48 protein-coding genes and 1 pseudogene (1 of these 49 cut by a window edge) are annotated in these 47,547 nt (G+C 60.9%); 28 read left to right on the top strand and 21 right to left on the bottom strand.

Going from position 1 to position 47,547, the window contains the following annotated elements; translation table 11 throughout:
- Nucleotides 1-187 (top strand): annotated as a pseudogene (locus D8U61_RS13435) (AEC family transporter); the annotation flags it as partial.
- Nucleotides 188-287: 100 nt separating this feature from the next.
- On the opposite strand, the gene D8U61_RS13430 reads toward D8U61_RS13435, so the two are convergent.
- The 6 genes from D8U61_RS13430 to gatC all read right to left on the bottom strand — a co-directional run bounded on the left by D8U61_RS13430 (nt 288) and on the right by gatC (nt 5,574).
- Nucleotides 288-668 carry a carboxymuconolactone decarboxylase family protein gene (locus D8U61_RS13430; RefSeq protein WP_024011602.1) on the bottom strand — a complete coding sequence of 127 codons (381 nt, stop codon included), beginning with the start codon at nt 666-668 and terminating at the stop codon, nt 288-290.
- Nucleotides 665-1,741 (bottom strand): calcium/sodium antiporter, encoded by a 1,077-nt coding sequence (locus D8U61_RS13425; RefSeq protein WP_130887421.1) that lies wholly within the window; start codon nt 1,739-1,741, stop codon nt 665-667. Before D8U61_RS13425 ends, D8U61_RS13430 begins: the two co-directional genes overlap by 4 nt.
- A 31-nt stretch (nt 1,742-1,772) precedes the next feature.
- Nucleotides 1,773-2,144: a septal ring lytic transglycosylase RlpA family protein gene (locus D8U61_RS13420; RefSeq protein WP_024011604.1), complete on the bottom strand. Its 372-nt coding sequence runs from the start codon at nt 2,142-2,144 to the stop codon at nt 1,773-1,775.
- 218 nt (nt 2,145-2,362) lie between these two features.
- The gene (gene gatB, locus D8U61_RS13415) at nt 2,363-3,808 is read right to left on the bottom strand and encodes an Asp-tRNA(Asn)/Glu-tRNA(Gln) amidotransferase subunit GatB (protein ID WP_016771702.1); all 1,446 of its coding nucleotides are present in this window, start codon (nt 3,806-3,808) and stop codon (nt 2,363-2,365) included.
- Between the two features lie 10 nt (nt 3,809-3,818).
- Nucleotides 3,819-5,270: an Asp-tRNA(Asn)/Glu-tRNA(Gln) amidotransferase subunit GatA gene (gatA, locus tag D8U61_RS13410; RefSeq protein WP_024011605.1), complete on the bottom strand. Its 1,452-nt coding sequence runs from the start codon at nt 5,268-5,270 to the stop codon at nt 3,819-3,821.
- Nucleotides 5,271-5,286: 16 nt separating this feature from the next.
- On the bottom strand, nt 5,287-5,574 hold the full coding sequence (gatC, locus tag D8U61_RS13405; RefSeq protein WP_024011606.1) for an Asp-tRNA(Asn)/Glu-tRNA(Gln) amidotransferase subunit GatC: 288 nt from the start codon (nt 5,572-5,574) through the stop codon (nt 5,287-5,289).
- A 211-nt stretch (nt 5,575-5,785) separates the two neighbouring features.
- Between gatC and mreB the strand changes: the two genes are divergently transcribed.
- The 8 genes from mreB (at nt 5,786) to tldD (ending at nt 16,953) form a co-directional block, all read left to right on the top strand.
- Nucleotides 5,786-6,823, top strand: a complete 1,038-nt coding sequence (mreB, locus tag D8U61_RS13400; protein ID WP_002555108.1) for a rod shape-determining protein MreB — start codon at nt 5,786-5,788, stop codon at nt 6,821-6,823.
- 140 nt (nt 6,824-6,963) lie between these two features.
- Complete coding sequence (gene mreC / locus D8U61_RS13395; protein ID WP_130927094.1) at nt 6,964-8,067, top strand: rod shape-determining protein MreC; 1,104 nt, start codon at nt 6,964-6,966, stop codon at nt 8,065-8,067.
- On the top strand, nt 8,067-8,558 hold the full coding sequence (gene mreD / locus D8U61_RS13390) for a rod shape-determining protein MreD (RefSeq protein ID WP_024011608.1): 492 nt from the start codon (nt 8,067-8,069) through the stop codon (nt 8,556-8,558). Before mreC ends, mreD begins: the two co-directional genes overlap by 1 nt.
- 37 nt (nt 8,559-8,595) lie before the next feature.
- A complete protein-coding gene (locus tag D8U61_RS13385; RefSeq protein WP_130927093.1) occupies nt 8,596-9,192 on the top strand; it encodes a Maf family protein in 597 nt (198 codons plus the stop codon).
- Between the two features lie 58 nt (nt 9,193-9,250).
- A complete protein-coding gene (gene rng / locus D8U61_RS13380; protein WP_016771696.1) occupies nt 9,251-10,708 on the top strand; it encodes a ribonuclease G in 1,458 nt (485 codons plus the stop codon).
- A gap of 75 nt (nt 10,709-10,783) precedes the next feature.
- Nucleotides 10,784-14,587, top strand: coding sequence for a YhdP family protein (locus D8U61_RS13375; protein ID WP_130927092.1), 3,804 nt, complete (start codon nt 10,784-10,786; stop codon nt 14,585-14,587).
- A gap of 58 nt (nt 14,588-14,645) precedes the next feature.
- Nucleotides 14,646-15,506 (top strand): carbon-nitrogen hydrolase family protein, encoded by an 861-nt coding sequence (locus D8U61_RS13370; RefSeq protein ID WP_130927091.1) that lies wholly within the window; start codon nt 14,646-14,648, stop codon nt 15,504-15,506.
- A gap of 4 nt (nt 15,507-15,510) precedes the next feature.
- Nucleotides 15,511-16,953 carry a metalloprotease TldD gene (gene tldD / locus D8U61_RS13365; protein WP_016771693.1) on the top strand — a complete coding sequence of 481 codons (1,443 nt, stop codon included), beginning with the start codon at nt 15,511-15,513 and terminating at the stop codon, nt 16,951-16,953.
- A gap of 51 nt (nt 16,954-17,004) precedes the next feature.
- Here tldD and yjgA read toward each other — a convergent pair whose 3' ends face one another.
- Nucleotides 17,005-17,529 carry a ribosome biogenesis factor YjgA gene (gene yjgA / locus D8U61_RS13360; RefSeq protein ID WP_016771692.1) on the bottom strand — a complete coding sequence of 175 codons (525 nt, stop codon included), beginning with the start codon at nt 17,527-17,529 and terminating at the stop codon, nt 17,005-17,007.
- 102 nt (nt 17,530-17,631) lie between these two features.
- Between yjgA and pmbA the strand changes: the two genes are divergently transcribed.
- The 6 genes from pmbA to D8U61_RS13330 all read left to right on the top strand — a co-directional run bounded on the left by pmbA (nt 17,632) and on the right by D8U61_RS13330 (nt 23,004).
- Nucleotides 17,632-18,984 carry a metalloprotease PmbA gene (gene pmbA, locus D8U61_RS13355; RefSeq protein ID WP_172834015.1) on the top strand — a complete coding sequence of 451 codons (1,353 nt, stop codon included), beginning with the start codon at nt 17,632-17,634 and terminating at the stop codon, nt 18,982-18,984.
- A 251-nt stretch (nt 18,985-19,235) separates the two neighbouring features.
- Entirely contained in the window at nt 19,236-19,643 is a 408-nt protein-coding gene (locus D8U61_RS13350) for a hypothetical protein (RefSeq protein WP_016771690.1), read from the top strand.
- Nucleotides 19,624-21,000 (top strand): class II fumarate hydratase, encoded by a 1,377-nt coding sequence (locus tag D8U61_RS13345; protein ID WP_130888601.1) that lies wholly within the window; start codon nt 19,624-19,626, stop codon nt 20,998-21,000. The genes D8U61_RS13350 and D8U61_RS13345 overlap by 20 nt, the downstream gene beginning before the upstream one ends.
- A gap of 27 nt (nt 21,001-21,027) precedes the next feature.
- Nucleotides 21,028-21,468, top strand: a complete 441-nt coding sequence (locus D8U61_RS13340; RefSeq protein WP_016771688.1) for a hypothetical protein — start codon at nt 21,028-21,030, stop codon at nt 21,466-21,468.
- 1 nt (nt 21,469) lies between these two features.
- A complete protein-coding gene (locus tag D8U61_RS13335; protein ID WP_130888600.1) occupies nt 21,470-22,081 on the top strand; it encodes a superoxide dismutase in 612 nt (203 codons plus the stop codon).
- Nucleotides 22,082-22,110: 29 nt separating this feature from the next.
- Complete coding sequence (locus D8U61_RS13330; RefSeq protein WP_130888599.1) at nt 22,111-23,004, top strand: ZIP family metal transporter; 894 nt, start codon at nt 22,111-22,113, stop codon at nt 23,002-23,004.
- 34 nt (nt 23,005-23,038) lie between these two features.
- On the opposite strand, the gene D8U61_RS13325 is transcribed toward D8U61_RS13330, so the two are convergent.
- The 10 genes from D8U61_RS13325 to D8U61_RS13280 all read right to left on the bottom strand — a co-directional run bounded on the left by D8U61_RS13325 (nt 23,039) and on the right by D8U61_RS13280 (nt 30,042).
- Entirely contained in the window at nt 23,039-23,314 is a 276-nt protein-coding gene (locus D8U61_RS13325) for an HPr family phosphocarrier protein (RefSeq protein ID WP_016771685.1), read from the bottom strand.
- Between the two features lie 15 nt (nt 23,315-23,329).
- Nucleotides 23,330-24,187, bottom strand: coding sequence for an RNase adapter RapZ (rapZ, locus tag D8U61_RS13320; protein WP_076565860.1), 858 nt, complete (start codon nt 24,185-24,187; stop codon nt 23,330-23,332).
- 2 nt (nt 24,188-24,189) lie between these two features.
- Entirely contained in the window at nt 24,190-24,654 is a 465-nt protein-coding gene (gene ptsN, locus D8U61_RS13315) for a PTS IIA-like nitrogen regulatory protein PtsN (protein WP_016771683.1), read from the bottom strand.
- Nucleotides 24,655-24,666: 12 nt separating this feature from the next.
- Complete coding sequence (gene raiA / locus D8U61_RS13310) at nt 24,667-24,975, bottom strand: ribosome-associated translation inhibitor RaiA (protein WP_130927090.1); 309 nt, start codon at nt 24,973-24,975, stop codon at nt 24,667-24,669.
- A gap of 73 nt (nt 24,976-25,048) precedes the next feature.
- Nucleotides 25,049-26,539 (bottom strand): RNA polymerase factor sigma-54, encoded by a 1,491-nt coding sequence (locus tag D8U61_RS13305; protein ID WP_016771682.1) that lies wholly within the window; start codon nt 26,537-26,539, stop codon nt 25,049-25,051.
- Nucleotides 26,540-26,705: 166 nt separating this feature from the next.
- Nucleotides 26,706-27,431: an LPS export ABC transporter ATP-binding protein gene (gene lptB / locus D8U61_RS13300; RefSeq protein ID WP_024011621.1), complete on the bottom strand. Its 726-nt coding sequence runs from the start codon at nt 27,429-27,431 to the stop codon at nt 26,706-26,708.
- A complete protein-coding gene (gene lptA, locus D8U61_RS13295; RefSeq protein ID WP_130927089.1) occupies nt 27,431-27,976 on the bottom strand; it encodes a lipopolysaccharide transport periplasmic protein LptA in 546 nt (181 codons plus the stop codon). Before lptA ends, lptB begins: the two co-directional genes overlap by 1 nt.
- Nucleotides 27,963-28,535, bottom strand: coding sequence for an LPS export ABC transporter periplasmic protein LptC (lptC, locus tag D8U61_RS13290; RefSeq protein WP_024011622.1), 573 nt, complete (start codon nt 28,533-28,535; stop codon nt 27,963-27,965). Before lptC ends, lptA begins: the two co-directional genes overlap by 14 nt.
- A gap of 8 nt (nt 28,536-28,543) precedes the next feature.
- On the bottom strand, nt 28,544-29,068 hold the full coding sequence (locus tag D8U61_RS13285) for an HAD family hydrolase (RefSeq protein ID WP_016771677.1): 525 nt from the start codon (nt 29,066-29,068) through the stop codon (nt 28,544-28,546).
- Nucleotides 29,068-30,042 (bottom strand): KpsF/GutQ family sugar-phosphate isomerase, encoded by a 975-nt coding sequence (locus tag D8U61_RS13280; protein ID WP_039759372.1) that lies wholly within the window; start codon nt 30,040-30,042, stop codon nt 29,068-29,070. The genes D8U61_RS13285 and D8U61_RS13280 overlap by 1 nt, the downstream gene beginning before the upstream one ends.
- Before the next feature lie 272 nt (nt 30,043-30,314).
- On the opposite strand from D8U61_RS13280, the gene D8U61_RS13275 reads away from it, so the two are divergent.
- The 10 genes from D8U61_RS13275 (at nt 30,315) to hisC (ending at nt 38,281) form a co-directional block, all read left to right on the top strand.
- Nucleotides 30,315-31,124, top strand: a complete 810-nt coding sequence (locus D8U61_RS13275; protein ID WP_076565862.1) for an ATP-binding cassette domain-containing protein — start codon at nt 30,315-30,317, stop codon at nt 31,122-31,124.
- Complete coding sequence (mlaE, locus tag D8U61_RS13270; protein ID WP_016771674.1) at nt 31,124-31,921, top strand: lipid asymmetry maintenance ABC transporter permease subunit MlaE; 798 nt, start codon at nt 31,124-31,126, stop codon at nt 31,919-31,921. Before D8U61_RS13275 ends, mlaE begins: the two co-directional genes overlap by 1 nt.
- Complete coding sequence (mlaD, locus tag D8U61_RS13265) at nt 31,921-32,388, top strand: outer membrane lipid asymmetry maintenance protein MlaD (protein ID WP_016771673.1); 468 nt, start codon at nt 31,921-31,923, stop codon at nt 32,386-32,388. Before mlaE ends, mlaD begins: the two co-directional genes overlap by 1 nt.
- A gap of 11 nt (nt 32,389-32,399) precedes the next feature.
- Nucleotides 32,400-33,053, top strand: a complete 654-nt coding sequence (locus tag D8U61_RS13260; protein ID WP_130927088.1) for an ABC transporter substrate-binding protein — start codon at nt 32,400-32,402, stop codon at nt 33,051-33,053.
- The gene (locus D8U61_RS13255; protein WP_073473772.1) at nt 33,050-33,355 is read left to right on the top strand and encodes an STAS domain-containing protein; all 306 of its coding nucleotides are present in this window, start codon (nt 33,050-33,052) and stop codon (nt 33,353-33,355) included. The genes D8U61_RS13260 and D8U61_RS13255 overlap by 4 nt, the downstream gene beginning before the upstream one ends.
- Before the next feature lie 115 nt (nt 33,356-33,470).
- The gene (locus D8U61_RS13250) at nt 33,471-33,710 is read left to right on the top strand and encodes a BolA family protein (protein WP_016771670.1); all 240 of its coding nucleotides are present in this window, start codon (nt 33,471-33,473) and stop codon (nt 33,708-33,710) included.
- Nucleotides 33,711-33,732: 22 nt separating this feature from the next.
- On the top strand, nt 33,733-34,998 hold the full coding sequence (gene murA / locus D8U61_RS13245; RefSeq protein WP_016771669.1) for a UDP-N-acetylglucosamine 1-carboxyvinyltransferase: 1,266 nt from the start codon (nt 33,733-33,735) through the stop codon (nt 34,996-34,998).
- Nucleotides 34,999-35,126: 128 nt separating this feature from the next.
- A complete protein-coding gene (gene hisG / locus D8U61_RS13240) occupies nt 35,127-35,762 on the top strand; it encodes an ATP phosphoribosyltransferase (RefSeq protein WP_016771668.1) in 636 nt (211 codons plus the stop codon).
- Between the two features lie 125 nt (nt 35,763-35,887).
- Nucleotides 35,888-37,225 carry a histidinol dehydrogenase gene (gene hisD, locus D8U61_RS13235; RefSeq protein ID WP_016771667.1) on the top strand — a complete coding sequence of 446 codons (1,338 nt, stop codon included), beginning with the start codon at nt 35,888-35,890 and terminating at the stop codon, nt 37,223-37,225.
- Between the two features lie 3 nt (nt 37,226-37,228).
- Nucleotides 37,229-38,281 (top strand): histidinol-phosphate transaminase, encoded by a 1,053-nt coding sequence (gene hisC / locus D8U61_RS13230; protein ID WP_016771666.1) that lies wholly within the window; start codon nt 37,229-37,231, stop codon nt 38,279-38,281.
- 193 nt (nt 38,282-38,474) lie between these two features.
- Here the strand turns inward: hisC and D8U61_RS13225 are convergent, their stop codons facing one another.
- The 3 genes from D8U61_RS13225 to algW all read right to left on the bottom strand — a co-directional run bounded on the left by D8U61_RS13225 (nt 38,475) and on the right by algW (nt 42,558).
- Nucleotides 38,475-39,194, bottom strand: coding sequence for a DUF4198 domain-containing protein (locus D8U61_RS13225; protein WP_130927087.1), 720 nt, complete (start codon nt 39,192-39,194; stop codon nt 38,475-38,477).
- A 12-nt stretch (nt 39,195-39,206) separates the two neighbouring features.
- The gene (locus D8U61_RS13220; RefSeq protein WP_130927086.1) at nt 39,207-41,312 is read right to left on the bottom strand and encodes a TonB-dependent siderophore receptor; all 2,106 of its coding nucleotides are present in this window, start codon (nt 41,310-41,312) and stop codon (nt 39,207-39,209) included.
- An 88-nt stretch (nt 41,313-41,400) separates the two neighbouring features.
- The gene (gene algW / locus D8U61_RS13215; protein ID WP_130927085.1) at nt 41,401-42,558 is read right to left on the bottom strand and encodes a Do family serine endopeptidase AlgW; all 1,158 of its coding nucleotides are present in this window, start codon (nt 42,556-42,558) and stop codon (nt 41,401-41,403) included.
- Between the two features lie 104 nt (nt 42,559-42,662).
- On the opposite strand from algW, the gene D8U61_RS13210 reads away from it, so the two are divergent.
- The 3 genes from D8U61_RS13210 to cysN all read left to right on the top strand — a co-directional run bounded on the left by D8U61_RS13210 (nt 42,663) and on the right by cysN (nt 46,496).
- A complete protein-coding gene (locus D8U61_RS13210) occupies nt 42,663-43,421 on the top strand; it encodes a Nif3-like dinuclear metal center hexameric protein (RefSeq protein ID WP_130927084.1) in 759 nt (252 codons plus the stop codon).
- Between the two features lie 249 nt (nt 43,422-43,670).
- Nucleotides 43,671-44,588 (top strand): sulfate adenylyltransferase subunit CysD, encoded by a 918-nt coding sequence (gene cysD, locus D8U61_RS13200; protein ID WP_016771664.1) that lies wholly within the window; start codon nt 43,671-43,673, stop codon nt 44,586-44,588.
- A 9-nt stretch (nt 44,589-44,597) separates the two neighbouring features.
- On the top strand, nt 44,598-46,496 hold the full coding sequence (cysN, locus tag D8U61_RS13195) for a sulfate adenylyltransferase subunit CysN (protein ID WP_073473760.1): 1,899 nt from the start codon (nt 44,598-44,600) through the stop codon (nt 46,494-46,496).
- Nucleotides 46,497-46,692: 196 nt separating this feature from the next.
- Here cysN and D8U61_RS13190 read toward each other — a convergent pair whose 3' ends face one another.
- Nucleotides 46,693-47,547 carry the 3' portion of an acyltransferase gene (locus D8U61_RS13190; RefSeq protein WP_125927120.1) on the bottom strand. It continues 51 nt past the right edge of the window, so only the last 855 of its 906 coding nucleotides appear in the window; its start codon lies off the right edge, out of view; the stop codon is at nt 46,693-46,695.

Here is a 47,547-nt window from a genome sequence, read left to right as displayed (position 1 = left end):
CGGGGCGGAACTGGGGATTCTGTTTCTCTGCTTTGGCAGCCCGACGGCGGCGGCAAGTTTCGTCATGGCCCGGGCGGCGCAGGGCAATCATGAGCTGGCAGCGGCGATTATCGTGATGACCACGTTGATGGCGGCGATTACCACCAATGTCGGGATCTTTGTGTTGCAGTGGGGTGGGTGGATCTGACCAAGGATTTGCGGTGTCTGCCAGGGCCTCTTCGCGAGCAGGCTCGCTCCCACAGGGAAGCGCATTGCAAATGTGGGAGCGAGCCTGCTCGCGAAGGCGGTCACTGCGGTTTCTGATAACTGTCGATCACTTCCTGCGCCGCGCGAAACGCATCGATCGCCGCCGGCACGCCGGCATACACCGCGCAATGCAGCAGCGCTTCGCGGATCTCTTCCACCGTGCAGCCGTTGTTCAGCGCACCGCGCACATGGCCTTTCAACTCCTGCGGACACTTCAGCGCGGTCAGCGCGGCGAGGGTGATCAGGCTGCGGGTCTTCAGCGGCAGCCCCTCACGATTCCACACCCCGCCCCAAGCGTGTTCATTGACGAAATCCTGCAACGGCTGGGTGAACTCGGTGGCGTTGCCCAGGGCGCGATCAACGAACGCATCGCCCATGACCTGACGACGGATTTCAACCCCGGACTGCTTCGACTCGCTCATGGCACATCTCTCTTGTGGTGTTGGCGACGCCAGGCGCGGATCGACGTGAACAGCAGAAACGTCAGCAGCGCCGGCAGGACATAAAACAGCATCAAGCGCTCGAGTTTGCCGGCCAGCGGCATGCCGGTGGTGAACGACACCACATGCAGTCCGTAGACCAGATACAAACCGAGCAGCAGCAAGCCTTCGGCCCGGGTAACGCGGTAGCCGGAATAGAACACCGGCAAGCACAGCGCCGCGACGCCGAGCATCACTGGCAAGTCGAAATCCAGCGCGTTGGGGGAGACGGAAAGCGGCGTCGGTGCGAGTAGGGCGGTCAGCCCGAGCACCCCGAGCAGGTTGAACAGGTTGGCGCCGATCACGTTGCCCACGGCAATGTCGCGCTGCCCGCGCAACGCAGCGATCAGCGAAGTCGCCAGCTCCGGCAGCGAAGTGCCGACCGCGACCACGGTCAGGCCGATGACCCGTTCGGACAGGCCCAGGTCGGTGGCCACGACCACGGCGGCGCCGAGCAGCAAACGCCCGGCGAATACCAGCATGGCCAGGCCAGCGAGAATCATCAGCACACTGATCAGCCAGGATTGCTGCGTTTCGGTGGGTCGTTCTGTATGAGGTCGCGTCGAGTGTCGCGACTGGCGGAACAACAAGCCAAGGTACAGCGCCAAGGCCCCGAGCAGCAGGACACCGTCGAAACGTCCGAGGTCTTTATTCCAGGCGAGGATGAATACCAGCAGGCTGGCGCCGATCATCAGCGGGATATCGAGGCGCACCAATTGCCGCGACACGCGCAGCGGGATGATCAACGCCGACAGGCCAAGGGTTACGAGGATGTTGAAGATGCCGCTGCCGACCACGCTGCCGACGGCGATGTCCGGGTTGTCGGTCAGCGCCGCTTGCAGGCTCACGGTCATCTGCGGCGCGCTGCTGCCGAGGGCGACGATGGTCAGGCCGATGATCAACGGACGCACGCGCAGGCGCTCGGCCAGACGCACGGCGGCGCGCACCATCAGCTCGGCGCCGATGAGCAAAAGAACCAGGCCGCTGAGCAATTCGATGACGTTGATCAGCGGCAGATCGGCTAGTCCGAAAATGGTCAGCGCTCCATCAGTCGAGGGCCTGCACGCGAACCCGTGCGGTGCCGCTGCGCAGCATGCCGATCTCATCGGCGGCCTCGCGTGACAGATCGATCAGCCGGCCACGGGTGTGCGGGCCACGGTCATTGATGCGGACCACGACTGATTCATCGTTTTTCAGGTTGGTGACCTTCACCCGCGTGCCGAACGGTAACTGGCGGTGGGCGGCGGTCAGGGAATGCTGGTTGAACGCTTCGCCGCTGGCGGTGCGTTTACCGTGATGTTTGGCTCCATAGTAGGAGGCGACGCCGGTCTGGTCGTAACCGTGCGGGTCGATGGTGTCGGTACTGGCGCAACCGGCCAGCAGGGAGAGCAGGGCGCTGCTCAGCAACAGACGCTTCATTCAAAGGTATCCCGGATCAAATGTAGGAGTGACCTGTGGCGAGGGGATTTATCCCCGTTGGACTGCGCAGCAGTCCCAAAACTGAGAACTCGGTTTATCTGGTGCAAATCAAGCTCAGCAATTGGGGCCGCTTCGCGGCCCAACGGGGATAAATCCCCTCGCCACAGGTCCCTTCCACAGGGGATGGAGCCAGGCTTTGGATCTGGCTCCATTGGTGGTCAGCCTTCGAGCTTGCTTTTCAGCAATTCGTTCACCTGCTGCGGGTTGGCCTTGCCTTTCGAGGCTTTCATGGCCTGGCCGACGAAGAAGCCGAACATCTTGCCGCGTTTGGCTTCGTCTGCCGCGCGGTACTGTTCGACCTGTTCGGCGTTGGCCGCGAGCATTTCGTCGAGCACGGCGGAGATCGCGCCGGTGTCGGTGACTTGCTTGAGCCCGCGCTTCTCGATGATCTCGTCAGCACTGCCTTCGCCGTTGGCCATCGCTTCGAACACTACCTTGGCGATCTTGCCGGAGATGGTGTTGTCCTTGATGCGCTGCAGCATGCCGCCCAGTTGCTCGGCGGAAACTGGCGAATCCTCAATGTCCAGGCCCTGCTTGTTGAGCAGGCTGCCCAACTCGACCATCACCCAGTTCGCCGCCAGTTTCGCGTCGCCACCGATGGCCGCGACTTTCTCGAAGTAGTCCGCCTGTTCACGGCTGGTGGCCAGCACGTTGGCGTCGTAAGCCGACAGACCGAACTGACTCTGGAAGCGCTCGCGCTTTTGCGGTGGCAGTTCCGGCAGGGTCGCCCGCACTTCACCGAGGAACGACTCTTCGATGACCACCGGCAGCAGGTCCGGATCGGGGAAGTAACGGTAGTCGTTGGCTTCCTCTTTCGAACGCATCGGACGGGTCTCGTCCTTGTTCGGATCGTACAGGCGGGTCTGCTGGATCACTTTGCCGCCGTCTTCGATCAGCTCGATCTGACGCTGGATTTCCGAGTTGATCGCCTTCTCGATGAAACGGAACGAGTTGACGTTCTTGATCTCGCAGCGAGTGCCGAACTCGACCTGGCCTTTCGGGCGTACCGAGACGTTGCAGTCGCAACGCAGCGAGCCTTCGGCCATGTTGCCGTCGCAGATGCCCAGGTAGCGCACCAGCGCGTGGATCGCCTTGACGTAAGCCACGGCTTCCTTGGCGCTGCGCATGTCCGGCTCGGAAACGATTTCCAGCAGCGGCGTGCCGGCACGGTTCAAGTCGATGCCGGTGGCGCCGTTGAATTCTTCGTGCAGGCTCTTGCCGGCGTCTTCTTCAAGGTGCGCGCGGGTGATGCCGACGCGTTTGACCGTGCCGTCTTCCAGGGCGATGTCCAGGTGGCCTTTGCCAACGATCGGCAATTCCATCTGGCTAATCTGGTAGCCCTTCGGCAGATCCGGGTAGAAGTAGTTCTTGCGGGCGAACACGTTGTGCTGGCCGATCTCGGCGTCAATCGCCAGACCGAACATCACCGCCATGCGCACCGCTTCCTGGTTGAGCACCGGCAGCACGCCGGGCATGCCCAGATCGATCAGGCTGGCCTGGGTGTTCGGCTCGGAACCGAACGTGGTGGAACTACCGGAAAAGATTTTCGACCGGGTGGTGAGCTGAGTGTGAATCTCCAGCCCGATCACGACTTCCCATTGCATGTGTGTCTCCTCAGAAGCCGGTTGGGGTGCGGGTGTGCCAGTCAGTGTTCAACTGATACTGGTGCGCAACGTTGAGCAAACGGCCTTCCTGGAAATACGGCGCGAGCAACTGCACGCCCACCGGCAGACCGTCGACAAAACCGGCCGGCATCGACAGGCCCGGCAGGCCGGCGAGGTTGGCGGTGATGGTGTAGACGTCTTCCAGATAGGCTGCGACCGGGTCGCTGTTCTTCGCGCCGAGTTTCCAGGCCGGGTTCGGCGTGGTCGGGCCGAGGATGATGTCGACTTCATTGAACGCAGCCATGAAATCGTTCTTCACCAGACGACGAATCTTCTGCGCTTTCAGGTAGTAGGCGTCGTAGTAACCGGCGGACAGCGCGTAGGCACCGACCATGATCCGGCGCTGCACTTCCGCGCCGAAGCCTTCGCCACGGGAGCGCTTGTACAGGTCGATGAGGTTTTCCGGGTTCTCGCAGCGATGGCCGAAACGCACGCCGTCGAAACGCGACAGGTTGGAAGACGCTTCTGCCGGGGCGATCACGTAGTACGCAGGAATGGCGTGCTGCATGTTCGGCAGGCTGATTTCCTTGATCACCGCACCGAGCTTCTGCAACTGCTGGATGCTGTTCTGGATCAGCTCGGCAATGCGCGGGTCGAGACCGGCGCTGAAGTATTCCTTCGGCACGCCGATGCGCAGGCCTTGCAGCGACTCGCCGAGGCTGGCGGAGTAATCTGGAACCGGCTCATCGATGCTGGTGGAATCGTTCGGGTCGAAGCCGGCCATGCCTTGCAGCAGGATCGCGCAGTCTTCGGCCGTGCGCGCCAACGGGCCGCCCTGATCGAGGCTGGAAGCGTAGGCAATCATGCCCCAGCGCGAAACGCGACCGTAGGTCGGCTTCAGGCCGGTGAGGTTAGTGAACGCCGCCGGCTGACGGATCGAACCGCCGGTGTCAGTGGCCGTGGCCGCTGGCAACAAACGAGCGGCAACTGCCGCCGCCGAACCACCGGACGAACCGCCCGGTACGTGTTCCAGATTCCACGGATTTTTCACTGCGCCGTACCAGCTCGACTCGTTGGCCGAACCCATGGCGAATTCGTCCATGTTGGTCTTGCCCAGGGTCACGGCGCCGGCAGCGGCCAGTTTCGCGACTACGGTGGCGTCGTATGGAGCCTTGAAGTTGTCGAGCATCTTCGAGCCGCAGCTGGTGCGGATGCCCTGGGTGCAGAACAGATCCTTGTGGGCGATCGGCGCGCCGAGCAGGGCGCCGCTCTCACCGTTGGCCCGGCGTGCATCGGCGGCTTTCGCCTGCTCGATGGCCAGATCCTCGGTGAGGCTGATGAAACTGTTGAGCTGCGGATCGAGCTGGGTAATACGCGCCAGCAGGACTTTGGTCAGCTCTTCGGAGGAAAACTTTTTATCGGCGAGACCGCGGGCGATCTCGGCCAGAGTCATTTGATGCATTGCAGGCTCTTTCCCTTTAGTCGATGACTTTCGGAACCAGATACAGGCCGTTTTCGACCGCTGGTGCGATGGACTGGTAGGCCTCGCGATTATTCGTCTCGGTCACCACGTCGGCGCGCAGGCGCTGACTGGCTTCCAGGGGGTGGGCCAGCGGCTCGATACCGTCGGTATCAACGGCCTGCATTTCGTCGACCAGCCCGAGAATGCTGTTGAGGGCGGAAGTAATGTGCGGAAGATCGGCATCGTTGAGGCCAAGGCAGGCCAGATGCGCGATTTTTTCCACGTCGGAGCGTTCTAGCGCCATCGGGATTCTCCAGTGGAAAACAGAACGGACGGCGTCCGTGTGTTAGATTGTCGGAACACTACCGCACTTCTACGGTCATAAGGCCGCGATTGTGGGGCTTGGTGCACAGAAAAGCGGCCAATTTAACATATTGGCGCCTTGCCCAAAATCCCTGTCGTTGTTAGAGTTTGCCGCACTTTTTTACCCACGCGTTGCCTAGGGTCCCTTTCCCATGTTCAAGAAACTGCGTGGCATGTTTTCCAGCGATCTTTCCATTGACCTGGGCACTGCCAACACCCTTATTTACGTGCGCGAGCGCGGTATCGTCCTGAATGAGCCATCGGTTGTGGCCATTCGGACACACGGTAACCAGAAAAGTGTCGTCGCTGTCGGCACCGAGGCCAAGCGCATGCTCGGCCGTACGCCGGGCAACATTGCCGCCATTCGTCCGATGAAGGACGGCGTGATCGCCGACTTCAGCGTCTGCGAAAAGATGCTGCAGTACTTTATCAACAAGGTTCACGAAAACAGTTTCCTGCAGCCCAGCCCTCGTGTGCTGATCTGCGTTCCATGCAAGTCCACCCAGGTCGAGCGTCGCGCCATCCGTGAATCGGCCCTTGGCGCCGGTGCCCGTGAAGTGTTCCTGATCGAAGAGCCGATGGCTGCTGCGATCGGTGCCGGCCTGCCAGTTGAAGAAGCGCGCGGTTCGATGGTCGTGGACATCGGTGGTGGTACCACCGAGATCGCCCTGATCTCCCTGAACGGTGTGGTCTACGCCGAATCCGTACGTGTCGGCGGCGACCGTTTCGACGAAGCGATCATCACCTACGTGCGCCGCAACTACGGCAGCCTGATCGGTGAATCCACCGCTGAACGCATCAAGCAGGAAATCGGTACGGCCTACCCGGGCGGCGAAGTGCGCGAAGTCGATGTTCGCGGTCGCAACCTGGCCGAAGGCGTTCCACGCGCATTCACCCTGAACTCCAACGAAGTGCTCGAGGCTCTGCAAGAGTCGCTGGCCACCATCGTTCAGGCGGTGAAAAGCGCGCTGGAGCAATCGCCGCCGGAACTGGCTTCCGACATCGCCGAGCGTGGCCTGGTGCTGACCGGTGGTGGCGCGCTGCTGCGTGACCTCGACAAGTTGCTGGCTCAGGAAACCGGTCTGCCGGTGATCGTTGCCGAAGATCCGCTGACTTGCGTTGCTCGCGGCGGTGGCCGTGCGCTGGAAATGATGGATAAGCACACCATGGATCTGCTTTCGAGCGAATAAGCTTCGAATGCAATACGTGGGTGAACGCACAGGCAGCACTTTGCAGTGCTGCCTGTTGGCGTTTATCTTCTGTCAGTCTTCATCCAGGCCGGTTTGATGCCGTATGAATAAACAGAACATTTGCCTGGGAGGAGCGGCTTATTAAACCGCTTTTCACCAAAGGCCCTTCGTTGGGCGTGCGCCTGTTGGTGCTGGCCGTGCTCGCGGTCGCGCTGATGGTGGTCGATGCACGTTTCGACCTGCTCAAGCCCGCGCGCAAGCAAGCGTCGCTGGTGCTCATGGATGCCTACTGGATCACTGACCTGCCCGGCCGCTTGTGGGAAGGGGTCGCCAGTCAGTTCGGCAGCCGCACCGAGCTCGTCGCCGAAAACGAAAAACTCAAGACCGAAAACCTGCTGTTGCAGGGACGCATGCAAAAGCTCGCGGCCCTGACCGAGCAGAACGTTCGGCTGCGCGAGTTGCTCAACTCCTCCGCGCTGGTCAATGAAAAGGTCGAAGTGGCCGAGCTGATCGGCATGGATCCCAACCCCTTCACCCATCGCATCATCATCAACAAAGGTGAGCGCGACGGCGTGGTGCTCGGCCAACCGGTGCTCGATGCACGCGGGCTGATGGGCCAGGTGGTTGAATTGATGCCGTACACCTCGCGTGTCCTGCTGCTGACCGACACCACCCACAGCATTCCGGTGCAGGTGAACCGTAACGGTCTGCGCGCGATTGCCAGCGGCACCGGCAACCCGGAGCGCCTGGAATTGCGTCATGTCGCCGACACGGCGGACATCAAGGAAGGCGATCTGCTGGTCAGCTCCGGCCTCGGCCAGCGATTCCCGGCCGGTTATCCGGTGGCCACGGTAAAAGAGGTCATCCACGACTCCGGCCAACCGTTCGCCATTGTCCGTGCGGTACCGACCGCCGCCCTGAACCGCAGCCGCTATCTGCTGCTGGTGTTCAGCGACAGCCGCACCGCCGAGGAACGCGCCAATGACGCCGCCCAGGCCCAGGAACAGCTTGATGCCCACGGCGGCGGCCCGATGTTGCCGGCCAGCGTGCCGAAACCGTTGATCATGCCTGCCACGCCGCCGACCGCTACCGCAGCGCCGGCCACTGAAGCCGCAGCGCCTGCCGCCACGCCGGCCAAGCCCGCCGCGAGCAAACCGCCCGCTGCCGCTCCGGCCGCTGCCAAACCGCCTGCCGCGAGCAAACCACCGGCGAAACCGCCAGCGACTACCGGGGGACGAGAATAATGGTCGGCGCGAAAAAATCCGGAAACGGCTGGATGATCTGGCTGACATTCTTCGTTGGCATCCTGCTCAGCGTTTCACCGTTGCCTATCTTCATGGAAATCCTTCGCCCGCTGTGGCTGGCCTTGCTCGTGACCTTCTGGGCGCTGTACATGCCGCACACGGTCGGCATGGTCACGGCGTTCTGTCTGGGGCTGGCCGAAGATGTCCTGCAGGGCGACTTGCTCGGACAGAACGCGCTGATCCTGACCCTGATTACTTTCCTCGTGTTGTCATTGCAGCAGCGCCTGCGCATGTTCCCGATGTGGCAGCAGTGTCTGGTGATCCTGGTGATCTTCGGCCTCGCACAATTGGCGCAACTGTGGCTCAGCGCTCTGACCGGCAACCGTCAGCCAACCCTGGCGCTGGTCTTGCCGGCGCTGGTCAGTGCCTTGCTCTGGCCGTGGGTCAGCTTCGCCCTTCGCGGGATGTGCCGACGCTACAGAATCTATTGAGCCGGTGAAGCAGGGCACTGAACAGGGAGATGTTTTGATGAAACTGCTTTACCTCGCCTCCGGCTCACCGCGCCGCCGTGAATTGCTCACGCAGATCGGCGTGCAGTTCTCCGCCATCAGCGCGGACATCGACGAAACCCCGCTTCCTGAAGAATCCCCATCGGCCTATGTCGAGCGCCTCGCGCGTGGCAAGGCTGAGGCCGGGCGCCGCTCGGTCGTCTCTGACCAGCCGTTCTGCGTGCTTGGCGCCGACACCGCTGTGGTACTCGACGGCAAAATACTTGGCAAACCGGTGGACGAAGCCGACGCATGCGCCATGCTGATGATGTTGTCCGGCAGCGAACACGAAGTGCTGACCGCCATCGCCGTGCTTGAAGGTGAGCGCTGCGAGTCGCGGGTGGTGCGCAGTCGCGTGCGTTTTCGCAGCATCAGCCGCGAAGAGGCCGGCGCCTACTGGGCCAGTGGCGAACCGCGCGACAAGGCCGGCGGCTATGGCATTCAGGGCCTGGGTGCGGTGTTTGTCGCCGGGCTCGAGGGTAGCTATTCGGCGGTGGTCGGCCTGCCGCTGTGCGAAACCTGCGAGGTGTTGGGCCATTTCGGCATACCCTGTTGGCAAAACCTGAACACGCCCTGAGCGTCGTACGAATCCAGATGCGGCCACTATCGTGAACATGCCTGAACGAGATCCTGCCATGAGTGAAGAGATTCTGATCAACATCACGCCGATGGAATCGCGCGTGGCGGTGGTCGAAAACGGTGTGCTGCAAGAAGTCCACGTCGAGCGCACGCAGAAACGCGGGATCGTCGGCAACATCTATAAAGGCAAGATCGTTCGCGTACTGCCGGGCATGCAGGCGGCATTTGTCGACATCGGCCTCGATCGTGCAGCTTTCATTCACGCCGCCGAAATCTCCCTGCGCGAAGGCCCGGCGGTGGAAAGCATCAGTTCGCTGGTGCACGAAGGTCAGAGCCTGGTGGTGCAAGTCACCAAGGACCCGATCGGCTCCAAAGGCGCACGCCTGACCACGCAACTGTCGATCCCTTCGCGTTATCTGGTGTACATGCCGCGCACTGCCCACGTTGGCATTTCCCTGAAGATCGAAGACGAAGCCGAGCGCGAGCGTCTCAAGCAGGTGGTCAGTGATTGCGTGGCCAAAGAAGGCATCAAGGAGGCCGGCGGCTTCATTCTGCGCACAGCCGCTGAAGGCGCGGGCGCTGATGAAATCCTCATGGACATCCGTTACCTGCGGCGCCTCTGGGACCAGATCAACGAGCAGATCAAGACCATCGCCGCGCCCAGCGTCATCTACGAAGACCTCGGCCTGGCCCTGCGCACCCTGCGTGATCTGGTCAATCCGAAGATCGAGAAGATCCGCATCGACTCGCGGGAAACCTTCCAGAAAACCACGCAATTCGTCGCCGAACTGATGCCGGAAATCGCCGATCGTCTGGAACACTATCCGGGCGAGCGGCCGATCTTCGATCTGTACGGAGTCGAAGACGAAATCCAACGCGCGCTGGAGCGCAAGGTACCGCTGAAATCCGGCGGCTATCTGGTGATCGATCCGGCGGAAGCCATGACCACCATCGACGTCAACACCGGGGCGTTCGTCGGTCATCGCAATCTCGAAGAAACCATTTTCAAGACCAATCTCGAAGCGGCCACGGCGATTGCCCGGCAGATGCGCCTGCGCAACCTCGGCGGGATCATCATCATCGACTTCATCGACATGGAAGATGAAGAGCACCAGCGTCAGGTCCTGCGCACTTTGGAGAAACAGCTGGAGCGCGATCACGCCAAGACCAACATCATCGGCATCACCGAGCTGGGCCTGGTGCAGATGACCCGCAAGCGCACCCGCGAAAGCCTTGAGCAGGTGTTGTGCGAACCGTGCAGCAGTTGTCAGGGACGCGGCAAACTGAAGACCGCCGAAACCATCTGTTACGAGATCTTCCGTGAGATTCTGCGCGAGGCCCGGGCCTATCAGGCCGAGGGTTATCGGGTGCTGGCCAACCAGAAAGTAGTCGATCGTCTGCTCGATGAAGAGTCCGGTAACGTCGCCGAGCTTGAAGGCTTTATCGGCCGCACCATACGCTTCCAGGTGGAAACCATGTATTCCCAGGAACAATATGACGTGGTGCTGCTCTGAAGCCCTGCATCACCACTCATTCAACGCGGCTGGCCTCAGCTTTTCGCAGTATTTTTGCCATGGGAGCCAACTGACATGGAGCGTCTGACACGCATTCTGGCCGCACTCACCCGCTGGGGGCTGGGCCTGTGCGCGTTGGTTCTGGTGTTGATGGCGTTATACGTCAGCCTCGGCCGCGAGCTGACGCCACTGGTGGCGGAATACCGCGCCGACATCGAAGACAAGGCCAGCGCCGCCCTCGGCATGCCTTTGCAAATCGGTGAGCTGGAAGGCAACTGGAGCGGTTTCGCGCCGATCCTGCTGGCCCACGACGTGATGGTCGGCGACGGTGCCAACGCTCTGCGCCTCGACCGCGTGCGGGTGGTGCCGGATATGTGGGGCAGCGTGCTCGCCCGCGAAGTGCGCCTCGCGCATATCGAACTCAACGGTTTGAAGATCAGCCTCAAGGAAGCCGAAGACGGTACCTGGGCGCTGGAAGGTCTGCCGGTGCAGAAGGATCAGCCGTTCGATGCAGCGCAACTGTTCCAGCGCTCGCAGATGATCAAGCAACTGTCGGTGCTCGACAGCCAGGTGACCCTGCAACCGCTCGACCACGCGCCCATGACGCTCACCTATGTCGGTCTGAATCTGCGCACCGGCGCCAGCCGCCAGCGTCTCGACGCGCGTCTGACCTTGCCCGACGGCCAACCTGTCGCGCTGAGCCTGCGCAGCCAGTTGCGTCCTGATCAGTGGCAGAACAGCGTCATCGAGGGTTATGCCAGCCTGCCGCAAAGCGACTGGTCGAAATGGCTGCCCGAGCGCCTGACCCAGCAATGGAATTTTTCCGAGATCAAGGCCGGCGGTGAACTCTGGGTCGATTGGGCCGAAGGCGCGTTGCAAAGCGCCGCGTTGCGCCTGAATGCGCCGCAAGTGACCGGTGCCTACGCCGAGCGCAAGCCGATCCAGATCAACAATCTGGCGCTCAACGCCTATTACCGCAACACCGCCGAGGGCGCGAAGGTCACTCTTGATTCACTGGCGATGAGCTTCGGCGACACCCGTTGGGAATCCCATGTGCAGGTGCAGCAGACTCGCGCCAGCGCCAAGGCTGAAGAGCTCTGGCATCTGCAGGCCGATCGCCTCGATCTGACCCCGATCACGCCGCTGCTCAATGCGCTGGGGCCGTTGCCGCAAAGCTTCGCCACAGTGGTCGAGCGTTTGAAGGTAACCGGCGGCCTGCGCAACGTCCTGTTGGATTTCCGTCCGGCCGCCACCGACGGCAACAAATTCGGCTTTGCCGCCAACCTCGATAATGTCGGTTTCGATGCCTACCACGGCGCTCCGGCGGCGCGAAATGTCAGCGGCAGCCTCAGCGGCAATCTGGACGGCGGTGAGTTGCGCCTCGACAGCAAGGACTTCGTCCTGCACCTCGATCCGATTTTCGCCAAGCCATGGCAATACCTGCAGGCCAATGCGCGGCTGACCTGGAAGCTCGACAAGGACGGCTTCACCCTGATTGCGCCGTACCTGAAGGTGCTGGGCGAGGAGGGCAAGATTGCCGGCGACTTCCTTATCCGCCTGCACTTCGACCATAGCCAGGAAGACTACATGGACCTGCGCGTCGGCCTGGTCGATGGCGACGGTCGCTATACCGCGAAATACCTGCCGGCGGTGTTGAGCCCGGCGCTTGATGAGTGGCTGCGCACGGCGATCCTCAAAGGCGCAGTGGATCAGGGTTTCTTCCAGTATCAGGGCTCGCTGAGCAAGAATGCCGGCGAGGCTGATCGCAGCATCAGCCTGTTCTTCAAAGTGCATGACGCCGAACTGGCCTTTCAGCCGGGCTGGCCGCACGTGAGCAAGGTCAGCGGTGACGTGTTCATCGAGGACAGCGGCGTGCGCATCTGGGCCAGCAAGGGCCAGTTGCTCGATACGCAAGTCAGCGATGTCTTCGTCAATATTCCTCACGTACCGGCCGGGCAGAACTCGCATTTGTTTCTTGATGGCGCATTTGCCGGTGGCCTCGGCGATGGCTTGAAGATTCTTCAGGATGCGCCGATCGGCACTGGCGAGACCTTTGCCGGTTGGGAGGGCGCGGGTGATCTCAACGGCAAGCTTAAGCTGGATATTCCGCTGGCCAAGGGCGAACAGCCGAAAAGCCTCGTCGATTTCAAAACCGCCAACGCGCGGCTGAAACTGGCCGAACCGAAACTGGAACTGAGCCAGCTCAAGGGCGATTTCCGCTTCGACAGCAATAAAGGCCTCAGCGGCCAGAACATTTCCGCGCGGGCGTTCGACAAACCGGTCACTGCGCAGATTTTCGCGGATGGCAGCCCCAACCAGATCAAGACCCGGGTTGCGGCGTCGGGGCAGGTCGAAGTGAAAAAGCTCACCGACTGGCTGGGCGTGACCCAGCCGTTGCCGGTGTCCGGGACGATTCCTTATCAGTTGCAGCTGAATCTTTCCGGGGCCGACAGCCAGTTGCTGGTCAGCTCCAGCCTCAAAGGCGTGGCGGTGGATCTGCCGGCGCCGTTCGGCATGACCGCCGATGTCGGGCGCGACACGGTGTTCCGCATGACCTTGCAAGGCCAGGAGCGGCGGTACTGGGTCAATTACGATCAACTGGCCAATTTCACCTTTGCCGCGCCGCCGAGCAATTTCGCCGATGGCCGTGGCGAACTGTTCCTCGGCGCTGGCGAAGCGGTGTTGCCGGGCGCCAAGGGTCTGCGCATTCGTGGGGTGCTGTCAGAGCTGGACGTTGCGCCGTGGCAGGATCTGGCCAACAAATACGCCGGCGGGGATCCGGGCGGCAGCGCCAAGCAACTGCTCAGCAGCGCTGACATCAAAGTCGGCAAATTGACCGCGCTCGGCACCACGCTGGATCAGGCCTCGGTGCAGATCAATCGCAAGCCCGGCGCATGGAATCTCGCTCTCGATAGTCAGCAGGCCAAGGGCACGGCCAGCCTGCCGGACGCCAACGGCGTGCCGATTGCGGTGAATCTGCAATACGTGAAACTTCCGGCGCCGGACCCGGCGGTGCAGGCTGACGAGAACGCGCCGGATCCACTGGCGTCGGTCGATCCGACGAAAATTCCGGCGCTGGATATCACCCTCAATCAATTGTTCCTCGGCCCCGATCTGGTCGGTGGCTGGTCGCTGAAAGTGCGGCCGACCGCCAAGGGCATCGCCCTGAACAACCTCGACATGGGCCTCAAGGGCATCCTGCTGCAAGGCAACGGCGGCTGGGAAGGCGCGCCGGGGGCGACCAGCAGTTGGTACAAGGGCCGCATTGGCGGCAAGAATCTGGCCGACGTGCTCAAAGGCTGGGGCTTCGCGCCTAGCGTGACCAGCGAAGAATTCCATATGGACGTCGATGGACGTTGGCCGGGCTCGCCGGCGTGGTTGGCGACCAAGCGCTTCTCCGGCACCCTCGACGCCTCGCTGAACAAGGGCCAGTTCGTTGAAGTGGAAGGTGGTGCTCAGGCGCTGCGGGTGTTCGGCCTGCTCAACTTCAACTCGATCGGCCGGCGTCTGCGTCTGGACTTCTCCGACCTGTTCGGCAAAGGCCTGAGCTACGACCGGGTCAAAGGTTTGCTGGTGGCGACCAACGGTGTCTACGTTACCCGCGAGCCGATTCGCCTGACCGGGCCTTCGAGCAATCTTGAGCTGGACGGCACGCTGGATCTGGTCGGTGACAAGGTCGATGCGAAATTGCTGGTGACCTTGCCGGTGACCAACAACCTGCCGATCGCCGCGCTGCTTGTTGGCGCACCGGCGGTCGGCGGCGCGCTGTTCCTCATCGACAAGCTGATCGGCGACCGCGTGGCGCGCTTCGCCAGCGTCAAGTACACCGTCAAAGGCCCATGGAAAGAGCCGAAAATCACCTTCGACAAGCCTTTTTGAGCGGCCCGGCCTTGAAGCGATGGAGTAGCATGGCCAAATACCTCTATGGGAGTTCGCCATGTCTTTAGCGGTGATTCAAATGGTCAGCCAGAGCGACGTGCTGGCCAATCTGGCCCAGGCCCGACGCCTGCTTGAACAGGCAGCCGCCAGCGGGGCGAAACTCGCGGTGCTGCCGGAAAACTTCGCCGCCATGGGCCGTCGTGACGTCGCTGATATCGGCCGCGCCGAGGCCTTGGGCGAAGGGCCGATCCTGCCCTGGTTGAAACAGACCGCCCGCGACCTCACCTTATGGATAGTCGCCGGCACATTGCCGTTGCCACCGTTGAGTCAACCCACGGCCAAAGCCAATGCCTGCTCGCTGTTGATCAATGAATACGGCGAGGTCGTCGCGCGCTATGACAAGCTGCATCTGTTCGATGTCGATGTCGCTGACAATCGCGGCCAATACCGTGAATCCGATGACTATGCTTATGGCGGTAATGTAGTGGTGGCGGATACGCCGGTGGGGCGCGTCGGTCTGAGCGTGTGTTACGACTTGCGTTTCCCGGAGCTGTACAGTGAATTGCGTGCCGCCGGTGCCGAGTTGATTACCGCACCGTCGGCCTTTACGGCCGTAACCGGCGCTGCGCATTGGGATGTACTGATCCGCGCGCGGGCCATCGAAACACAGTGTTATATCCTCGCGGCCGCACAGGGCGGCAGTCATCCGGGGCCACGCGAGACCTTCGGGCATGCGGCGATTGTCGATCCGTGGGGGCGTGTGCTGGCCCAGCAGGATCAAGGCGAGGCGGTGTTACTGGCCGCCCGCGACAGCGATGAACAAGCGTCCATCCGGGCGCGCATGCCGGTGACGCGTCATCGGCGGTTTTTCTCGCAGGGCGCCCAGCGGCCTGCTTCAGAACACGAATTTAAGGCGTAAACCTATGAGCGAGTTGTTGTCCTCAGTCAGTGATCACCTGTTGGCACCCGGCGGTGTCACGATCGAGAGCCTGCAAGGCGTGCTCGGCGATCTGGCCGGGCCGGGCATCGATGCCGCCGACCTGTATTTCCAGGGCCAGATTTCCGAGTCGTGGGCGCTGGAAGACGGCATCGTCAAGGAAGGCAGCTTCAATCTCGATCAGGGTGTCGGCGTGCGCGCGCAGTCCGGTGAGAAAACCGGTTTTGCCTACAGCAACGCGATCACCCTCGAGGCCCTCGGTGCAGCGGCGCGTGCGGCGCGTTCGATCTCCCGCGCCGGGCAGAACGGCACCGTGCAGGCGTTCACCAGCCAGGACGTCGCGCAACTGTACGCGCCCGATAACCCGCTGGAAGTGCTCAGCCGCGCGGAAAAAGTCGAGTTGCTCAAACGCATCGACGTCGCCACCCGCGCACTCGACCCACGGATTCAGCAAGTCAGCGTGAGCATGGCCGGGGTCTGGGAGCGGATTCTGGTGGCCTCCACCGACGGTGGCCTGGCCGCTGATGTGCGCCCATTGGTGCGTTTCAACGTAAGCGTCATCGTCGAACAGAATGGCCGTCGCGAACGCGGCGGGCACGGCGGCGGCGGGCGTACCGATTACCGCTATTTCCTCGCCGAAGACCGCGCCATGGGTTATGCCCGTGAAGCGTTGCGTCAGGCGCTGGTCAACCTCGAAGCGATTCCGGCGCCGGCCGGTACCTTGCCGGTTGTGCTCGGTTCCGGCTGGTCCGGCGTGCTGCTGCACGAAGCGGTCGGTCACGGTCTGGAAGGCGACTTCAACCGCAAGGGCAGCTCGGCCTACAGCGGGCGCATGGGTGAAATGGTTGCCTCCAAGTTATGCACCATCGTCGATGACGGCACCTTGAGCGGCCGTCGCGGTTCGCTCAGCGTCGATGACGAAGGCACTCCGACCGAGTGCACTACGCTGATCGAAAACGGCGTACTCAAGGGCTACATGCAAGACAAGCTCAACGCGCGGCTGATGGGCGTGGCGCGCACCGGTAACGGTCGTCGCGAATCCTACGCGCACCTGCCGATGCCACGGATGACCAACACCTACATGCTCGGTGGCGAAAGTGATCCGGCGGAAATCATCGCTTCGGTGAAGAAGGGCATCTACTGCGCCAACCTCGGCGGCGGTCAGGTCGATATCACCAGCGGCAAGTTCGTATTCTCCACCAGCGAGGCTTATCTGATCGAGGACGGCAAGATCACCGCACCGGTCAAAGGCGCGACATTGATCGGCAACGGTCCCGAGGCGATGAGCCGGGTGTCGATGGTCGGTAACGATCTGGCGCTGGACAGCGGTGTGGGTACGTGCGGCAAGGATGGGCAGTCGGTGCCGGTGGGTGTCGGCCAGCCAACGCTGAAAATCGATGCGATTACCGTGGGTGGCACGGGCGCATAAGAGAGGCGGGGCTTTCGGGTGGCGCGCAGGACGGCCACCCGGTGGCGATTATCAACGCAGGCCGCGTTGAGTCTCGTCCAGCTCCCGAATGTATTTGAAGATCTTGCGGCTCGAAGCAGGTGGTTTGTTTTGCGCAACCTCATGCTGGGCCTGACGGATCAGGGAACGCAATTGCTGGCGATCGGCGTCCGGGTATTCGATGACGAATTTCTCCAGCACGGCGTCATCGCCCGCGATAAGGCGGTCACGCCAGCGTTCCAGATTATGGAAACGCTCGTTGTACTGGCGAGTGGAGGCATCGAGTTGATCGAGCAGAGTCAGAATCGCGTCAGTGTCCTGGTCGCGCATCAGTTTGCCGATGAACTGCAAATGCCGTTTACGCGCGATGTTCGCGGTGTGCTTGGGCGCATCGGCCAATGCCCGGCGCAAAGCGTCGGTCAACGGCAGTTTGGCGACCAGATCAGGCTTGAGTGTGGTCAGGCGCTCGCCGAGGTCAACCAGCGCATGCAACTCGCGTTTGACCTGAGATTTGCTTTTTTCTCCCGTATCGAGGGAGTCGTCGTAAGAATCAACCATGGTGGCAGTCCGCAAAGAAACGCCGCCATGATAACCAGTCGGGGGCCGCTTGTCCGGCCCGGTCGCTCGATGACCCCAGCCGAAAGCAGAATTTGAGTGGAGATGAGCATGAGTGCAGTTCAAAGCGTCGGCCCGCAGGCATTGCCGGCACTGCAAGAACAGGTCGAGCAGATCATCGCCGAAGCCAAGCGCCAGGGCGCCAGCGCCTGTGAAGTCGCGGTGTCGCTGGAGCAAGGCCTGTCGACTTCGGTGCGTCAGCGCGAGGTCGAAACCGTTGAATTCAATCGTGATCAGGGTTTTGGCATCACCCTGTACGTCGGCCAGCGCAAAGGCTCGGCCAGCACCTCGGCCACCGGGCCGGAGGCGATTCGTGAAACCGTCGCTGCAGCACTCGCGATCGCCAAACACACCTCCGAGGACGAAGCCTCGGGTCTGGCCGATGCGGCGCTGATGGCCAGAGATGTGCAGGATTTCGACCTGTTCCACGAATGGGACATCACCCCGGAGCAGGCCATCGAGAAGGCTTTGCTCTGCGAGGCCGCGGCGTTCGATGCCGATGCGCGGATCAAGAACGCCGACGGCACCACTCTTAGCACCCATCAGGGCTGCCGGGTTTACGGCAACAGCCACGGTTTCATCGGCGGCTACGCGTCGACCCGGCACAGCCTGAGTTGCGTGATGATCGCCGAAGCCGACGGCCAGATGCAGCGCGATTACTGGTATGACGTCAATCGCCAGGGCAGTCTGCTCGCCGATCCGGTGAGCATCGGCCAGCGTGCCGCGCAACGGGCGGCGAGCCGTCTGGGCGCGCGGCCGGTGCCGACATGCGAGGTGCCGGTGCTGTTTTCCGCCGAACTGGCGGGTGGTCTGTTCGGCAGTTTCCTCTCGGCCGTGTCGGGCGGCAGCCTGTATCGCAAATCGTCGTTTCTGGAAGGCACACTCGGGCAAAAGCTGTTCCCGGAATGGCTGACCATTGATGAGCGCCCGCATCTGATGCGCGCCATGGGCAGTGCTTCCTACGACGGTGATGGCCTAGCGACTTACGCGAAACCGTTCGTCGAGAAGGGCGAGTTGGTCTCGTACATCCTCGGCACCTATTCCGGGCGCAAACTGGGCATGCCGAGCACCGCCAACGCGGGCGGCGTGCACAACCTGTTCGTCACCCATGGCGATGAAGATCAGGCAGCGCTGTTGAAGCGCATGGGCCGGGGATTGCTGGTCACCGAGTTGATGGGCCATGGCCTGAACATGGTCACCGGCGACTATTCGCGCGGTGCGGCAGGCTTCTGGGTGGAAAACGGCGAGATCCAGTTCGCCGTACAGGAAGTGACCATCGCCGGCAACATGCGCGACATGTTCAAGCAGATTGTCGCAGTGGGTAATGATCTGGAGCTGCGCAGCAACATCCGCACCGGCTCGGTGTTGATCGAGCGGATGACTGTCGCCGGCAGCTAAGCCGCGAATCCGCCAACAAAAAAAGGCGCGCCATCCGTTCTGGATGGCGCGCCTTTTTATTCGCTTCGCACAAATCCCCTGTGGGAGCGAGCCTGCTCGCGAAAACGATGGATCAGTTGTAAATGTGCTGACTGACACAGCGCATTCGCGAGCAGGCTAACTCCCACAAGTGAGCAGCGCAAACTCGAGTGCTTGTGTTGGTTATCATTATCATTTAATAATAAATCTCATCTCCGAACGAGTCCCGGATCATGAGTTCTGCCTTGCACGAGCAGCCCTACCTCGAAAGCTGGCGCTGGATGAGCCGCCAGATCCGTTGCGCGCTGGATCCTGACGAACCGCGCCTGATCGAACACTACCTCGCCGAAGGGCGCTATCTGTCCTGTTGCACAGCCACTTCGCCCTGGACTGTCGCCGAAACGTCTTTCCGTCTGCTGCTCGATACCGCCACCGACATCGCGTTGCCGTGGCACTGGCGCAGCGTCTGTCTCGATCAAGCCTGGCGTCCCTTGCGTGAAATGGAGCGCCTGTCGCTATGCCAATGCCGCTTGCGGCGCTGGCAACGCTACACCTGGCAGCTCGCCACTTGCGAGTTGCAACCGTCGATTCCTCTCATTGATTTGCTGCAAGGACATTCGCATGACCAAGACACGTATTGAGCGCGACAGCATGGGCGAACTGCAGGTGCCGGTCGATGCGCTCTATGGCGCGCAGACCCAGCGCGCCGTGGACAACTTCCCGATCAGCGGCAAGCCGATGCCGACGCAGTTCATCCGCGCGCTGATCCTCGCCAAAGCCGCCGCTGCCCGGGCCAACGTTGAGCTGAACCAGATCAGCGCGGCCCAGGGCAAAGCCATCAGTGATGCCGCGCAAGGTCTGCTCGAAGGCAATTTCATGCAGCATTTCCCGGTGGATATCTTCCAGACCGGGTCCGGCACCAGCTCGAACATGAACGCCAACGAAGTGATCGCGACGCTGGCCAGTCGCATGCTCGGCGAGCCGGTCAACGCCAACGATCATGTCAACTGCGGGCAAAGCAGCAACGACATCATCCCGACCACCATCCACGTCAGCGCCGCGCTGGCGCTGCATGAACAATTGCTGCCGGCGCTGTTGCATCTGGTCCAGGTGATCGAGCGCAAGGCCGAGCAAGTGCATCACCATGTGAAGACCGGGCGCACCCACCTGATGGACGCGATGCCGGTGCGCATGAGCCAGGTGCTCAACGGTTGGGCGCAGCAGCTCAAGGCCAATATCGGCCATCTGCAGGATTTGCTGCCAAGCCTGCAAGCGCTGGCGCAGGGCGGCACTGCGGTCGGTACCGGGATCAATGCGCATCCGGAGTTCGCCGCGCGATTCAGTCGGCATCTGAGCCAACTGACCGACGTGCAGTTCACCCCGGGCAAGGATCTGTTCGCGCTGATTGGCTCGCAGGACACGGCAGTCTCTGTCTCCGGCCAGCTCAAAGCTACTGCGGTGTCGCTGATGAAAATCGCCAACGACCTGCGCTGGATGAACTCAGGTCCCCTGGCCGGCCTCGGCGAAATTGAACTGCAAGCGCTGCAACCGGGTTCATCGATCATGCCCGGCAAGGTCAACCCGGTGATCCCGGAAGCCACTGCGATGGTCGCTGCGCAAGTGATCGGCAACGACTCGGTGATCACCGTGGCCGGCCAATCCGGCAATTTCGAACTGAACGTGATGTTGCCGATCATCGCGCACAACCTGCTGAGCAGCATCGAACTGCTGGCCAATTCCAGTCGCCTGCTCGGTGACAAGGCAATCGCTACTTTCAAGGTCAACGAATCGCGCTTGCAAGAAGCGTTGTCGCGCAATCCGATTCTGGTCACCGCACTCAACCCCATCATCGGTTACCAGAAAGCCGCCGAAATCGCCAAGCAGGCCTACAAGGAAGGCCGCGCGGTGATCGACGTCGCTCTGGAACACACCGACCTGTCGCGCAGCCAGCTGGAAGAGTTGCTCAACCCCGAGAAGCTCACCGCCGGCGGCGTGTAAACCCCGCAACCGCTTTGGAGGCTCACCATGGAGCACTGGAAACGCACGATCGAACGGGCCAATCGCTGCTTCATGCTGGGCGAACTGATCGACGCCCGTGAGGCTTATCTGCAAGCCCTGGCCCTGGCGCAAGTGTTGTTCGAACGCTGGGCGGATGCCGACGAAGCGGTGGCGGCCTGCGTCGTCTCTCATCACAACCTCGCCGACCTGCATTTGCGCCTGAATCAACCGGAGGAGAGCGCCGAATACCTGTGCGCTATCCATCAGCGCTTGTTGCAGACCATGCAGGACGAACGCCTGCGCCCGGCCCTGCGTGAGGCGGCGTTGCGCCAGAGCAGCAAGACCTACGTCGAACTGTTGAATTTCATCAGCGAGCACGGCGAGTACCCGCGCACCCAGCGCCTGCTGCATCCGGACACCGGCAATGCCCGCCGCGCCTCAAATCCCCATCAGTATGGAGTCCACTGAAATGGCTTTTACCTTGCCTGCCTTGCCTTATGCCTACGATGCCCTTGAGCCGCACATCGATGCGCAGACCATGGAAATCCATTACACCAAGCATCACCAGACCTACATCAACAACCTCAACGCCGCCGTGGAAGGCACCGAATTCGCCGATTGGCCGGTGGAAAAACTCGTCGCCAGCGTCCAGCAACTGCCGGAAAAGCTTCGCGCAGCGGTGATCAATCAGGGCGGCGGTCACGCCAATCACTCGCTGTTCTGGGAAGTGATGGTGCCCAACGGCGGCGGCAAGCCCGACGGCGCGCTGGCCACGGCTATTGATGAGCAACTGGGCGGACTCGACAGCTTCAAGGAAGCCTTCACCAAAGCCGCACTGACCCGTTTTGGCAGCGGCTGGGCGTGGCTGAGCGTCACCCCGGAGAAAAAACTGATCGTAGAAAGCAGCGGCAATCAGGACAGCCCGTTGATGAACGGCAATACCCCAATCCTCGGTCTCGACGTCTGGGAGCACGCCTACTACCTGCGCTACCAGAACCGTCGCCCGGAATACATCAACGCGTTCTACAACGTGATCAACTGGCCGGAAGTTGCTGCGCGCTATCAGGCCGCACTGGTCTGAGCCTTCCATAAAAACAATCAGGGCTGACTATGGGCACGGAAACACTGGCGATTGGCAGCGGGCGCATGTTTCGTTACGCGGTGGGCTCGCTGTTGCTGCTGGCGGGGATGACTTTGCTGGTCGCCCACGGTTTGCAGTGGCTGAATCTGGAACCGCGGCTGTTGCGCGCCTTGCAGGGCGGTGCCATCTGCGCCTTGGGCACGGCGCTTGGCGCGGTGCCGGTGCTGGTGATCCGGCGCATGCCGCAGGCACTCAGCGACACCTTGCTGGGATTTGGTGCCGGGGTGATGCTGGCGGCGACGGCGTTTTCGCTGATCGTGCCGGGCATTGCTGCGGCGGAGAGTCTTGGTCTTACGCCGTGGGCCGCCAGTGGCCTGATCTGCTTCGGCATCCTGCTCGGCGCGTTCGGTCTGTATCTGGTGGATCGGCGCGTTTCCGGTGCCTCGCCGCAGATGCTCGTCGGCACGCTGGAGCATCCGGTGATTCCACCACGAATCTGGCTGTTCGTGTTCGCCATCATCGCGCACAACATTCCAGAAGGCATGGCGGTCGGCGTGTCTGCCGGCGGCGGGATGGCGGACGCCGACAGTCTGGCGATGGGCATTGCGTTGCAGGATGTGCCGGAAGGGCTGGTGATTGCGTTGGTGCTGGCCGGGGCGGGGATGTCACGGTTCAGGGCGTTTCTCATCGGCGCGGCGTCTGGGCTGGTCGAACCGGTATTTGCACTCTTATGCGCGTGGCTGGTGAGTCTGGCTCAAGTGCTGTTGCCGCTGGGACTGGCGTTGGCGGCCGGGGCGATGTTGCTGGTGGTGACCCACGAAGTGATCCCGGAATCGCGCCGTCATGGGCATGACAAGCTGGCCAGTCTGGGCCTGTTGGTCGGGTTTTGTTTGATGATGGTGATGGATACGGCGTTGGGGTGAATGGAGGCGAGGAACAGTGTCCCCGCCTCGCGGATTATTCACCTTCGTCGAAATACCTTTCGATCAGATCGACCAATGCGTCCATGGCTTCCTGAGCCTGTTCGCCTTCGGTGCTCAAATGGATTTTGGTGCCTTTACCCGCCGCGAGCATCATCATTGCCATGATGCTCTTGCCGTCGACAGTCGTTTCAGGGGTGCGTCCCACCCGAATCGTGCAGTCTGGATACTGACCGGCCACGCCGACGAATTTGGCCGATGCCCGGGCATGCAGACCCAGTTTATTGATGATTTCGATTTCACGAGCAGGCATCGCGGTGTGGATCCTTTAGGTGAGGTCGCGGTGGCGAACCTGGACGTTCTTCAGGGTTTTCTGCAGGGCCTGACCCAGACGTTCGGTCAGGTAGACGGAGCGGTGGTGCCCGCCGGTGCAGCCAATGGCAATGGTCACGTAGGCGCGGTTGCTGGCGGCGAAGCGTGGTAGCCACTTGTTCAGGTAGGCGTAGATGTCCTGATACATTTCTTCGACATCCGGCTGCTGCGCCAGATATTCGGCCACAGGGGCATCGAGGCCGGACTGAGCGCGCAGCTCCGGTTTCCAGTACGGATTGGGCAGGCAGCGCACATCGAACACGAGGTCGGCGTCGACCGGCATGCCGCGCTTGAAGCCAAATGATTCAACCAGAAACGCCGTGCCGGGCTCAGGCTGATTCAACAGGCGCAACTTCAGGGTATCGCGCAGTTGATACAGATTGAGGTTGGTGGTGTTGATTTTCAGGTCAGCCAGATCGGCGATCGGGCCGAGCAGGGCGGTTTCATCGTGAATCGCCTCGGCCAGTGAGCGATTGGCATTGCTCAGCGGGTGACGTCGCCGGGTTTCGGAAAAACGCTTGAGCAGGGTTTCTTCGTCGGCGTCCAGGTACAGCACATCGCACTTGATGTGTTTGGCACGCACGTCTTCGAGCAACTCGGGAAAGCGTGACAGATGGCTGGGCAGGTTGCGTGCATCGATCGACACGGCGACCAGCGGCTGCGCCAGCTCCGTGTGAATCAGCGCACGCTCGGCCAGTTCTGGCAGCAAACCGGCCGGCAGATTGTCGATGCAGTAGTAGCCGTTGTCCTCAAGGACATTCAGGGCGGTACTTTTACCCGAGCCCGAACGGCCACTGACAATGATCAAACGCATGATTAGTGCCCGTTCTGCTCGTCCAGTACAACCTGGTACAAGGCTTCATTGCTCGGAGCGCTGCGTAGCTTGTCACGCACTTCCTTGCGGTCGAGCATGCTGGCGATCTGGCGCAACAACTCCAGATGCGCGTCGGTTGCGGCTTCCGGGACCAGCAGCACGAACAACAGGTCCACCGGGGCGCCGTCGATGGCATCGAAATCAATCGGAGCTTCGAGGTGCAGCAGGGCGCTGACCGGTGCCGTGCAGCTCTTGAGGCGGCAGTGGGGAATGGCGATGCCGTTACCAAAACCGGTGGAGCCGAGTTTTTCACGGGCGATCAACGCCTCGAAGACGTCCTGCATCGCCAGATCCGGCACTTCGCGGTGGATCAGGTTGGCAATCTGTTCGAGGGCTTTTTTCTTGCTGCCGCCCGGCGCGTTCACTTGGGAACGGCCGGGGGTCAGGATGGTTTCAAGTCGGATCATGGGATAGGGGTGTTAACGACCGGTCGCGCCCTGGAGGAGGCTCTGGGTCTTTTCCTTATGCTTTTTGAGTTGGCGATCCAGCTTGTCGGTGAGTGAGTCGATCGCAGCGTACATGTCGGTGTCTTCTGCGTTGGCGACCACTTCGCTGCCGGGGATATGCAAGGTGGCTTCTATCTTCTGCTTCAGCTTTTCGACGCACATCGTGACCTGCACGTTGGTGATCTTGTCGAAATGTCGCTCCAATCGTTCGAGTTTTTCGCCGATGTAGGTGCGAAGAGGTTCGGTCACTTCCAGTTGGTGTCCACTGATGTTGACTTGCATACAGCTTCTCCTTCGTTGCCAGTGCATAAAGCGGCAGGCCGAAAAGCCTGCCACTGGAACGCTGTAACGTGGCTTACATCAACCGCTTGCGTTCGCTCGAAGGCGCGATTCCGAGGGATTCGCGGTACTTGGCGACGGTGCGGCGAGCCACCTGAATGCCTTGTGCCTCCAGTAAACCAGCGATCTTGCTGTCACTCAACGGCTTTTTCTGATTTTCCGCTGCGACCAGTTTTTTGATGATCGCGCGGATCGCCGTGGACGAGCATTCGCCGCCTTCGGAGGTGCTGACGTGGCTGGAGAAAAAGTATTTCAGCTCATAAATACCGCGCGGGGTATGCATGAATTTCTGTGTGGTCACCCGGGAAATCGTCGATTCGTGCATGCCGACCGCTTCGGCGATGTCATGCAATACCAACGGCTTCATCGCTTCGTCGCCGTACTCGAGGAAACCGCGCTGATGTTCGACGATCTGCGTGGCCACTTTCATCAGGGTTTCGTTGCGGCTCTGCAGGCTCTTGATGAACCAGCGGGCTTCCTGCAACTGGTTGCGCATGAAAGTGTTGTCGGCGCTGGTGTCGGCACGTTTCACAAACCCGGCGTACTGGGCATTGACGCGCAGGCGTGGCACCGATTCCTGGTTCAGCTCGACCAGCCAGCGCTCGTTGTCCTTGCGCACGATCACATCGGGAATGACATATTCGGCTTCGGTCGACTCGATCTGCGAACCGGGACGCGGATTGAGACTCTGCACCAGTTCGATGACCTGGCGCAGCTCGTCTTCCTTGAGCTTCATCCGGCGCATCAACTGGCTGTAATCGCGACTGCCGAGCAGGTCGATGTAATCGGCGACCAGACGCTTGGCCTCGGTCAGCCACGGTGTCTTCGCGGGCAACTGACGCAATTGCAGCAGCAGGCATTCGCTGAGGTTGCGGGCGCCGATCCCGGCCGGCTCGAATTGCTGGATGCGATGCAGGACGGCTTCGATCTCGTCGAGCTCGATGTCCAGTTCAGGATCGAACGCTTCCAGAATTTCTTCGAGGGTTTCGTCCAGATAGCCCTGATTGTTGATGCAGTCGATCAGGGTCACGGCGATCAGGCGATCGGTGTCGGACATCGGCGCCAGGTTCAGTTGCCAAAGCAGATGGCTCTGCAGGCTCTCGCCGGCGGATGTGCGGGTGGTGAAATCCCACTCATCGTCATCGCTGCTGGGCAGGCTGCTGGCGCTGGTCTGGTAGACGTCTTCCCAAGCGGTATCCACCGGCAGTTCGTTGGGGATGCGCTCGTTCCATTCGCCATCCTCGAGGTTGTCCACCGTCGGGGCGGTTTCCTGGTAGGAGGGTTCCTGGATTTCGGCGGGCTTCTGTTCGGCGTTGTCGGCCAGAGGATCGGCGTTGTCGAAGTCGTCGCCTTCTTCCTGGCGCTCGAGCATCGGATTGGATTCCAGAGCCTCCTGGATCTCCTGTTGCAGGTCCAGGGTCGACAATTGGAGCAGGCGGATGGCCTGTTGCAGCTGCGGTGTCATCGTCAGCTGCTGGCCCATTCTCAAGACTAGCGATGGTTTCATGGCAGGGGCTTAACACCTTATTCGCCGGCGCTTTGCGCCATCCACTACAGGGCGCCGAAGCGCCAAACTTAAGCAAATTATATGCCTGAAACTGAAGTGTTTGCCTAGAGCGCTGTAACAATTAAAGCGGATAAATGCGCCTTGAATCGATACAGCGCTGTCGCGCTTACAGGCGGAACTCGTGACCCAGATACACTTCCTTGACCAGATCGTTGGCCAGGATGGTCTCGGCATCACCTTCGGCGATCAGTTGACCGTCGTTGACGATGTAAGCGGTTTCGCAGATATCCAGGGTCTCACGGACGTTGTGGTCGGTGATCAGCACACCGATGCCCTTGGCCTTGAGGTGGTGGATGATCTGCTTGATGTCGCCGACCGAGATCGGGTCGACACCGGCGAACGGTTCGTCGAGCAGGATGAATTTCGGCGCAGTGGCCAGGGCGCGAGCGATTTCCACCCGGCGGCGCTCACCACCGGACAGGCTCATGCCGAGGTTGTCGCGGATGTGGCTGATGTGGAATTCCTGCAGCAGGCTTTCCAGCTCCTTGCGACGACCGGCCTTGTCGAGTTCAGGACGGGTCTCGAGGATCGCCATGATGTTGTCGGCGACCGACAGTTTGCGGAAGATCGACGCTTCTTGCGGCAGATAGCCGATACCGGCCTTGGCGCGGCCGTGCATCGGCTGGTGGCTGACGTCCAGATCATCGATCAGCACACGGCCCTGATCCGCCTGCACCAGGCCAACGATCATGTAGAAGCACGTGGTCTTGCCGGCGCCGTTCGGGCCGAGCAAGCCGACGATCTGCCCGCTGTCGATCGACAGGCTGACGTCACGCACGACCTGGCGGCTTTTATAGGCCTTGGCCAGGTGCTGAGCTTTCAGAGTTGCCATTACTGGGATTTCTCTTCGGTTTTCTTCTTCGGCTGGATCACCATGTCGATGCGCGGGCGCGATTCGGTGACCTTGCTGCCCGTGGCGCGACCGGCGCTGGCCAGTTTCTTCACGGTGTCGTAGACGATTTTTTCGCCCTGGGTGACGTTGTTATCCTTGTCGATAACCTTGGCCTTGTCGATCAGCACCACACGGTTCTGTTGGGCGTGGTATTGAATCGTCACGCCGTAGCCCTTGACCGGGTTGGCGTCGCCCTGGGTCTGCAACTGCTCGAAGTAAGCCAGGTTGCCTACCGAGGTCACCACGTCGATGTCGCCATTGGGCGCGCGAGTCATGGTCACGGTGTTGCCTTTGACGATCATCGAACCCTGGGTAATGACCACGTCACCTTTATAGGTGGCGATGCCATTCTTGTCGTCCAGTTGGGCGTCGTCGGCCTGAATGCGGATCGGCTGCTGCTGATCGTTCGGCAGGGACCAGGCGCTCGCGCTTCCCAGTGCTGCGCCCAGACTGAGCAAAATAGGGAGGGTTTTAACGAGCCTCATACTGTCCTCTTACGTTCGATTGCAGGTGTATCCTGCTGTCCTTCAGGTACGCTTTCATTCCGACGCCAGTCGATACGCCGCCAGCGCCCTCGATTCTAACGGGTTGCGCGGTCTGCGCATATTCTTGCTGCGGGAACACGGTCATGCGGGTGCTGGTGATCAGGGTGCCGCGCTGTTTCTCGTCGGTGCGCTGAACGCGGACCGAATCGATCAATTCAACTTCGGTGCCGCCCGAATTCACTTCGCCGCGCTCACTGGTCACGTGCCACGGGAAGTCGGTGCCGCGATACATGTTCAAATCAGGCTTGGTCACCAGGGTGACATCGGTAGCCTTGACGTGCTCGGCCTTGTCGGAAGTCATCTCGTACTGCACCTTGCCGTCGGGCAGGTATTGAATGGTATGCGTGTTGGTCGCGTACCAGTCGATCGGATTCTCGGCGGCCGAGACCGGCGGCTTGTCGAGGAAACGCTCCGGGCTGATGTTCCAGTAGCCGACCGCAGCGAAAATCGCCGCGATGCAGCCGAACAGCAGGAAATTGCGAAACTTTTTGCTAAACATGGTCAGGCTCACAGGTACGCGGCGTTGGCCGCTTCGAGGCGGCCCTGGGCGCGCAGGATCAATTCGCAGAATTCGCGGGCGGCACCTTCGCCGCCACGGGCGCGGGTAACGCCGTGGGCGTGTTCGCGGACGAAATCGGCAGCGTTGGCCACCGCCATGCCCAGCCCTACACGGCGGATCACCGGCAAGTCTGGCAGATCGTCACCGAGATAGGCGACTTCTTCATAGCTTAGGCCCAGTTGCGCGAGCAGACCGTCGAGTACCACCAGTTTGTCCTCGCGCCCCTGAAACAGATGCGGGATGCCGAGGTTCTTCGCGCGGCGCTCGACCACCGGGGTCTTGCGACCACTGATGATCGCCGTCTGCACGCCGGCATTCATCAGCATCTTGATGCCCTGGCCGTCGAGCGTGTTGAAGGTCTTGAACTCGCTGCCGTCTTCAAGGAAGTACAGGCGCCCGTCGGTGAGCACACCGTCGACGTCGAACACAGCCAGTTTGATTGCTTTGCCGCGTTGCAGCAGATCGTTGCTCATTACATGACTCCTGCGCGCAGCAGATCGGAGAGGTTGAAGGCGCCGATCGGGCGATCCTCCTCGTCGACGACTACCAGAGCGTTGATTCGATGGTCTTCCATGATTTTCAGGGCTTCGGCGGCGAGCATGTCGGGCCGGGCGGTCTTGCCGTGTGCAGTCATCACCTGGTCGATGGTGGCGCTGCGGATGTCGATGGCGCGATCCAGGGTGCGGCGCAAATCACCATCAGTGAAGATCCCGGCGAGCTTGCCGTCAGCTTCAAGGATAGCGGTCATGCCCAGACCCTTGCGGGTCATTTCCATAAGCGCGTCTTTGAGCAGGGTGCCGCGTTGTACTTGCGGCAGCTCCTGCCCGGCGTGCATGACATTTTCGACTTTCAGCAGCAGGCGACGGCCAAGGGCGCCACCCGGATGCGAAAAGGCAAAATCTTCAGCGGTGAAACCACGCGCTTCCAGCAAGGCCACGGCCAAGGCATCGCCCATGACCAGCGCTGCAGTAGTAGAAGAGGTCGGCGCCAGATTCAACGGACAGGCTTCGTGCTCGACATGCACATTGAGATTGACCTCGGCAGCCTTCGCCAATGGCGACTGCGGATTACCGGTGACGCTGATCAGCTGGATGCCGAGGCGTTTGATCAATGGCAGCAGCGTCACGATTTCGTTGGTCGAGCCAGAGTTCGACAGGGCCAGAATCACATCGTCGCGGGTGATCATGCCCATGTCGCCATGGCTGGCTTCGGCCGGATGCACGAAAAACGCCGGGGTGCCGGTGCTGGCCAGGGTGGCGGCGATCTTGTTGCCGATATGCCCGGATTTACCCATGCCGACCACGACCACGCGGCCCTTGCTGGCCAGAATCATCTCGCAAGCGCGTACGAAATCGGCGTCGATATGGGCCATCAAGCCTTGGACGGCTTCCACTTCGAGGCGGATGGTGCGTTGTGCCGATTGAATCAGGTCGCGGGTTTTGCTCATGTCAGAATCGTATGGGCCGATGAAAAGGCGGCGATTATAGCGGTTATGTGGCAAAGCCTCACGCAAGTTCGACGTGCTTTGTCATTACTGGTTACCAAAACCCTCTGAAACTCGCTCGGGCCCTCTTCAGTCGGCGATCTTGGCCGGGTTCTCGCTTGGGCGCTCAGCCTTTGCAGTGATATAGTTCGCCGCCAGTTCGGCCTGCCCGGGATGCAGGTGTTTCCGAGGAAAGTCTGGCATCCCAGTGAGAGGCTGCATCGCAAGGAGTTTAGATGAGTGCCGATAACGCCTACGCGGTCGAGCTGAAGGGAGTCTCCTTCAAGCGCGGTGCGCGGAGCATTTTCAATAACGTCGATATCCGCATCCCGCGCGGCAAGGTCACCGGCATCATGGGGCCTTCCGGCTGCGGCAAGACCACGCTGCTGCGCCTGATGGGCGCGCAGTTGCGGCCGTCCGGCGGTGAAGTCTGGGTCAACGGGCAGAACCTGCCGACGCTGTCGCGCAGCGATCTGTTCGATGCGCGCAAGCACATGGGCGTGCTGTTTCAGAGCGGTGCGCTGTTCACTGACCTTGATGTGTTCGAGAACGTGGCCTTTCCGCTGCGGGTGCACACGCAACTGCCGGAAGACATGATCCGCGACATCGTCCTGCTGAAATTGCAGGCCGTGGGCCTGCGTGGCGCCATCGAGCTGATGCCGGACGAACTGTCCGGCGGCATGAAGCGCCGCGTGGCGCTGGCCCGGGCGATTGCCCTTGATCCGCAGATTCTCATGTACGACGAGCCCTTCGTGGGCCAGGACCCGATCGCCATGGGCGTGTTGGTGCGCCTGATCCGCCTGCTCAACGATGCTCTGGGCATCACCAGCATCGTGGTTTCGCACGATCTGGCGGAAACCGCGAGCATTGCCGACTACATCTATGTAGTGGGCGATGGTCAGGTGCTGGGCCAAGGCACACCGGATGAGCTGATGAATTCCGATGATCCGCGTATCCGCCAGTTCATGACCGGTGATCCCGATGGCCCGGTGCCGTATCACTTTCCAGCGACGGATTACCGCGCAGATCTTCTGGGGAAGCGTTGATGCGCAGAATTTCATTGATGGAACGCGTGCGTCGGTTCGGCGAATCGGCGATCGACGCGGTCGCGGTGTTTGGTCGAGCGACCCTGTTCCTGTTTCACGCCCTGCTGGGCCGTGGCGGTATCAGCGGTGGTTTCGGCCTGCTGGTCAAGCAGCTGCATTCGGTCGGCGTCATGTCGCTGGTGATCATCGTGGTCTCCGGCATTTTCATCGGCATGGTCCTGGCGTTGCAGGGCTTCAGCATTCTTTCCAGCTATGGTTCAGAGCAGGCGGTGGGGCAGATGGTCGCCCTGACGCTGCTGCGTGAACTGGGGCCGGTGGTCACCGCCTTGCTGTTTGCCGGGCGCGCCGGTTCGGCATTGACCGCCGAGATCGGCAACATGAAATCCACCGAGCAGTTGTCCAGCCTGGAAATGATCGGTGTCGATCCGCTCAAGTACATCATTGCCCCGCGCCTGTGGGCCGGCTTCATTTCCCTGCCGGTGCTGGCGATGATCTTCAGCGTCGTCGGCATCTGGGGCGGTTCGTGGGTGGCAGTCGACTGGCTGGGCGTTTATGAAGGCTCGTACTGGGCGAACATGCAGAACAGCGTGAACTTCACCAGTGACGTGCTCAATGGCGTGATCAAAAGTGTCGTTTTCGCCTTCGTCGTGACCTGGATCGCCGTATTCCAAGGCTATGACTGTGAGCCCACTTCCGAGGGGATCAGTCGTGCCACCACCAAGACCGTGGTGTTTGCCTCGCTGGCAGTGCTCGGCCTGGACTTTATTCTGACCGCTTTGATGTTTGGAGATTTCTGATGCAAAACCGCACCCTGGAAATCGGTGTCGGCCTGTTCCTGCTGGCAGGGATCCTGGCTTTGCTGCTGCTCGCCTTGCGCGTCAGCGGCCTGTCTCCGACTTCGTCCACCGACACTTACAAGTTGTATGCGTATTTCGACAATATCGCCGGTCTGACGGTCAGAGCCAAAGTGACCATGGCCGGTGTGACCATCGGCAAGGTCACCGCTATCGATCTGGATCGCGACAGCTTCACCGGTCGGGTCACGCTGCAAGTGGATAAAAAGGTCGACAACCTGCCGGTCGATTCCACAGCGTCTATCCTGACCGCGGGTCTGCTGGGCGAGAAATACATCGGTATCAGCGTCGGCGGTGAAGACACCCAGTTGAAAGACGGTGGAACCATCCATGACACGCAGTCGTCACTGGTACTGGAAGACCTGATCGGTAAATTCCTGCTCAATACCGTTAGCAAAGACGCCAAATGAGGAGCTTTTGAATGATCTCTATCTTGCGACGTGGCCTGTTGGTGTTGCTCGCGGCCCTGCCGTTGATGGCTAACGCTGCACCGGGGCAATCGGCTCATGACCTGATTCAGGACACCACGAACCGGATGCTTGCCGATTTGCAGGCGAACAAAGAGAAGTACAAGCAGGATCCGCAGGATTTCTATGCGGCGCTCAACAGCATTGTGGGGCCGGTGGTGGATGCCGAGGGCATCTCCAAAAGCATCATGACCGTGAAGTATTCGCGCAAGGCCACGCCTGAGCAGATGCAGCGCTTTCAGGAAAACTTCAAGCGCGGTCTGTTCCAGTTCTATGGCAACGCGCTGCTGGAATACAACAACCAGGGCATCACTGTTGATCCGGCCAAAGACGAATCGGGCGAGCGCACCAGCGTCAACATGACCGTCAAAGGCAGCAATGGCGCGATCTATCCGGTGCAATACACGCTTGAGAAGATCAGCGGCGAGTGGAAACTGCGCAACGTGATCATCAATGGCATCAACATCGGCAAGCTGTTCCGTGACCAGTTCGCCGACGCCATGCAGCGCAATGGCAACGATCTGGACAAGACCATCGATGGCTGGGCCGGTGAAGTCGCCAAGGCAAAGGAAGAAACCGACAAAGCCGCCGCGAAGCCAGCGCAATGACTGAGGCCGCAGTTCGTATGAGTGATGTCGACGAGCTGGTGCTCAGTGGCGTGCTGGATTACCGCACCGGGCCCGACCTGCGCAAGGAAGGGCAGGCGCTGATCAAGTCGAGCAAGGCGTCCGCGCTGGTCATCGATTGTTCGGCGGTGCAGAAGTCCAGCAGCGTCGGCCTGTCGTTGCTGCTGTGCTTCATGCGTGATGCGCAGGCGGCCGGCAAGGCCGTCAGCATTCGTGCGATGCCTGACGACATGCGTGAAATCGCTCAGGTCAGTGAATTGACCGAGCTGTTGGCGCAACCCTGAACCATCATCTATAAAGAAGCCCCCCGTCAGAGTCCTGCGTTGCGGGGTTCGCAGGCGCGGGGCTTTTTTGTATGATGTCCGACCCGTGCGCACAGGGCGCCGATTGAGGTTGAGCATGCAGGCCGTAGAAGTGAAGAGCTTCCTTGAAGGAAAGCTGCCAGGAACGCTGGTAGAGGTTGAGGGCGAAGGCTGCAACTTCCAGCTGAACGTGATTAGCGATGAACTGGCGGCGTTGAGCCCGGTGAAGCGTCAGCAGCAGGTCTATGCCCATTTGAACCCATGGATCACCGATGGCAGCATCCATGCGGTCACTATGAAATTTTTCAGCCGCGCGGCCTGGGCCGAGCGCACCTGAGCCCTAGGGCGTCGAGATACTAATGGATAAATTGATTATTACCGGTGGCGCTCGTCTTGATGGCGAGATCCGCATTTCCGGCGCGAAGAACTCCGCCCTGCCGATTCTGGCTGCGACCTTGCTGTGCGATGGCCCGGTCACCGTCGGCAACCTGCCGCACCTGCACGACATCACCACCATGATCGAGCTGTTCGGGCGCATGGGCATCGAGCCGGTGATCGACGAGAAGCTCAGCGTCGAAATCGACCCGCGCACCATCAAGACCCTGATCGCCCCGTACGAACTGGTGAAAACCATGCGTGCGTCGATCCTGGTACTGGGTCCTATGGTCGCGCGTTTCGGTGAAGCCGAAGTCGCACTGCCTGGTGGTTGCGCCATCGGTTCGCGTCCGGTCGACCTGCACATTCGCGGTCTGGAAGCCATGGGCGCGGTCATCGACGTCGAAGGCGGCTACATCAAGGCCAAGGCGCCTGAAGGCGGCCTGCGCGGTGCGCACTTCTTCTTCGACACCGTCAGCGTGACCGGTACCGAAAACATCATGATGGCCGCTGCTCTGGCCAAGGGCCGCAGCGTGTTGCAGAACGCCGCGCGCGAGCCTGAAGTAGTCGACCTGGCGAACTTCCTCAATGCCATGGGCGCCAAGGTTTCCGGAGCCGGCACCGACACCATCACCATCGATGGCGTCGAGCGGCTGGGTTCGGCTTTCTACAAAGTCATGCCTGACCGTATCGAAACCGGCACCTACCTGGTCGCCGCTGCCGTGACCGGTGGTCGCGTCAAGGTCAAGGACACCGATCCGACCATCCTCGAAGCGGTGCTGGAAAAGCTGCGTGAGGCCGGTGCGGAAATCACCTGCGGTGAAGACTGGATCGAGCTGAACATGCACGGCAAGCGCCCGAAAGCGGTCAACGTGCGCACTGCGCCGTACCCGGCGTTCCCGACCGACATGCAGGCGCAGTTCATCTCGCTCAACGCCATTGCCGAAGGTACTGGTGCGGTGATCGAGACGATCTTCGAAAACCGTTTCATGCACGTGTACGAGCTGCACCGCATGGGCGCGCACATCCAGGTTGAAGGCAACACCGCGATCGTCACCGGTATCGAGAAGCTCAAGGGCGCGCCAGTCATGGCCACCGACCTGCGCGCGTCGGCCAGCCTGGTGATCTCGGCACTGGTTGCTGAAGGCGACACGCTGATCGACCGCATTTACCACATCGACCGTGGTTACGAGTGCATCGAAGAAAAACTGCAAATGCTGGGTGCCAAGATCCGCCGCGTTCCGGGCTGATCGTTGCATCGGGACACAGGGACGTGTCCACTGAATTCGTTTCGAGTCGAGGGTGTTCGCACCCTCGATGTGTGTCCGGCGCCGATTGTGATCGGGCATGAGTACCTTGATAAGGACTGACGTTTCCCATGTTGACCATTGCACTGTCCAAGGGCCGCATCCTTGACGACACCCTGCCGCTTCTCGCTGAAGCGGGCATCGTGCCGACCGAGAATCCGGACAAGAGCCGCAAGCTGATCATTCCCACGACCCAGGACGACGTGCGTCTGCTGATCGTGCGTGCCACCGACGTGCCGACCTATGTCGAGCATGGCGCGGCCGACCTCGGCGTCGCCGGTAAGGACGTGCTGATGGAATACAGCGGCCAGGGCCTGTACGAGCCGCTGGACCTGCAGATCGCCCAATGCAAGCTGATGACCGCCGGCAAGATCGGCGCGGCCGAGCCCAAGGGCCGTCTGCGCGTGGCGACCAAGTTCGTCAACGTTGCCAAGCGTTATTACGCCGAGCAGGGCCGTCAGGTCGACATCATCAAGCTGTACGGCTCGATGGAGCTGGCGCCGCTGATCGGGCTGGCCGACAAGATCATCGACGTGGTCGACACCGGCAACACCCTGCGCGCCAACGGCCTGGAACCCCAGGAACTGATCGCCACGATCAGCTCGCGTCTGGTGGTCAACAAGGCTTCAATGAAAATGCAGCACGCCCGGATCCAGGCGTTGATCGACACCCTGCGCAACGCAGTGGAATCGCGACACCGCGGCTGATCTACCTGCGCGGCCCGAGGCCGCGCCGTCTATCCGCCTCATAGCCAGAATTCTCAGGTGCCCAAGCGGATCGAATGCTAGTTTCGGGCGCCTGAGTTATTTGCCATTCCTATGAGGCTCTCGCTATGACCGCAACCACTGCAATTCGCCGACTCAACGCTGCTGACCCGGATTTCGCGCATCATCTGGATCATCTGCTGAGCTGGGAAAGTGTGTCTGACGACTCGGTCAATCAGCGCGTGCTGGACATCATCAAGGCTGTGCGCGAGCGCGGTGACGCGGCGCTGGTCGAATTCACCCAGAAGTTCGACGGTCTTGAAGTCGCCTCGATGGCCGACCTGATCCTGCCGCGCGAGCGTCTCGAACTGGCCCTGACCCGCATCACGGTGCCGCAGCGCGAGGCTCTGGAAAAAGCCGCCGCCCGCGTGCGCAGCTATCACGAAAAACAGAAGCAGGATTCCTGGAGCTACACCGAGGCTGACGGCACCGTGCTTGGTCAGAAAGTCACGCCACTGGATCGCGCAGGCCTTTACGTGCCGGGCGGCAAGGCCTCGTATCCGTCGTCGGTATTGATGAACGCGATTCCGGCCAAGGTCGCCGGCGTGACCGAAGTGGTCATGGTCGTGCCGACCCCGCGCGGTGAAATCAACGAGCTGGTGCTGGCCGCTGCCTGCATCGCCGGTGTCGACCGCGTGTTCACCATCGGCGGCGCGCAAGCGGTTGCCGCACTGGCTTATGGCACCGAAAGCGTGCCGCGTGTGGACAAGGTTGTCGGCCCGGGCAATATCTATGTCGCCACGGCCAAGCGCCATGTGTTCGGCCAGGTCGGCATCGACATGATCGCCGGCCCTTCGGAAATTCTTGTGGTGTGCGACGGCCAGACTGATCCGGACTGGATCGCCATGGACCTGTTCTCCCAGGCCGAGCACGACGAAGACGCGCAAGCGATTCTGGTCAGCCCCGACGCCGAGTTCCTCGACAAGGTGGCCGCGAGCATCGATAAATTGCTGCCGACCATGGACCGCGCGACCATCATCGAAACTTCGATCAATGGCCGTGGTGCGCTGATTCAGGTGAGCGACATGGCCCAAGCCATCGAAGTCGCCAACCGCATTGCCCCGGAACACCTGGAATTGTCGGTCGCTGATCCACAAGCCTGGCTGCCGCAGATTCGTCACGCCGGTGCGATCTTCATGGGCCGCCACACTTCCGAAGCGTTGGGCGATTACTGTGCCGGTCCGAACCACGTGTTGCCGACTTCCGGCACCGCGCGGTTCTCCTCGCCGCTGGGCGTCTACGACTTCCAGAAGCGCTCGTCGATCATCTTCTGCTCCGAGGCCGGCGCTTCCGAGCTGGGCAAAACAGCATCGGTACTGGCCCGTGGCGAATCGCTGAGCGCCCACGCACGCAGCGCCGAATACCGCATCAAAGACCAAGACTTTCTGAAAGGGCAGGGGAACTGAGCGATGAGTAAATTCTGGAGCCCGTTCGTCAAGGATCTGGTGCCCTACGTGCCGGGCGAACAGCCGAAGCTGACCAAACTGGTCAAGCTCAATACCAACGAAAATCCGTATGGCCCGTCGCCAAAAGCACTGGCGGCGATGCAAGCCGAGCTCAACGACAACCTGCGCCTGTACCCGGACCCGAACAGTGATCTGCTGAAAAACGCCGTGGCCGAATACTACGGCGTGCAAACCAGTCAGGTGTTCCTCGGCAACGGTTCGGACGAGGTGCTTGCGCACATCTTCCACGGTCTGCTGCAACACGATCAGCCGCTGCTGTTCCCGGACATCAGCTACAGCTTCTATCCGGTCTACTGCGGTCTGTACGGGATTGAATTCGATGCGGTGCCGCTGGATGCGCAGTTCCAGATCAACCCGGCCGACTACGCCAAACCGAATGGCGGGATCATTTTTCCCAACCCGAACGCCCCGACCGGGTGCCTGCTGGCGCTGGACGCGGTCGAGCAAATCCTCAAGGCCAGTCCTGATTCGGTCGTAGTCGTGGATGAGGCGTACATCGACTTTGGCGGCGAGACGGCGATCAGTCTGGTGGACCGCTATCCGAATCTGCTGGTGACGCAGACGCTGTCCAAGTCACGCTCGCTGGCCGGCCTGCGTGTCGGTCTGGCGGTAGGGCATCCGGACCTGATCGAAGCGCTGGAGCGGATCAAGAACAGCTTCAACTCCTATCCACTGGATCGTCTGGCGATTGTCGGCGCGGCGGCGGCGTTTGCAGATCGCGAGTATTTCGACAAGACCTGTCGTCAGGTGATCGAGAGCCGCGAATGGGTGGTGGCGCAGTTGCAGGCTAAAGGCTTTGAAGTGCTGCCGTCGGCGGCCAACTTCATCTTCGCTCGCCACCCGCAGCATGATGCGGCGGGCCTGGCGGCCAAGCTGCGCGAGCAGGGCGTGATCGTGCGGCACTTCAAGCAGGAGCGGATTGCGCAGTTCCTGCGGATATCGGTGGGTACGCCGGAGCAGAATCAGGCGTTGATCGACGGCCTTGGCGACCTCTAAAAGCAAAAGCCCCTCACCCTAGCCCTCTCCCGGAGGGAGAGGGGACTGAATGGGGAATATTGCAGAATTTCACCGACCTGAATTTGGTTTACCGAATCCATAATCGACTCGGTCTTTCAGGTCGATGTATCCCGCAAGACAACTCGGTCGGCTCCCTCTCCCTCTGGGAGAGGGCTGGGGTGAGGGTGTGCTTTTATTCGTGATGCGGCTCGCCAAGGAATGTCAGCGAACTGAACAACCCACGACTGTCCACATCCGCGCTGTCCCTCACCGGCACCTCGACCTGCGCCGCAATCACATTCAACCCTTCATTACGCACCAGCACCTGCGCACGCCCATCCTTGTCGGTCTCGGTGCTCAGGGTGTTTGGCGCGCTGCGATAGTCGCCATACAACTTCACCCCCGCCGCCGGTTTGCCATCGAGCAGCACCCGCACCGGTAACGATTTACCCGGCCCGACCGTCAGCGGATCAACCTCCGGCAGGATCAGCAGTTTGATCTGCTCCAGTTTCGGCAACTTCGTCCCCGGCTGATAGATCGCCAGGCTGTACTTGAACGTCTGCGTGGCCTCGGTGGCGCCGGGCACTTTGCTGCGTCCTTCGTTGATCCACTTCTTGTCCGCCGTCTGCGACCACATGCCGTTGTTCAGCGCCACGGCCAGCACCGCCGGCGGCTTCAATGGTTTCAAACGGGCATGATCGGCCAGGCGCTCGACGCTGACCGGGATCATTTTGCCGCTTGCGTCATAAGCCCAGGCACCGCTGATTTTCTGCGCCTTGAAGGCGTTGTCTTCGGCGCCATGGCCGTAGATCACTTCGATGTTGCCGCGTCGCTCCTCTGTCCACAGGCCGTGCGCCGACACCTGGCCGGTGAACAGCGCAGCGATGAGCAGAAGGGATTTGCCGTAGTGCATGGTGACGTCCTTTTACAGGTTGAGTGTCAGGCTGACAGTGAAATTGCGTGGCTCGCCGGGGTTGACCCAGTAGTTGCTGTAAGAGCGCTCGTAGTATTTTTCGTCGAAGATGTTGTTCAGGTTCAGGCCGAGCGTGACGTTGTCGCTGGCCTTGTAATGCGCGAGCAAGTCGACGGTCTGGTAGGCCGGCAATTCGAAGTCGCTGCCGGATTCGCCCGAGCGATCGCCGACGTAGGTGAACGCTGCGCCGACGTCTGAACCGCGCAGACGGCCATCCTGAAATTCATACACACCCAGCAGACTGCCGCTGCGTTTGGCCACGCCGAGGATGCGGCTGCCGGTGGGAATGGTCGCGTCACCCTTGGTCACCTCGGCGTCGATGTAGGCGAAGGCGCCGATGACCCGTATCGCGTCGGTCACCTGGCCGCTCACTTGCCAATCGAAACCCTGACTGCGTGCCTTGCCCATGGCGCGGCTGGTGTCGGTGCCCGGATCGAGGGCGAGAACGTTTTCCTTGTCGATGTGGAAGAAGGCGAGGGTGCTGCTCACCCGCTCATCAAACAGCTCGTTCTTGATCCCCACTTCGTAACCGACGCCTTCTTCCGGATCGAAGGATTTGCCGGAAGCATCCAGGCCGTTGTTCGGTTTGAACGAGGTCGAGGCGTTGGCGAACAGGCCGGTATTAGGCGTGAGCTGATAGAGCAGGCCGGCGCGTTGAGTCAGTGCGTCGTGGCGCTGCTGGCTTTTGGCGTTGCGGCTGTGATCGTCGATGCGCTGATCGAAATGCTCGAAGCGCGCGCCGACCATGCCGCGCAGCTTGTCGGTGAAGATGATCTGGTCCTGCAGATTCAGCGCATGACTTTCGACGTGTTCGAAGAAGTCGGTGCCCGAGCGTGCGCCGTTGGGTTTAGGCTGACCGTAAACCGGCTTATAGATGTCGATGGCGTAGGGGCCGCCAGCAATGGTGGTGACGCGTTCGTCCTTGCGGTAATTCTCGTACTCGGTGCCGATCAGCAATTCATGCTGCCACGGGCCGAGGTCGAACAGACCGCGCAGTTCCAGTTGGGTGATGCTGTCGTGCCAACTCGTGTCGCGTTCGCGCAAGCGGCGGTTGACCGTGTGGCCGTCGGCGTTCAGCGGTCGTGCTTCGGAAGCGTCGCCCCAGAGCTTGCCTTCCTTGTAGTGACTGGCCAGGCGCAGTTTCCAGCTGTCGTTCAGATGGTGTTCAAGAGTGGCCTGGAGCAGGTTGTTGTGGTTGTCGATGTTGCCGTCGTTGGGCTCGCCGAGGAAGGTCGAGCGCGATACGCCGCTCCGCTTGTTGTTCGGCGCCACCACACCACGATCGAACGTCGAGTTGTGACGGACGATTTCGCTCTCCACCAGCAGCGAGGTGTCCGGGTTCAACTGCCAACTGATCGAGGGCGCGACGAATACCCGCTGGCTGTCGACGTGGTCGCGAAAGCTGTTGTTGTCTTCTACGGCGAAGTTGATGCGCGAGAGCACATTGCCCTGGTCATCAAGGGGCGTGTTGACGTCCAGCGCGGTGCGGTAGCGATCCCAACTGCCGGCGCTGGTTTGCACAGTGGTGAACGCTTCGGGCTGCGGCTTCTTGGTGACGATGTTCACCGTGCCGCCCGGATCTCCCCGGCCGTAAAGGCTGGCGGCCGGGCCTTTGAGCACTTCGATGCGCTCGATGTTCGCTGCATCCGGCGTGCTCGGGTAACCGCGATTGGCGCTGAAGCCGTCCTTGTAGAACTCCGAGGTGGTAAAGCCGCGCACGCTGTATTCGTACAGGGTCAGGCCGCCGAAGTTGTTCTGCTTCGACACGCCGCCGGCAAAATCCAGCGCGCGTTCAACGCTGGTGCTGCCCAGATCCGAGAGCACACTGGCCGGAACGACGCTGATGGCTTGTGGGATATCGCGAATCGCCGTGTCGGTTTTGGTCGCACTGGCCGAGCGAGTCGCGCGATAACCGCTGACCGGGCCGGTGGGTGATTCGTAGTCGGAAGTGACGCTGATGGCTTCCAGCTCAACGGGCTGCGGCTCATCGGCGAAGGCGGGACCGCAGAGCAAACCCAGAGTCAGGCCCAACAGCGAGGCCTTTTTGCGAGACGACATGTTATGTTGTTCCAATTGCTAGAATTGAAACAATATAACATGCCTGTTGAGAATGTCTGTTATTCGCGCCACTGGCGCGAAAACATTTTTACTCTTCTTTTTCTTTCACCGGTGCCGGTGGTGGACGCAGGCCGATTTCAGCCGTCAGCTTCAGCTCTTTGCCGTTGCGCATGACCTGGATCGTCACCTTGTCGGTCGGTTTGATCCGCGCCACCTGGTTCATCGAGCGGCGACCATCGCCGGCCGGCTCGCCATCGATGTTCAGAATCACATCGCCCAGTTGCAGGCCGGCTTTCTGCGCCGGGCCGTCACGGAAGATCCCCGCGACGACAATCCCCGGTCGCCCGGACAAGCCAAACGACTCCGCCAGTTCCTGAGTCAGCGGTTGTACTTCGATGCCCAGCCAGCCGCGAATCACCTGGCCGTGCTCGATGATCGATTTCATCACTTCCATCGCCAGTTTCACCGGGATGGCAAAACCGATGCCTTGCGAGCCGCCGGATTTGGAAAAGATCGCCGTGTTGATACCGGTGAGGTTGCCGTTGGCATCGACCAGCGCACCGCCGGAGTTGCCCGGGTTGATCGCCGCATCGGTCTGGATGAAGTCTTCGTAGTTGTTCAGGCCCAACTGATTACGGCCGGTGGCGCTGATGATACCCATGGTCACGGTCTGGCCGACGCCGAACGGGTTGCCGATGGCCAGCGCGACGTCGCCGATGCGAATGCTGTCGGAGCGGCCGACGGTGATTGCCGGCAGGTTTTTCAGATCGATTTTAAGGACAGCAAGGTCGGTTTCCGGATCGCTGCCGATCACCCGCGCGAGTGTTTCGCGACCATCCTTCAGCGCCACGACAATCTGGTCGGCGCCGCTGGTGACGTGGTTGTTGGTAAGGATGTAGCCTTCCGGGCTCATGATCACCCCGGAACCCAGGCTCGATTCCATGCGCTTCTGTTTCGGCGAGTTATCACCGAAGAAGCGGCGGAACTGCGGATCCTCGAACAAGGGATGCGCCGGTTTGTTGATGACCTTGGTGGTGTACAGGTTGACCACCGACGGCGCGGCGATGCCCACCGCATCCGCATAGGACACCGGCCCCTGCTGCACGATCGTGGTCTGAGGGGCCTGTTGCAGATTGACGTCGAGGCTCGGCAGCCCGACCCACTCGGGGTAACGCTGAATAATCAACAGAGCGATAAGCACACCGGCCAACAGCGGCCAGCCAAAAAAACGCAGCGCCTTGAGCATTAAGCACGTTCCTGGAAAGGTTGCAGGCGAGGTCAGACCGCCCATAATGTCGCGCATTATACGAGGCCGCGCGCGCCTCTGAACGGGATATTTAGGAGTCTTTCATGGCCGTTGCCCTCAGCACCCTCGTCGAAGAAGCCGACCGTTACCTGGGCAGTGCGAAAATTGCCGATTATTGCCCCAACGGATTACAGGTCGAAGGCCGCCCGCAGGTGATGCGCATCGTCAGTGGCGTCACCGCCAGCCAGGCTTTATTGGACGCCACCGTCGAAGCCGAGGCCGACCTGATCCTGGTCCACCACGGTTATTTCTGGAAAGGCGAAAACCCTTGCGTCACCGGCATGAAACAGCGCCGCTTGAAAACCTTGCTCAAGCACGACATCAGTCTGCTCGCCTATCACCTGCCGCTGGATCTGCACCCGGACGTCGGCAACAACGTGCAACTGGCGCGTCAGCTCGACATCACTGTCGAAGGGCCGCTAGACCCGAGCAATCCGAAAGTCGTCGGGCTGGTCGGTTCACTGAATGAGCCAATGACTGCGCGGGATTTCGCGCGCAAGGTGCAGGAAGTCATGGGGCGCGAGCCGCTGCTGATCGAAGGCAGCGGCATGATCCGCCGCGTCGGTTGGTGCACCGGCGGCGGCCAGGGCTATATCGATCAGGGCGTGGCGGCGGGGGTCGACCTGTTCATCAGTGGCGAGGCCTCCGAGCAGACTTTCCACAGTGCGCGGGAAAACGACATCAGCTTCATCGCCGCTGGCCACCACGCCACCGAACGCTACGGCGTGCAGGCGCTGGGTGAGTATCTGGCGAAGCGCTTTGCCCTTGAACACATCTTCATCGACATCCCGAACCCGATCTGAGCTCACCGCAAACTCCTGTGGGAGCGAGCCTGCTCGCGAAGGCCTCAGACCTTCATACAAAGGTGCCTGACAATCCGCTTTCGCGAGCAAGCTCGCTCCCACATTCGGCCCTGACGGGCCGAACTGGCAGGCATATTCATATACCCTTTCGATCTAGTTGGCGTCCTGATTAGAAGAGGTCGCTGTGCTAGGATTCCTCGCTCGAACACGGCCCGCTGGCCGTTCATAAGAAAGCTTTCGTGAGTAGCCATGGTCGACAAACTGACGCATCTGAAACAGCTGGAGGCGGAAAGCATCCACATCATCCGCGAGGTGGCCGCCGAGTTCGATAACCCGGTGATGCTGTACTCCATCGGTAAAGACTCCGCCGTGATGCTGCACCTGGCACGCAAGGCGTTCTTCCCGGGCAAACTGCCGTTTCCGGTGATGCACGTCGACACCCGCTGGAAATTCCAGGAAATGTACAAGTTCCGCGACAAGATGGTCGAAGACTTGGGCCTGGACCTGATCACCCACATCAACCCCGATGGCGTGGCGCAGAACATCAACCCGTTCACCCACGGCAGCGCCAAGCACACCGACATCATGAAAACCGAAGGCCTGAAACAGGCACTCGACAAGCATGGTTTCGATGCAGCGTTCGGCGGCGCCCGTCGCGATGAAGAGAAATCCCGCGCCAAAGAGCGCGTGTACTCGTTCCGCGACAGCAAGCACCGCTGGGACCCGAAAAACCAGCGTCCAGAGCTGTGGAACGTCTACAACGGCAAGGTCAACAAGGGCGAATCCATCCGTGTGTTCCCGTTGTCGAACTGGACCGAGCTGGACATCTGGCAGTACATCTATCTTGAAGGCATCCCGATTGTGCCGCTGTACTTTGCCGCCGAACGCGAAGTGATCGAGAAGAACGGCACGCTGATCATGATCGACGACGAGCGCATCCTCGAGCACCTGTCCGATGAAGACAAAGCGCGCATCGTGAAAAAGAAAGTGCGGTTCCGCACCCTTGGCTGCTACCCGTTGACGGGCGCGGTGGAGTCCGAGGCCGAAAGCCTGACGGACATCATTCAGGAAATGCTCCTGACGCGAACTTCCGAGCGCCAGGGCCGGGTCATCGACCACGATGGCGCAGGCTCGATGGAAGACAAAAAACGTCAAGGCTATTTCTAAGGGGCTGTCATGTCGCATGTTTCTGATTTGATCAGCGAGGACATCCTCGCCTACCTGGGCCAGCACGAACGTAAAGAGCTGCTGCGCTTTTTGACCTGCGGTAACGTCGATGACGGCAAGAGCACCCTGATCGGGCGCCTGCTGCACGACTCGAAAATGATCTACGAAGATCACCTCGAAGCGATCACCCGCGATTCGAAGAAAGTCGGCACCACCGGTGACGACATCGATCTGGCGTTGCTGGTCGACGGTCTGCAGGCCGAGCGTGAGCAGGGCATCACCATTGATGTCGCCTACCGCTATTTCTCCACCGCCAAGCGCAAATTCATCATCGCCGACACCCCCGGCCATGAGCAGTACACCCGCAACATGGCCACCGGTGCGTCCACCTGTGACCTGGCGATCATTCTGGTCGACGCCCGTTACGGCGTGCAGACCCAGACCCGTCGCCACAGCTTCATCGCTTCTTTGCTGGGTATCAAACACATCGTCGTCGCCATCAACAAGATGGACTTGAAGGACTTCGACGAAGGCGTGTTCGAATCGATCAAGGCTGACTACCTGAAGTTCGCGGAAGGCTTGAAGATGAAGCCGACCAGCATGCACTTCGTGCCGATGTCTGCCCTTAAAGGCGACAACGTGGTGAACAAGTCCGAGCGCTCGCCGTGGTACACCGGCCAGTCGCTGATGGAAATCCTCGAGACTGTGGAAGTGGCGGGCGATCGCAACTTCACCGATCTGCGTTTCCCGGTGCAGTACGTCAACCGTCCGAACCTGAACTTCCGTGGTTTCGCCGGCACCCTGGCCAGCGGCATTGTGCACAAGGGCGACGAAGTCGTGGTGCTGCCGTCGGGCAAGAGCAGCCGGGTGAAGTCCATCGTCACTTTTGAAGGTGAGCTGGAACACGCCGGTCCCGGTCAGGCGGTAACGCTGACCATGGAAGACGAAATCGATATCTCCCGTGGCGACCTGTTGGTGCATGCCGACAACGTGCCGCCGGTCACCGACAGCTTCGAAGCGATGCTGGTGTGGATGGCTGAAGAGCCGATGCTGCCGGGCAAGAAATACGACATCAAACGCGCCACCAGTTACGTGCCGGGCTCGATCGCCAGCATCGTCAACAAGGTCGACGTGAACACTCTGGAAGAAGGCCCAGCGAGCGCATTGCAGCTCAACGAAATCGGCAAGGTGAAGATCGCGCTCGACGCGCCGATCGCCCTCGACGGTTACGAAAGCAACCGCACCACCGGCGCATTCATCGTCATTGATCGCCTGACCAACGGCACCGTTGGCGCCGGCATGATCGTCGCTCAGCCTGTAGCGCATGGCACTGCAACCCACCACGGCAAATTGGCCCACGTGGCGACTGAAGAACGCGCCCAGCGCTTCGGCCAGCAACCGGCCACCGTGCTGTTCAGCGGTCTTTCGGGCGCGGGCAAAAGCACCCTGGCTTATGCGGTCGAACGCAAGCTGTTCGACATGGGGCGCGCGGTGTTTGTACTCGATGGCCAGAATCTGCGTCATGATTTGAACAAAGGTCTGCCACAAGATCGCGCCGGGCGTACCGAGAACTGGCGTCGTGCCGCGCACGTGGCGCGTCAGTTCAACGAAGCGGGGCTGCTGACGCTGGCCGCGTTCGTTGCGCCGAGTGCCGAAGGTCGCGAGCAGGCCAAGGAACTGATCGGCAAGGATCGCTTGCTGACGGTCTATGTGCAGGCCTCGCCGACCGTGTGCGCCGAGCGTGATCCGCAAGGTCTGTACGCCGCTGGCGGCGACAACATCCCGGGCGAATCCTTCCCGTACGACGTGCCGCTCAATGCCGACCTGGTGATCGACACGCAGTCGCTGAGCCTGGAAGAAAGCGTCAAGCAAGTGCTGGAGCTGTTGCGTCAGCGTGGCGCGATCTAAGGCAGAAGCAGCGACAAGCTTCTAGCTGCAAGCGGCAAGAAAAAGCCCGCCGGTGAGTGATCATCGGCGGGCTTTTTATTTCAGAGCGCTGCAATTAAAACTGTGGGAGCGAGCCTGCTCGCGAAAGCTTTATCTCATTCAACATCTTTGTATGCTGATCCACCGCTTTCGCGAGCAGGCTCGCTCCCACAGGGGGTTATTGGTGACCTGGAAATTCGCGGTGCATCTGCTCCAGCAACGCATCCTTGTCCAGCCACAGTTGATTGATCCAGCCCTGAAACTGCAAACGGTACTCGCCGTCCTGGTCGTAGTTTTTGCCGATGAAGGCCGGCGGGATTTTAATTTCTTCAAAATGCACCACCACATCGCGCACATTGCCGCAGAGCAAATCCCAGAACCCCGGACGCCCGGCCGGATAATGAATCGTCACATTGACGATTGATTCCAGCTGTTCGCCCATCGCATCGAGCACAAAGGCGATCCCGCCGGCCTTGGGCTTGAGCAGGTACTTGAACGGTGACTGCTGCTGCGCATGCTTGCCTGCGGTGAAGCGTGTGCCTTCGACGAAGTTGAAAATTCCCACCGGGTTATGCCGGAATTTCGCGCAGGTCTTGCGCGTGGTTTCCAAGTCCTTGCCTTTCTTCTCCGGGTGTTTTTCCAGGTACGCCTTGGAGTAGCGCTTCATGAACGGAAAGCCCAGCGCCCACCAGGCCAGGCCAATCACCGGCACCCAGATCAGCTCCTGCTTGAGGAAGAATTTCAGCGGTTGGATCTTGCGATTGAGCACGTATTGCAGCACCAGAATATCCACCCAGCTCTGGTGGTTGCTGGTGATCAGGTACGAGTGCTGATAGTCGAGACCTTGCAGGCCGCTGAGGTGCCAGCGGGTGCGCCGTACCAGATTCATCCAGCCCTTGTTGTTGCTGATCCACGCCTCGTGGGTGTGGCTCATCAGCCAACCGGCGATGCGCTGGGTAAAGGCAAACGGCAAAGCCTTGACCAGCGCCACGCAGAACAGGAACGAGCACAGCAGAATCGTATTGAGCGCCAA

It is taken from the genome of Pseudomonas sp. Sample_14 (assembly GCF_004307515.1).
Lineage (GTDB): Bacteria > Pseudomonadota > Gammaproteobacteria > Pseudomonadales > Pseudomonadaceae > Aquipseudomonas > Aquipseudomonas atacamensis.
Note: the sequence above shows the minus strand (reverse complement) of the source record. Positions and strands in the feature narration are given on the sequence as shown.

Excerpts from the sequence above, each read along its gene's own strand:
- D8U61_RS13430 (WP_024011602.1), bottom strand. The coding sequence starts at position 668 with ATGAGCGAGTCGAAGCAGTCCGGGGTTGAAATCCGTCGTCAGGTCATG.
- D8U61_RS13420 (WP_024011604.1), bottom strand. The coding sequence starts at position 2,144 with ATGAAGCGTCTGTTGCTGAGCAGCGCCCTGCTCTCCCTGCTGGCCGGT.
- gatB (WP_016771702.1), bottom strand. The coding sequence starts at position 3,808 with ATGCAATGGGAAGTCGTGATCGGGCTGGAGATTCACACTCAGCTCACC.
- gatA (WP_024011605.1), bottom strand. The coding sequence starts at position 5,270 with ATGCATCAAATGACTCTGGCCGAGATCGCCCGCGGTCTCGCCGATAAA.
- gatC (WP_024011606.1), bottom strand. The coding sequence starts at position 5,574 with ATGGCGCTAGAACGCTCCGACGTGGAAAAAATCGCGCATCTGGCCTGC.
- mreB (WP_002555108.1), top strand. The coding sequence starts at position 5,786 with ATGTTCAAGAAACTGCGTGGCATGTTTTCCAGCGATCTTTCCATTGAC.
- mreD (WP_024011608.1), top strand. The coding sequence starts at position 8,067 with ATGGTCGGCGCGAAAAAATCCGGAAACGGCTGGATGATCTGGCTGACA.
- D8U61_RS13385 (WP_130927093.1), top strand. The coding sequence starts at position 8,596 with ATGAAACTGCTTTACCTCGCCTCCGGCTCACCGCGCCGCCGTGAATTG.
- rng (WP_016771696.1), top strand. The coding sequence starts at position 9,251 with ATGAGTGAAGAGATTCTGATCAACATCACGCCGATGGAATCGCGCGTG.
- D8U61_RS13375 (WP_130927092.1), top strand. The coding sequence starts at position 10,784 with ATGGAGCGTCTGACACGCATTCTGGCCGCACTCACCCGCTGGGGGCTG.
- D8U61_RS13370 (WP_130927091.1), top strand. The coding sequence starts at position 14,646 with ATGTCTTTAGCGGTGATTCAAATGGTCAGCCAGAGCGACGTGCTGGCC.
- tldD (WP_016771693.1), top strand. The coding sequence starts at position 15,511 with ATGAGCGAGTTGTTGTCCTCAGTCAGTGATCACCTGTTGGCACCCGGC.
- yjgA (WP_016771692.1), bottom strand. The coding sequence starts at position 17,529 with ATGGTTGATTCTTACGACGACTCCCTCGATACGGGAGAAAAAAGCAAA.
- pmbA (WP_172834015.1), top strand. The coding sequence starts at position 17,632 with ATGAGCATGAGTGCAGTTCAAAGCGTCGGCCCGCAGGCATTGCCGGCA.
- D8U61_RS13350 (WP_016771690.1), top strand. The coding sequence starts at position 19,236 with ATGAGTTCTGCCTTGCACGAGCAGCCCTACCTCGAAAGCTGGCGCTGG.
- D8U61_RS13345 (WP_130888601.1), top strand. The coding sequence starts at position 19,624 with ATGACCAAGACACGTATTGAGCGCGACAGCATGGGCGAACTGCAGGTG.
- D8U61_RS13340 (WP_016771688.1), top strand. The coding sequence starts at position 21,028 with ATGGAGCACTGGAAACGCACGATCGAACGGGCCAATCGCTGCTTCATG.
- D8U61_RS13335 (WP_130888600.1), top strand. The coding sequence starts at position 21,470 with ATGGCTTTTACCTTGCCTGCCTTGCCTTATGCCTACGATGCCCTTGAG.
- D8U61_RS13330 (WP_130888599.1), top strand. The coding sequence starts at position 22,111 with ATGGGCACGGAAACACTGGCGATTGGCAGCGGGCGCATGTTTCGTTAC.
- D8U61_RS13325 (WP_016771685.1), bottom strand. The coding sequence starts at position 23,314 with ATGCCTGCTCGTGAAATCGAAATCATCAATAAACTGGGTCTGCATGCC.
- rapZ (WP_076565860.1), bottom strand. The coding sequence starts at position 24,187 with ATGCGTTTGATCATTGTCAGTGGCCGTTCGGGCTCGGGTAAAAGTACC.
- ptsN (WP_016771683.1), bottom strand. The coding sequence starts at position 24,654 with ATGATCCGACTTGAAACCATCCTGACCCCCGGCCGTTCCCAAGTGAAC.
- raiA (WP_130927090.1), bottom strand. The coding sequence starts at position 24,975 with ATGCAAGTCAACATCAGTGGACACCAACTGGAAGTGACCGAACCTCTT.
- D8U61_RS13305 (WP_016771682.1), bottom strand. The coding sequence starts at position 26,539 with ATGAAACCATCGCTAGTCTTGAGAATGGGCCAGCAGCTGACGATGACA.
- lptB (WP_024011621.1), bottom strand. The coding sequence starts at position 27,431 with ATGGCAACTCTGAAAGCTCAGCACCTGGCCAAGGCCTATAAAAGCCGC.
- lptA (WP_130927089.1), bottom strand. The coding sequence starts at position 27,976 with ATGAGGCTCGTTAAAACCCTCCCTATTTTGCTCAGTCTGGGCGCAGCA.
- lptC (WP_024011622.1), bottom strand. The coding sequence starts at position 28,535 with ATGTTTAGCAAAAAGTTTCGCAATTTCCTGCTGTTCGGCTGCATCGCG.
- D8U61_RS13285 (WP_016771677.1), bottom strand. The coding sequence starts at position 29,068 with ATGAGCAACGATCTGCTGCAACGCGGCAAAGCAATCAAACTGGCTGTG.
- D8U61_RS13280 (WP_039759372.1), bottom strand. The coding sequence starts at position 30,042 with ATGAGCAAAACCCGCGACCTGATTCAATCGGCACAACGCACCATCCGC.
- D8U61_RS13275 (WP_076565862.1), top strand. The coding sequence starts at position 30,315 with ATGAGTGCCGATAACGCCTACGCGGTCGAGCTGAAGGGAGTCTCCTTC.
- mlaE (WP_016771674.1), top strand. The coding sequence starts at position 31,124 with ATGCGCAGAATTTCATTGATGGAACGCGTGCGTCGGTTCGGCGAATCG.
- mlaD (WP_016771673.1), top strand. The coding sequence starts at position 31,921 with ATGCAAAACCGCACCCTGGAAATCGGTGTCGGCCTGTTCCTGCTGGCA.
- D8U61_RS13260 (WP_130927088.1), top strand. The coding sequence starts at position 32,400 with ATGATCTCTATCTTGCGACGTGGCCTGTTGGTGTTGCTCGCGGCCCTG.
- D8U61_RS13255 (WP_073473772.1), top strand. The coding sequence starts at position 33,050 with ATGACTGAGGCCGCAGTTCGTATGAGTGATGTCGACGAGCTGGTGCTC.
- D8U61_RS13250 (WP_016771670.1), top strand. The coding sequence starts at position 33,471 with ATGCAGGCCGTAGAAGTGAAGAGCTTCCTTGAAGGAAAGCTGCCAGGA.
- murA (WP_016771669.1), top strand. The coding sequence starts at position 33,733 with ATGGATAAATTGATTATTACCGGTGGCGCTCGTCTTGATGGCGAGATC.
- hisG (WP_016771668.1), top strand. The coding sequence starts at position 35,127 with ATGTTGACCATTGCACTGTCCAAGGGCCGCATCCTTGACGACACCCTG.
- hisD (WP_016771667.1), top strand. The coding sequence starts at position 35,888 with ATGACCGCAACCACTGCAATTCGCCGACTCAACGCTGCTGACCCGGAT.
- hisC (WP_016771666.1), top strand. The coding sequence starts at position 37,229 with ATGAGTAAATTCTGGAGCCCGTTCGTCAAGGATCTGGTGCCCTACGTG.
- D8U61_RS13225 (WP_130927087.1), bottom strand. The coding sequence starts at position 39,194 with ATGCACTACGGCAAATCCCTTCTGCTCATCGCTGCGCTGTTCACCGGC.
- D8U61_RS13220 (WP_130927086.1), bottom strand. The coding sequence starts at position 41,312 with ATGTCGTCTCGCAAAAAGGCCTCGCTGTTGGGCCTGACTCTGGGTTTG.
- algW (WP_130927085.1), bottom strand. The coding sequence starts at position 42,558 with ATGCTCAAGGCGCTGCGTTTTTTTGGCTGGCCGCTGTTGGCCGGTGTG.
- D8U61_RS13210 (WP_130927084.1), top strand. The coding sequence starts at position 42,663 with ATGGCCGTTGCCCTCAGCACCCTCGTCGAAGAAGCCGACCGTTACCTG.
- cysD (WP_016771664.1), top strand. The coding sequence starts at position 43,671 with ATGGTCGACAAACTGACGCATCTGAAACAGCTGGAGGCGGAAAGCATC.
- cysN (WP_073473760.1), top strand. The coding sequence starts at position 44,598 with ATGTCGCATGTTTCTGATTTGATCAGCGAGGACATCCTCGCCTACCTG.